Origin of the sequence: Streptomyces sp. NPDC127100 (assembly GCF_042724095.1) — a bacterium.
In the GTDB taxonomy this organism is placed as follows: domain Bacteria; phylum Actinomycetota; class Actinomycetes; order Streptomycetales; family Streptomycetaceae; genus Streptomyces.
The window spans coordinates 56,965-114,635 of sequence record NZ_JBHXFL010000016.1 but is presented as its reverse complement, the minus strand read 5'-3'; the positions used below and the strand labels follow the sequence as shown (position 1 = coordinate 114,635).

At 72.4% G+C, this 57,671-nt stretch carries 44 protein-coding genes and 1 riboswitch (2 of these 45 only partly in view); of the genes, 14 read left to right on the top strand and 30 right to left on the bottom strand.

Features of this window, described 5'->3' with window-relative positions; all coding sequences use genetic code 11:
* Nucleotides 1-690 carry the 5' portion of a GNAT family N-acetyltransferase gene (locus ACFWJB_RS17700; RefSeq protein ID WP_386923174.1) on the bottom strand. Its footprint begins 2,241 nt before the window's first position, so the window shows 690 of its 2,931 coding nt (coding positions 1-690); it begins with the start codon at nt 688-690; its stop codon lies beyond the left edge, outside the window.
* A 173-nt stretch (nt 691-863) separates the two neighbouring features.
* On the opposite strand from ACFWJB_RS17700, the gene ACFWJB_RS17695 reads away from it, so the two are divergent.
* Nucleotides 864-1,145 (top strand): HPr family phosphocarrier protein, encoded by a 282-nt coding sequence (locus ACFWJB_RS17695; RefSeq protein WP_194039905.1) that lies wholly within the window; start codon nt 864-866, stop codon nt 1,143-1,145.
* 116 nt (nt 1,146-1,261) lie between these two features.
* Here the strand turns inward: ACFWJB_RS17695 and ACFWJB_RS17690 are convergent, their stop codons facing one another.
* The 4 genes from ACFWJB_RS17690 to ACFWJB_RS17675 all read right to left on the bottom strand — a co-directional run bounded on the left by ACFWJB_RS17690 (nt 1,262) and on the right by ACFWJB_RS17675 (nt 6,049).
* Nucleotides 1,262-1,954 (bottom strand): GntR family transcriptional regulator, encoded by a 693-nt coding sequence (locus ACFWJB_RS17690; RefSeq protein ID WP_385469834.1) that lies wholly within the window; start codon nt 1,952-1,954, stop codon nt 1,262-1,264.
* A gap of 225 nt (nt 1,955-2,179) precedes the next feature.
* Nucleotides 2,180-2,944 (bottom strand): M23 family metallopeptidase, encoded by a 765-nt coding sequence (locus ACFWJB_RS17685; protein WP_386923171.1) that lies wholly within the window; start codon nt 2,942-2,944, stop codon nt 2,180-2,182.
* A 12-nt stretch (nt 2,945-2,956) separates the two neighbouring features.
* Nucleotides 2,957-3,120: riboswitch (cyclic di-AMP (ydaO/yuaA leader) on the bottom strand.
* Nucleotides 3,121-3,311: 191 nt separating this feature from the next.
* A complete protein-coding gene (locus ACFWJB_RS17680; RefSeq protein WP_386923169.1) occupies nt 3,312-4,700 on the bottom strand; it encodes a M16 family metallopeptidase in 1,389 nt (462 codons plus the stop codon).
* The gene (locus ACFWJB_RS17675) at nt 4,697-6,049 is read right to left on the bottom strand and encodes a M16 family metallopeptidase (protein ID WP_386923167.1); all 1,353 of its coding nucleotides are present in this window, start codon (nt 6,047-6,049) and stop codon (nt 4,697-4,699) included. Before ACFWJB_RS17675 ends, ACFWJB_RS17680 begins: the two co-directional genes overlap by 4 nt.
* A 295-nt stretch (nt 6,050-6,344) precedes the next feature.
* Between ACFWJB_RS17675 and ACFWJB_RS17670 the strand changes: the two genes are divergently transcribed.
* Nucleotides 6,345-8,801, top strand: coding sequence for a DNA topoisomerase (ATP-hydrolyzing) subunit A (locus tag ACFWJB_RS17670; protein ID WP_385469826.1), 2,457 nt, complete (start codon nt 6,345-6,347; stop codon nt 8,799-8,801).
* A 22-nt stretch (nt 8,802-8,823) separates the two neighbouring features.
* Here ACFWJB_RS17670 and ACFWJB_RS17665 read toward each other — a convergent pair whose 3' ends face one another.
* Both ACFWJB_RS17665 and ACFWJB_RS17660 read right to left on the bottom strand, forming a co-directional pair.
* Nucleotides 8,824-9,912: a CobW family GTP-binding protein gene (locus ACFWJB_RS17665; RefSeq protein ID WP_386923165.1), complete on the bottom strand. Its 1,089-nt coding sequence runs from the start codon at nt 9,910-9,912 to the stop codon at nt 8,824-8,826.
* 127 nt (nt 9,913-10,039) lie between these two features.
* Nucleotides 10,040-11,182 carry a citrate synthase/methylcitrate synthase gene (locus ACFWJB_RS17660; RefSeq protein WP_386923163.1) on the bottom strand — a complete coding sequence of 381 codons (1,143 nt, stop codon included), beginning with the start codon at nt 11,180-11,182 and terminating at the stop codon, nt 10,040-10,042.
* Nucleotides 11,183-11,294: 112 nt separating this feature from the next.
* Between ACFWJB_RS17660 and ACFWJB_RS17655 the strand changes: the two genes are divergently transcribed.
* The 4 genes from ACFWJB_RS17655 (at nt 11,295) to ACFWJB_RS17640 (ending at nt 16,044) form a co-directional block, all read left to right on the top strand.
* Nucleotides 11,295-12,554, top strand: coding sequence for a citrate synthase (locus tag ACFWJB_RS17655; RefSeq protein WP_386923161.1), 1,260 nt, complete (start codon nt 11,295-11,297; stop codon nt 12,552-12,554).
* Nucleotides 12,555-12,608: 54 nt separating this feature from the next.
* Complete coding sequence (locus tag ACFWJB_RS17650; RefSeq protein ID WP_385469818.1) at nt 12,609-13,550, top strand: sucrase ferredoxin; 942 nt, start codon at nt 12,609-12,611, stop codon at nt 13,548-13,550.
* 116 nt (nt 13,551-13,666) lie between these two features.
* The gene (locus ACFWJB_RS17645; RefSeq protein WP_386923158.1) at nt 13,667-15,367 is read left to right on the top strand and encodes an ATP-binding protein; all 1,701 of its coding nucleotides are present in this window, start codon (nt 13,667-13,669) and stop codon (nt 15,365-15,367) included.
* The gene (locus ACFWJB_RS17640; RefSeq protein WP_386923156.1) at nt 15,364-16,044 is read left to right on the top strand and encodes a response regulator; all 681 of its coding nucleotides are present in this window, start codon (nt 15,364-15,366) and stop codon (nt 16,042-16,044) included. Before ACFWJB_RS17645 ends, ACFWJB_RS17640 begins: the two co-directional genes overlap by 4 nt.
* A 36-nt stretch (nt 16,045-16,080) precedes the next feature.
* Here ACFWJB_RS17640 and ACFWJB_RS17635 read toward each other — a convergent pair whose 3' ends face one another.
* The 3 genes from ACFWJB_RS17635 to ACFWJB_RS17625 all read right to left on the bottom strand — a co-directional run bounded on the left by ACFWJB_RS17635 (nt 16,081) and on the right by ACFWJB_RS17625 (nt 20,583).
* A complete protein-coding gene (locus ACFWJB_RS17635) occupies nt 16,081-17,673 on the bottom strand; it encodes a cation acetate symporter (RefSeq protein WP_386923154.1) in 1,593 nt (530 codons plus the stop codon).
* Nucleotides 17,670-18,233, bottom strand: a complete 564-nt coding sequence (locus tag ACFWJB_RS17630; protein WP_386923152.1) for a DUF485 domain-containing protein — start codon at nt 18,231-18,233, stop codon at nt 17,670-17,672. The genes ACFWJB_RS17635 and ACFWJB_RS17630 overlap by 4 nt, the downstream gene beginning before the upstream one ends.
* 226 nt (nt 18,234-18,459) lie before the next feature.
* Nucleotides 18,460-20,583 carry a type IIA DNA topoisomerase subunit B gene (locus ACFWJB_RS17625; RefSeq protein ID WP_386923150.1) on the bottom strand — a complete coding sequence of 708 codons (2,124 nt, stop codon included), beginning with the start codon at nt 20,581-20,583 and terminating at the stop codon, nt 18,460-18,462.
* A 444-nt stretch (nt 20,584-21,027) separates the two neighbouring features.
* Here ACFWJB_RS17625 and ACFWJB_RS17620 point away from each other — a divergent pair, with 444 nt between their 5' ends.
* Nucleotides 21,028-21,258: a hypothetical protein gene (locus tag ACFWJB_RS17620; protein WP_385473539.1), complete on the top strand. Its 231-nt coding sequence runs from the start codon at nt 21,028-21,030 to the stop codon at nt 21,256-21,258.
* A 99-nt stretch (nt 21,259-21,357) separates the two neighbouring features.
* On the opposite strand, the gene ACFWJB_RS17615 is transcribed toward ACFWJB_RS17620, so the two are convergent.
* The 6 genes from ACFWJB_RS17615 to ACFWJB_RS17590 all read right to left on the bottom strand — a co-directional run bounded on the left by ACFWJB_RS17615 (nt 21,358) and on the right by ACFWJB_RS17590 (nt 30,270).
* The gene (locus ACFWJB_RS17615; protein ID WP_386923148.1) at nt 21,358-22,245 is read right to left on the bottom strand and encodes a S1 family peptidase; all 888 of its coding nucleotides are present in this window, start codon (nt 22,243-22,245) and stop codon (nt 21,358-21,360) included.
* A gap of 152 nt (nt 22,246-22,397) precedes the next feature.
* Nucleotides 22,398-23,930 (bottom strand): RNA polymerase sigma factor, encoded by a 1,533-nt coding sequence (locus tag ACFWJB_RS17610; protein ID WP_385473270.1) that lies wholly within the window; start codon nt 23,928-23,930, stop codon nt 22,398-22,400.
* Nucleotides 23,931-24,421: 491 nt separating this feature from the next.
* Nucleotides 24,422-25,309, bottom strand: a complete 888-nt coding sequence (locus tag ACFWJB_RS17605; RefSeq protein ID WP_385473267.1) for a FadR/GntR family transcriptional regulator — start codon at nt 25,307-25,309, stop codon at nt 24,422-24,424.
* Between the two features lie 162 nt (nt 25,310-25,471).
* The gene (locus ACFWJB_RS17600; protein WP_386923145.1) at nt 25,472-27,727 is read right to left on the bottom strand and encodes an ATP-binding cassette domain-containing protein; all 2,256 of its coding nucleotides are present in this window, start codon (nt 27,725-27,727) and stop codon (nt 25,472-25,474) included.
* A 120-nt stretch (nt 27,728-27,847) separates the two neighbouring features.
* A complete protein-coding gene (locus ACFWJB_RS17595; RefSeq protein ID WP_386923143.1) occupies nt 27,848-28,606 on the bottom strand; it encodes an NUDIX domain-containing protein in 759 nt (252 codons plus the stop codon).
* Nucleotides 28,607-28,764: 158 nt separating this feature from the next.
* Entirely contained in the window at nt 28,765-30,270 is a 1,506-nt protein-coding gene (locus tag ACFWJB_RS17590; protein ID WP_385469366.1) for a DUF4192 domain-containing protein, read from the bottom strand.
* Nucleotides 30,271-30,413: 143 nt separating this feature from the next.
* Here ACFWJB_RS17590 and ACFWJB_RS17585 point away from each other — a divergent pair, with 143 nt between their 5' ends.
* Both ACFWJB_RS17585 and ACFWJB_RS17580 read left to right on the top strand, forming a co-directional pair.
* Entirely contained in the window at nt 30,414-32,579 is a 2,166-nt protein-coding gene (locus tag ACFWJB_RS17585) for a RecQ family ATP-dependent DNA helicase (protein WP_386923141.1), read from the top strand.
* Between the two features lie 283 nt (nt 32,580-32,862).
* A complete protein-coding gene (locus ACFWJB_RS17580; RefSeq protein ID WP_386923139.1) occupies nt 32,863-33,477 on the top strand; it encodes a hypothetical protein in 615 nt (204 codons plus the stop codon).
* 308 nt (nt 33,478-33,785) lie between these two features.
* On the opposite strand, the gene ACFWJB_RS17575 is transcribed toward ACFWJB_RS17580, so the two are convergent.
* From ACFWJB_RS17575 to ACFWJB_RS17565, 3 genes are all read right to left on the bottom strand, one after another.
* Nucleotides 33,786-34,418, bottom strand: coding sequence for a hypothetical protein (locus tag ACFWJB_RS17575; protein ID WP_386923137.1), 633 nt, complete (start codon nt 34,416-34,418; stop codon nt 33,786-33,788).
* Nucleotides 34,419-34,486: 68 nt separating this feature from the next.
* A complete protein-coding gene (locus tag ACFWJB_RS17570; RefSeq protein WP_385469373.1) occupies nt 34,487-35,188 on the bottom strand; it encodes a ribonuclease HII in 702 nt (233 codons plus the stop codon).
* A gap of 81 nt (nt 35,189-35,269) precedes the next feature.
* Nucleotides 35,270-35,887, bottom strand: a complete 618-nt coding sequence (locus ACFWJB_RS17565; protein ID WP_386923135.1) for a TetR/AcrR family transcriptional regulator — start codon at nt 35,885-35,887, stop codon at nt 35,270-35,272.
* 188 nt (nt 35,888-36,075) lie between these two features.
* Here ACFWJB_RS17565 and ACFWJB_RS17560 point away from each other — a divergent pair, with 188 nt between their 5' ends.
* Entirely contained in the window at nt 36,076-37,623 is a 1,548-nt protein-coding gene (locus ACFWJB_RS17560) for an MFS transporter (RefSeq protein ID WP_386923133.1), read from the top strand.
* Nucleotides 37,624-37,693: 70 nt separating this feature from the next.
* Here the strand turns inward: ACFWJB_RS17560 and ACFWJB_RS17555 are convergent, their stop codons facing one another.
* From ACFWJB_RS17555 to ACFWJB_RS17545, 3 genes are all read right to left on the bottom strand, one after another.
* Nucleotides 37,694-38,614 (bottom strand): ADP-ribosylglycohydrolase family protein, encoded by a 921-nt coding sequence (locus ACFWJB_RS17555; protein WP_386923131.1) that lies wholly within the window; start codon nt 38,612-38,614, stop codon nt 37,694-37,696.
* Nucleotides 38,615-38,625: 11 nt separating this feature from the next.
* Nucleotides 38,626-39,285 (bottom strand): histidine phosphatase family protein, encoded by a 660-nt coding sequence (locus ACFWJB_RS17550; RefSeq protein ID WP_385469381.1) that lies wholly within the window; start codon nt 39,283-39,285, stop codon nt 38,626-38,628.
* Between the two features lie 62 nt (nt 39,286-39,347).
* A complete protein-coding gene (locus tag ACFWJB_RS17545; protein ID WP_161163182.1) occupies nt 39,348-39,953 on the bottom strand; it encodes a YdbC family protein in 606 nt (201 codons plus the stop codon).
* Nucleotides 39,954-40,108: 155 nt separating this feature from the next.
* Between ACFWJB_RS17545 and ACFWJB_RS17540 the strand changes: the two genes are divergently transcribed.
* On the top strand, nt 40,109-40,642 hold the full coding sequence (locus ACFWJB_RS17540) for a TerD family protein (RefSeq protein ID WP_385469383.1): 534 nt from the start codon (nt 40,109-40,111) through the stop codon (nt 40,640-40,642).
* A gap of 65 nt (nt 40,643-40,707) precedes the next feature.
* Here ACFWJB_RS17540 and ACFWJB_RS17535 read toward each other — a convergent pair whose 3' ends face one another.
* The gene (locus tag ACFWJB_RS17535; RefSeq protein WP_386923128.1) at nt 40,708-43,602 is read right to left on the bottom strand and encodes a vitamin B12-dependent ribonucleotide reductase; all 2,895 of its coding nucleotides are present in this window, start codon (nt 43,600-43,602) and stop codon (nt 40,708-40,710) included.
* Between the two features lie 169 nt (nt 43,603-43,771).
* A complete protein-coding gene (nrdR, locus tag ACFWJB_RS17530) occupies nt 43,772-44,323 on the bottom strand; it encodes a transcriptional regulator NrdR (RefSeq protein WP_386923126.1) in 552 nt (183 codons plus the stop codon).
* A 563-nt stretch (nt 44,324-44,886) separates the two neighbouring features.
* On the opposite strand from nrdR, the gene lexA reads away from it, so the two are divergent.
* Nucleotides 44,887-45,666: a transcriptional repressor LexA gene (gene lexA, locus ACFWJB_RS17525; RefSeq protein ID WP_385469390.1), complete on the top strand. Its 780-nt coding sequence runs from the start codon at nt 44,887-44,889 to the stop codon at nt 45,664-45,666.
* A gap of 100 nt (nt 45,667-45,766) precedes the next feature.
* Here lexA and ACFWJB_RS17520 read toward each other — a convergent pair whose 3' ends face one another.
* The 4 genes from ACFWJB_RS17520 to ACFWJB_RS17505 form a co-directional block, all read right to left on the bottom strand.
* The gene (locus tag ACFWJB_RS17520) at nt 45,767-47,767 is read right to left on the bottom strand and encodes an ATP-dependent DNA helicase (protein WP_385469392.1); all 2,001 of its coding nucleotides are present in this window, start codon (nt 47,765-47,767) and stop codon (nt 45,767-45,769) included.
* Nucleotides 47,768-47,866: 99 nt separating this feature from the next.
* Nucleotides 47,867-48,652 carry a GNAT family N-acetyltransferase gene (locus ACFWJB_RS17515; protein WP_386923123.1) on the bottom strand — a complete coding sequence of 262 codons (786 nt, stop codon included), beginning with the start codon at nt 48,650-48,652 and terminating at the stop codon, nt 47,867-47,869.
* A 43-nt stretch (nt 48,653-48,695) separates the two neighbouring features.
* Complete coding sequence (locus ACFWJB_RS17510) at nt 48,696-50,522, bottom strand: IucA/IucC family protein (protein WP_386923121.1); 1,827 nt, start codon at nt 50,520-50,522, stop codon at nt 48,696-48,698.
* Nucleotides 50,523-50,575: 53 nt separating this feature from the next.
* Entirely contained in the window at nt 50,576-52,027 is a 1,452-nt protein-coding gene (locus ACFWJB_RS17505; RefSeq protein ID WP_386923119.1) for an aminotransferase class III-fold pyridoxal phosphate-dependent enzyme, read from the bottom strand.
* A 310-nt stretch (nt 52,028-52,337) separates the two neighbouring features.
* Here ACFWJB_RS17505 and ACFWJB_RS17500 point away from each other — a divergent pair, with 310 nt between their 5' ends.
* Both ACFWJB_RS17500 and ACFWJB_RS17495 read left to right on the top strand, forming a co-directional pair.
* On the top strand, nt 52,338-53,561 hold the full coding sequence (locus ACFWJB_RS17500; protein ID WP_386923117.1) for a trypsin-like serine peptidase: 1,224 nt from the start codon (nt 52,338-52,340) through the stop codon (nt 53,559-53,561).
* Between the two features lie 103 nt (nt 53,562-53,664).
* A complete protein-coding gene (locus tag ACFWJB_RS17495) occupies nt 53,665-54,879 on the top strand; it encodes a trypsin-like serine peptidase (RefSeq protein ID WP_385471335.1) in 1,215 nt (404 codons plus the stop codon).
* A 79-nt stretch (nt 54,880-54,958) separates the two neighbouring features.
* Here ACFWJB_RS17495 and hflX read toward each other — a convergent pair whose 3' ends face one another.
* Together hflX and ACFWJB_RS17485 are read right to left on the bottom strand one after the other, a co-directional pair.
* Complete coding sequence (gene hflX, locus ACFWJB_RS17490) at nt 54,959-56,452, bottom strand: GTPase HflX (protein ID WP_385471333.1); 1,494 nt, start codon at nt 56,450-56,452, stop codon at nt 54,959-54,961.
* Between the two features lie 146 nt (nt 56,453-56,598).
* A protein-coding gene (locus ACFWJB_RS17485; protein WP_385471330.1) for a M1 family metallopeptidase crosses the window boundary here: on the bottom strand, nt 56,599-57,671 show its 3' portion. Its footprint extends 460 nt past the window's final position; only the last 1,073 of its 1,533 coding nucleotides appear in the window; its start codon lies beyond the right edge, outside the window — the gene reads right to left on this strand; its stop codon occupies nt 56,599-56,601.

Below are 57,671 nucleotides of genomic sequence, written 5' to 3'. Positions count from 1 at the left end.
GCTGCGGCCGACGCCGCCGGGGGTGCGGCCGGCTCCGATGACGGCTACGGAGCCGGGCTGGAGCAGGCGCTGCACCGACCGGGCCTCCGCGCGGTGTTCGCGCGCGTACTGCACGGCCAGGGAGCGGTCGGTGGGCTCGAGGCCGAACTCGAGGCGGACCACACCGTCCTCGAAGCTCCGCTTCTGGGTGTACCCGGCGTCCATGAACACCTTGATCATCTTGGTGTTCGCGGGCAGCACCTCGGCGGCGAAGCGGCGGATGCCGCGCTCCCGGGCGACGGCGGCGATGTGCTCGAGGAGCGCGGAGGCGACGCCCCGGCCCTGGTGGGCGTCCTGGACGAGGAAGGCGACCTCGGCCTCGTCGGCGGGGGACGACGCGGGCGCACCGCCGGCGCCGATCCGGTCGTAGCGTACGGTGGCGATGAACTCGCCGCCGATGGTGGCCGCGAGTCCCACCCGGTCCACAAAGTCGTGGTGCGTGAAGCGGTGGACGTCCTTGGCGGACAGGCGAGGGTACGGCGCGAAGAAGCGGTAGTACTTCGACTCGTCGGAGACCTGCTCGTAGAAGCTGACCAGGCGCTCGGCGTCATCAACGGTGATGGGGCGGACGCGCGCGGTGCCGCCGTCGCGCAGCACCACGTCGGCCTCCCAGTGGGCGGGGTACTCGTGCCGGTCCGACGAGGTCTGCATGGGCCCCAGAGTACGGCTCGCGTACGACAACGGCGCGGGGCAGTCTGTGGAACGGGAGCCCGGGCCGAGGCCGCGGCCCGACGGCCACCCGGGGCGGCGCACGGCCGTCCGGCCATGCTTCACGATGTGGGAAACTGGTCTAGACAACCTGAACACCTGAAGGGCAGCAACACATGGCTGAGCGCCGCGTCAACGTCGGCTGGGCCGAGGGCCTCCACGCCCGCCCCGCCTCCATCTTCGTCCGGGCCGCCACGGCCACAGGCGTCCCGGTGACGATCGCCAAGGCCGACGGCAACCCCGTCAACGCGGCCTCCATGCTGGCCGTCCTGGGCCTGGGCGCCCAGGGCGGCGAGGAGATCGTCCTCGCTTCGGACGCCGAGGGCGCGGACGTCGCCCTGGACCGGCTGGCGAAGCTGGTCTCCGAGGGGCTCGAGGAGCTTCCCGAGACCGTCTGATGTGACGGCACACGAAAGGCCCGCCCGGACCACCGGGCGGGCCTTTTGTCGCCCCTGATTCCGGGCAGCACGAATAGGCCCCGTGAATTATCCCTCTTTCGTATACGGCACCCGTGTTAATGCCGGAGCACCGGCGTGTTTACGGGACGTTGCGCATTCCTCACGCCGTCGGGGCGGTCGCCGGACGTGAAGCGCAACCGGTGCGCCGCCGCCGACCGCTCGGCGTGCAGCGCCATGAGCGCCCGCGCCCGGTCGCCGTCGCCCCGTGCCACCGCGTCGACGACCGCGCCGCGCTCCGCCCACTGCTCCGCCGCGCCGGGCACCGTGTCCACGAGGTACATCCAGTCGATCTTGCGGCGCAGCTGGATCAGCATCGCCGTGAGGGAAGGACTGCCGGCGGCCTGTGCGAGGGTCTCGTGGAACCAGCCGCCCAGCGCGCGCAGGTCCTCGCCGTGGCCCTGCCTTGAGCGTTCCTGCCCCAGCCTGACCAGGCCGCGCAGCACCTTGAGATGGGCCTCGGTGCGGCGCCGGGCCGCGCGGGAGGCACCGAGCGGCTCCAGGAGCGTGCGGGTCTCGAGCAGGTCGGCGGCCTCCTGTTCGGTGGGTTCGGCGACGCACGCGCCCGCGTGCCGCCGGGTCACCACGAAGCCCTCGGCCTCCAGGGTGCGCAGCGCCTCGCGGACCGGGACGCGGGAGACGCCGTAGCGGCGCGCGAGCAGTTCCTCGGTGAGCCGGCTGCCGCGCCCGTGGACGCCGGCGACGATGTCGTCCCGAATCGCCGTGCACACCGAGTGCGCCGGAATACGCATGTCCGACCTCCGCCCTGATCCCCGTGAAACGTCGACAACGGACGCGTGTTCCGTGACTCTAGGCCAATGAACCGCAATTTCGGAGGGGCCGCCGGAATTCAGGGATATTTTTTGGACTTCCCCGGACGGGAAACGAATCCGGCAGGGTGGTGCGGGCCCGCACGGAAATACGGCAGGGCCCCGGCTCGGGGAGCCGGGGCCCTGCGCGTGCCGTACCGTCCGTCGTCAGACGTTCACGCCGTGGGAACGGAGATAGGCGACGGGGTCCATGTCCGAGCCGTACTCCGGGCTCGTGCGGGCCTCGAAGTGCAGGTGCGGGCCGGTGACGTTGCCGGTCGCACCGGAGAGACCGATCTGCTGGCCGGCGCCGACCGACTGGCCGACCGAGACGCCGATGGACGACAGGTGGCCGTACTGGGTGTACGTGCCGTCGTGCATCCTGATCACGACCTGGTTGCCGTAGGCACCGCCCCAGCCGGCCTCGACGACGGTGCCGACGCCGACCGCGTGCACCGAGGCGCCGGTCGAGGCGTGGAAGTCGATGCCGGTGTGACTGCCGGAGGACCACAGGGAGCTGCCGGCCTGGTAGGCCGTGGACACGTAGGAGCCGGCGATCGGCGCCACGAAGGTGTTGAGGCGCTCGCGCTCCGCCTCGCGCGCGGCACGCTCCTTGGCCTCGCGCGCCTCCTCGGCGGCCTCGGCGGCCCGCTCGCGCGCGGCCTCCATGGCCGCCTCGCGGGCGGCGGCGTCCAGGGCGGCCTGCTTCTGCGCGGTGGCCTGGGCGTCGATCTCGTGGGCGATGGAGTCGCCGATGGTGACGACCGGGGTGAGTCCGCTCTGCTCGACCTCGGGCTCGGCGGCGAGGGCCGGGGCCGCGAGGGTGCCGACGACGCCGGTGGTGGCGAGGGCCGCGACGCCCGCCGCGCGGGCGGTGGTGCGGTGCATGCGGCTGGGACGGCGGTGCTTCCCGGTGGCGCGCGTGAACGCCATGTAGAGGCTGGTCCTTTCCTTCCCTCTCGCCTACCGGGTTAGCTGACGGGTTCGGAGCAGGAAGGTCTCCTACGGACCCCCTCGCCGGAGCGCGGGCGTCCGATTCACCCCAGGGACTGCGATGGGTCCCCGGCTCCCCTGGCTCGCGCCGTACGGGGACTCGGCGATGACTGTCCGGTGCCGCGGGTGCGGCGCACTGCCTGACGAACAGCCCGGACGACGCTAGACGCGGCTGTCTTCAATTCTCAAACGCAACATGGTTTTTGTAGCGCACGCCACAGGGCAGACGGGCAGCCTCTCCCCCAATTCGGACATCGGACGGCCCTGGTGACACCCGGGTCACCAGGGCCGTCGCGCACCCGTGCCGCTACTCGGCGGCCACGACGGTGACTTCACCGATGCCGAGGGCCTCGACGGGCTCCCTGATCTGTGCCGCGTCGCCGACGAGGACCGTCACCAGGCGGTCCACCGGGAAGGCGTTGACGACCGCCGCGGTGGCCTCCACGGTGCCGGTGGCGGCCAGTTGGCGGTACAACGTGGCCTGGTAGTCGTCGGGCAGGTGCTGCTCGACCTGGTCGGCCAGCGTGCTCGCGACGGCGGCCGCCGTCTCGTACTTCAGCGGCGCCACGCCCACCAGGTTCTGCACGGCGACGTCGCGCTCGGCGTCGGTGAGTCCGCCCTCGGCGAGCGTGCGCAGCACCGTCCACAGGTCCTGGAGCGCCGGACCCGTGTTGGGCGTGTCGACGGAGCCGCTGATGGCGAGCATCGCGGCGCCCGTGCCGTCGGGGGCGGACCGCAGGACCTGCCCGAACGCCCGCACGCCGTAGGTGTAGCCCTTCTCCTCGCGCAGGACGCGGTCCAGGCGTGAGGTGAGGGTGCCGCCGAGGCAGTACGTGCCGAGCACCTGGGCGGGCCACACGCGGTCGTGCCGGTCGGCTCCGGTGCGGCCGATCAGCAGCTGCGTCTGCACGGCGCCGGGGCGGTCCACGATGACGACCCGTCCGGTGTCGTCGGCGGTCACCGGCGGCACCGGGCGCGGCTCGGCGGCGGAGCCGGTCCATGCGCCGAGGGTGTCGCCGAGCAGCTCGTCGAGGTCGATGCCGGTGAGGTCGCCGACGATCACCGCGGTGGCGGTGGCGGGGCGGACGTGCTTCTCGTAGAAGGCGCGGACGGCCGCCGCGTCGATGTCCGCGACCGTCTCCTCGCTGCCCTGGCGCGGGCGCGACATGCGCGAGTCCGCCGGGAACAGCTCCTTGGAGAGCTCCTTGGCGGCGCGGCGGGAGGGGTTGGCCAGCTCGTGCGGGATCTCGTCGAGCCGGTTGCGCACCAGCCGCTCGACCTCGCTGTCGGCGAACGCGGGCGCCCTGAGGGCGTCGGCGACCAGACCGAGGGCCTTGGCGAGGCGCGAGGCGGGCACCTCCAGGCTCAGCCGGACACCGGGGTGGTCCGCGTGCGCGTCGAGGGTGGCGCCGCAGCGCTCGAGCTCGGCGGCGAACTCCTCGGCGGAGTGCTTGTCGGTGCCCTCCGAGAACGCGCGCGCCATGATCGTGGCCACGCCGTCCAGGCCGGCGGGCTCGGCGTCCAGGGGGGCGTCGAGCGACACCTCGACGGCGACGACCTGCTGGCCGGGACGGTGGCAGCGCAGCACGGTGAGCCCGTTGTCGAGGCTGCCGCGCTCGGGTGCCGGGAACGCCCACGGCTTGGGCTCGCCGGCCTGCGGCTGGGAGTGAAATTCCATCGTGGCGAGCTCGGTCACTTGGCCGCCTCCTCGTTCTTGTCGGTGGCGTCGTTCTCGTCGGCGGGGGCGGTGGGCTCGTAGACGAGCACCGCGCGGTTGTCGGGGCGCAGACGGGCCTTCGCGACCTCCTGGACCTCCTCGGCCGTCACCTCGAGCACCCGCCCCACGGCGGTGAGGGCGAGCTGCGGGTCGCCGAACAGGACGGCGTACCGGCACAGTTCGTCGGCGCGGCCGGCGACCGTGCCGAGCCGGTCCAGCCACTCGCGCTCCAACTGGGCCTGCGCGCGCTCCATCTCCTCGGCCGTGGGCCCCTCCTCGGCGAACCGGGCGAGCTCCTCGTCGATGGCGGCCTCGACGACGGGCACCTCGACGTCGCCGGAGGTCTTCACGTCGAGCCAGCCCAGGGAGGGCGCCCCGGCCAGGCGCAGCAGACCGAAGCCCGCCCCGACGGCGGTGCGGTCGCGGCGCACCAGCCGGTTGTACAGGCGGGAGGACTCGCCGCCGCCCAGCACGGTCAGTGCCAGGTCGGCCGCGTCGCACGCGCGCGTGCCGTCCTCGGGCAGCCGGTAGGCGGCCATCAGGGCGCGCGCCGGCACCTCCTCCTCGACGACCTCCCGCAGCTCCTCGCCCATGACGTCCGGCAGCGAGCCGTCCCGGGGGGCGGGCTTGCCGTCGTGGGAGGCGATGGAGCCGAAGTACTTCTCGATCCAGGCGAGGGTCCGCTCCGGGTCGATGTCGCCGACGACCGACAGCACCGCGTTGTTCGGCGCGTAGTAGGTGCGGAAGAACGCGCGCGCGTCCTCCAGCGTCGCCGCGTCCAGGTCCGCCATCGAGCCGATCGGCGTGTGGTGGTAGGGGTGGCCCTCCGGGTACGCGAGGGCGGTCAGCTTCTCGAACGCGGTGCCGTAGGGCATGTTGTCGTAGCGCTGGCGGCGCTCGTTCTTGACGACGTCCCGCTGGTTCTCCATGGACTCCTCGTCCAGGGCGGCGAGCAGGGAGCCCATGCGGTCCGCCTCCAGCCAGAGGGCGAGCTCCAGCTGGTGGGCGGGCATCGTCTCGAAGTAGTTGGTGCGCTCGAAGCTGGTGGTGCCGTTGAGCGAGCCGCCGGCTCCCTGCACCAGCTCGAAGTGCCCGTTGCCCTTGACCTGGCCGGAGCCCTGGAACATCAGGTGCTCGAAGAGGTGAGCCAGGCCGGTGCGCCCCTTGACTTCGTGTCGCGAGCCGACGTCGTACCAGAGGCACACCGCCGCGACCGGGGTCAGGTGGTCCTCGGAGAGCACCACGCGCAGGCCGTTGGCCAGGCGGTGCTCGGTCGCTGTCAGGCCGCCGGAGCCTGCCTGGGCTGTGGCCGTGTGACCCATGGGCATGTACGTCCCTTCGATCGCGGAAATCTCGGTGGCATCATCGGGCGGAACCGCGGAGTTTCCGCCGGTCCTGCCACTGTATGCAAGCGTGCGGGCCGCCGGTGGAGTTCCCGGTCCCCGTACGCCGAGAGCGAGCACGCGACCGGCGGGCCGCCGGGGACGGGACGACGGGGCGAGGGCGTACCCTGCGGGCAGCGCCGGGCCGGGCGTGACGGGCCTGGTCGGCCGCTGTCAGTGCCGCGGTCCACAATGGACCGCGTCAGATCACCGTTCACGCTTCAGCAAGGAGCCGGCAGCGATGGCCCGCCGTAGTACGAAGACCCCGCCGCCCGACGACTCGTACGAGGAGAAGATCCTCGACATCGACGTCGTCGACGAGATGCAGGGCTCCTTCCTCGAGTACGCGTACTCGGTCATCTACTCCCGTGCGCTCCCGGACGCCCGCGACGGCCTCAAGCCGGTGCACCGCCGCATCGTCTACCAGATGAACGAGATGGGCCTGCGGCCCGAGCGGGGCTACGTGAAGTGCGCCCGCGTCGTCGGCGAGGTCATGGGCAAGCTGCACCCGCACGGTGACGCGTCGATCTACGACGCCCTGGTCCGCATGGCCCAGCCCTTCTCCATGCGCGTGCCCCTGGTGGACGGCCACGGCAACTTCGGCTCGCTGGGCAACGACGACCCGCCGGCCGCCATGCGGTACACCGAGTGCCGGATGGCCGAGGCGACCAGCCTCATGACGGAGTCGATCGACGAGGACACCGTCGACTTCGGCCCCAACTACGACGGCCAGGAGCAGGAGCCGGTGGCCCTGCCCGCCGCCTTCCCCAACCTGCTGGTCAACGGCGCCTCCGGCATCGCGGTCGGCATGGCCACGAACATGCCGCCGCACAACCTGCGCGAGGTGATCGCGGCCGCCCGGCACCTGATCCGGCACCCGAACGCCGACCTCGAAGCCCTGATGAAGCACGTGCCGGGCCCCGACCTGCCCACCGGCGGCCGGATCGTCGGCCTGCCGGGCATCCGGGACGCCTACGAGACGGGCCGCGGCACGTTCAAGATCCGCGCGACGGTGTCCGTCGAGACCGTGACGGCCCGCCGCAAGGGCCTGGTCGTCACCGAGCTGCCCTTCGCGGTCGGACCCGAGAAGGTCATCGCGAAGATCAAGGACCTGGTCGGCTCGAAGAAGCTCCAGGGCATCGCGGACGTCAAGGACCTCACCGACCGCGAGCACGGACTGCGCCTGGTCATCGAGATCAAGAACGGCTTCGTGCCCGAGGCCGTCCTGGAGCAGCTCTACAAGCTGACGCCGATGGAGGAGTCCTTCGGCATCAACAACGTCGCCCTGGTCGACGGCCAGCCCCTCACCCTGGGCCTCAAGGAGCTGCTGGAGGTCTACCTCGACCACCGCTTCAATGTCGTACGGCGCCGCAGCGAGTTCCGGCGCACCAAGCGCCGCGACCGTCTCCACCTCGTCGAGGGCCTGCTCACCGCGCTGGTCGACATCGACGAGGTCATCCGCCTCATCCGCTCCAGCGAGAACTCCGCGCAGGCCAAGCAGCGTCTGATGGACCGCTTCTCGCTGAGCGACGTCCAGACCCAGTACATCCTGGACACGCCGCTGCGCCGGCTGACCAAGTACGACCGCATCGAGCTCGAGGCGGAGAAGGACCGGCTCAACTCGGAGATCGAGGAGCTGACCCGGATCCTCGACTCGGACGCGGAGCTGCGCAAGCTGGTCTCGGCCGAACTGGCGGCGGTGGCCAAGAAGTTCGGCACCGACCGGCGCACGCTCCTGCTGGAGTCGGCCGGCACCCCGGTGGCCGCCGTTCCGCTCCAGGTGGCGGACGACCCGTGCCGGGTGCTGCTGTCCTCGACGGGCCTGCTGGCCCGCACCGCGGACGACGCGCCCCTGGTCACGGACGCCGGCGCCAAGCGCGTCAAGCACGACCTGATCGTGTCGTCCGTGCCCGCCACGGCCCGCGGCGAGATCGGCGTGGTGACGTCCGGCGGGCGGCTGCTGCGGGTGAACGTGGTCGACCTGCCCCAGCTCCCGGAACCGCTGCCGACACCGAACCTGTCGGGCGGCGCGCCGCTGGCGGAGTTCGTGTCCCTGGAGGACGACGAGACGGTCGTCTGCCTGACCACGCTGGACGAGTCCTCGCCGGGTCTGGCCCTCGGCACGGAGCAGGGCGTCGTCAAGCGTGTGGTGCCCGACTACCCCTCCAACAAGGACGAGTTGGAGGTCATCACGCTCAAGGACGGGGACCGGATCGTCGGCGCGGCCGAGCTGCGCACGGGCGACGAGGACCTGGTCTTCATCACCGACGACGCGCAACTGCTGCGCTACCAGGCCTCGCAGGTGCGTCCCCAGGGCCGGCCGGCGGGCGGTGTGGCGGGCATCAAGCTCACCGAGGGCGCGAAGGTCATCTCCTTCACGGCGGTGGACCCCGCCGCGGACGCGGTCGTCTTCACGGTCGCCGGTTCGCGCGGCACGCTGGACGACTCCGTCCAGACCACGGCCAAGCTGACGCCGTTCGACCAGTACCCGCGCAAGGGCCGGGCCACGGGTGGCGTGCGCTGCCAGCGGTTCCTGAAGGGCGAGGACTGCCTGGCCCTGGCCTGGGCGGGCCCCCGGCCGGCCCGGGCCGCGCAGAAGAACGGCACCCCGGCCCAGCTGCCGGACGTCGATCCGCGCCGCGACGGCTCGGGCGTGTCGCTGCCGAAGACGGTGGCGGTGGTGGCGGGCCCCGCCTAGGGTCTGCCGTTCGGATCGGGCCCTAGGAGCCGAGCGGTGACTCCTCGCCGTCCGGCTCCGCCGGGTCGCCGTCCTCGGGGTCCGGTACGTAGCGCAGGACACCCCACATGCCGTGTTCGTCGGCGTGCGGGGAGTCGCTGCGGCACGCGTCGAGTTCCTTGCCGAGCGCGGGCGCGTCGATGCCGGCGCCGATCAGGACGAGCTGGGTGAGGCGCGGGCCGGCGGCCGGCCAGGGCTCGGGGCGGAAGCGCAGGAAACGCCCGACGGCGTGGACGGCGTACCGGTTGCGCGGGTCGTGCGGCCCGAAGTCGACGTAGCCCTTGATCCGGTACAGGCCCTCGGGCCGGCTGTCGAGGAACCCCATCAGCCGGCGCGGGTCGAGGGGCGTCTCGGAGACGAAGGACACGCTGTCGTAGGCGGTGTGCATATGGCCGGGGTGCGCGTCGTCCGGCGAGTGGTCGTACAGGTCGTCGAAGGACAGCTGCCCGACGCGCTCCTCACCGGGCCGGCAGTCGAAGAGGAACTCGGGGTCGACCCGTCCGTAGGCCGCGGGGAGTACGGCCGCGCGGTCGGCGAGGGAACGGACGAGAGCGAGGATCCGCTCGGCGTCCGGGACCCGGTCGGTCTTGTTCACCACCACGAGGTCGGCCAGCGCCAGGTGCCGGTCGATCTCCGGGTGCCTCGCGCGCGTGGCGTCGAACTCGGCGGCGTCGACGACCTCGACGAGACCGCCGTACACGATCTCCCGCTGTTCGCTGGCGAGCAGCATGCGCACGAGCTCCTGCGGCTCGGCGAGGCCGCTGGCCTCGATGACGATGACGTCGATGCCGGCGTCGGGCCGGGCCAGCCGCTCCAGGTACCCGTCGAGTTCACTCGCGTCGACGGCGCAGCACAGGCACCCGTTGCCGAGCGAGACGGTGGAGTCGCCGAGGGCGCCGGCCACGGCCATCGCGTCGATCTCGATGGAGCCGAAGTCGTTGACGACGGCTCCGATGCGGCTGCCTCCGCTGCGGTGCAGGAGGTGATTGAGCAGGGTGGTCTTCCCGGAGCCCAGGAATCCGGCGAGTACGACGACCGGGATCTGCCGGGAAGTCGGGCGCTGCCCCGTCATGCGACCTCTCTCTCACCTGCGCGTACTCCGTCCCGCGGCAGCGTGTACCCAGGGGGACGGAACTGCTGCCCAGGATACGAGCGGACGAGGTCGCCGAGGAGTGGACCTCCCGGCCCGCCCCCCCTTCTCAGCCCGCCGCGGGCACGCCGACCGGCGCCCGCGGGCCCACGTACCGCGCCGCCGGCCGGATGATCTTCCTGTCCCCCGCCTGTTCCAGGATGTTCGCGCTCCAGCCCACCACCCGTGCCGCCGCGAACGTCGGCGTGAACATCTCGCGCGGCAGACCGCACAGCTCCATGACCACGCCCGCGTAGAACTCGACGTTCGTGTGCAGTTCGCGCCCGGGCTTCAGTTCCGCGAGGATCGCCTCCACCTGCCGCTCCACCTCGACCGCGAACTCCACGCGCGGCCCTCCGAACCCCTGGGCCACCTCGCGGAGCAGCCGGGAGCGGGGGTCCTCCGTGCGGTAGACCGCGTGGCCGAACCCCATGATGCGGTCGCCGGCGAGTACCCGTTCACGGATCCACGGGTCGATGCGGTCGGGCGTGCCGATGGCGTCCAGGGTGTCCAGCGCCCGGCTGGGTGCCCCGCCGTGCAGCGGACCGGACAGCGCCGCGACCGCTCCGGCGAGGCAGGCAGCCACGTCCGCCCCCGTCGAGGCGATGACCCGCGCGGTGAACGTCGACGCGTTGAAACCGTGGTCGATGGTGGAGATCAGGTACTGCTCGACCGCCCGCGTGCGCCGGGCGTCCGGCTCCGTGCCGGTCAGCATGTACAGGTAGTTCGCGGCGTACGGGAGATCCTCGCGCGGTTCCACGGGGTCGAGTCCCCGCCCGAGCCGGTGCAGCGCGGTGAGCAGCGTCGGCACGGCCGCGGCGGCCTCGAGGGTGTCCTGGCGGCGCCGGCCGGCGTCCAGGTCGTACACCGGCCCGAACCCCTTGGCCGCGCCCAGCAGCGACAGCGCGGTGCGCATCCCGGCGAGCGGCCCGGAGCGTCCGCCGGCCGCCGCTATGGCGGGCAGTGCCGTCCTCACCTCGTCGGGCAGCCGCCGCAGCGCCGCGGTGGCGGCGGTGAAGGCGGCGCCGCTCCGCGCGTCGGGCAGTTCGCCGTTGACCAGGAGGTACCAGACGTCCTCGAAGTTCCGCGTCCTCGCCAGCTCGACGGCGGAGTACTGCCGGTAGTGGTAGAAGCCCTCGAGGCCCCTGACGTCACCGACCTCGGTGTCGGTGACCACGACTCCCGCGAGTCCTCGCGGCACGTTGACGGACATGTTCGCCTCCCTGAACTCAATACAACTGTCTATAGTTGACTGTCCACCTGTCAATATTGATTGAGTCAATATGCAGCAGGACCCGACCCTGAGCATCGATACGGTGACCCCCATGCGCGATCAAGACCCCGGACACTCCGCCGGCACCGAGCGGCGCCTGACCACCCGGGAGGCCGCCGAGCTGCTGGGCGTGAAGCCCGAGACCGTGTACGCGTACGTCAGCCGCGGTCAGCTCGGCAGCCGGCGCGCGCCGGGCGGCCGGGGCAGCACTTTCGACGCCGAGGAGGTGCGGACGCTCGCCCGCCGCAACCGGCGTGAGAGCGGCCTTGCCCAGGCCTCCGGACAGGAACTGGCCGTCCGGACCCGCATCACGCTCATCGAGAAGGACCGGTACTACTACCGGGGCGTCGACGCGGTGGACCTCGCCACGCGGCACAGCTACGAGGAGGTCGCCGAGTGGCTGTGGACGGGCCGGTCGCGCCCCGGCGTCTCCTTCACGGCGCCGGAGGCCTCGGTGGCGGTCGCCCGCCGGGCCGTCGCCGCCCTGCCCGAACACGCCGGCCCCACCGACCGGCTGCGCGTCGCGGCCATCGCCTCCGCGGCCGCGGACCCGCTGCGCTTCGACCTGTCCGAGGACGCCGTGCTGGGCACCGCCCGCGTCCTCATCCCCACCCTGGTCGACGCGCTGCCGCCCGTGCGGCGCGGCCACGCCGACCCGGGACCGATCGCCCACCGGCTGTGGACCCGGCTGAGCGGACACGCCGCCGACGAGGCGTCGCTGCACGTCCTCGACACCGCGCTCTCCCTGCTCGTCGACCACGACCTGGCCGCCTCCACGCTCGCGGTGCGGGTCGCCGCGTCGGCGCGGGCGCACGCGTACGCGGCGGTGTCCGCCGGGCTCGGCGTGATCGAGGGGCCGTTGCACGGCGCGGCCGGCGGGCTCGCCCACCGGATGCTGCTGGAGGTGCTCGACCAGGGCAGCGCGGCGCCGGTGGTCGCGGAGGAGTTGCGGGCCGGCCGCCGGATCCCGGGGCTGGGTCACCGGCTCTACCCCGGCGAGGACCCGCGCGCGCGTGCCCTGTTCACCCTCCTGGAGGACATGCCCGGGGCCGCGCCCGCCCTCGCCGCGGCCCGTGACGTGGTGGCCACCACCGCCCGCCACACCCCCCTGCACGCCAACGTCGACCTGGCACTCGCCGTGTTCACCGCCTCGTCCGGCATGCCCGCCTCGGCCAGCGAGACGATCTTCGCGGTGGCCCGTACGGCGGGCTGGATCGCGCACGCGCTCGAGGAGTACGGGGAGCGCCCCCTGCGCATGCGACCGAGCGGTCTGTACTCGGGGCCGAGGCCCCCGCAGCCCCTGCCGGAGTAGCTCCCGAGCGCGGCTGGAAGTCATCTCCGGCCAACTCAGGTTAGGCTCACCAATGTGAGTACGTGCTCAACCGTCTCCCGGGACCTCGGCGAGCCCGTTTCGGGGACGGCACCGGTCGCGCGGACCTGGCTGCTGCTCGAACAGCCCGGCCCCTGGGGCGCCAAGGCGCTCACGTCGAGCCACCTGGATCCCGCGCTGGGCCGCGCCCTGGAGGCGGCCGCGAAGGGGACGGGCGTACGCATCGCGCTCATCCGCCGCCCCGGCCGCCACGCCGACAGCCGCACCCCCGCCGACCGCCGGGTGTACGCGGCCCACACCACGCCGGGGAACGCGTGGCTGCACGGCGCCACCCTCTCGGACCCCCGCCGGCTGCTCGACCTCGACTTCGCCGCGCTCGGCGGGGGCGACAGCCGTTCGTTCGACGCCGCGCTCACCGGCCGTCCGCACACCGGTGATCCGCTCGTCCTCGTGTGCACCAACGGGAAGCGTGACCGCTGCTGCGCCCTCCTCGGCCGTCCCCTGGCGGCCGAGCTCGCCGCCTCCGGGTTCGAGGGGGTCTGGGAGGTCACCCACCTCGGAGGGCACCGTTTCTCCCCGACGATGCTCGTCCTGCCGCACGGCTACGCCTACGGCAGGGTCCGTGCCGACGACGTCGAGGACATCGTGCACGGCGTCCGGGACGACCGGATCGTGGTGGACCACTGCCGCGGGAACTCCGCGTGGGACCGGCCCGGCCAGGCGGCGGAACTGGCCGTCCGCTCGGCGCTGGGCGAGGACGCCGCGCAGGTGCTGAGCGTCGTCCGCACCGACGGCCACGCCCCACACTGGGAGGTGACCGTCGCCCACACCGACGGACGGCACTGGCGGGTCACCGTCGCCCAGGGCGCGTCGCAGCCGGCCCGCCCGGAGAGCTGTGCGACGTCGGTGCTCGGCTCGCCGGCCCGGATGGAGGTCACGGCGGTCCGTGAACTGACGGTGTCGGCACTGGCGAGCTGAGACCGCGGCCGGAACACCGGAGCCGTCCGCTCGCCGACCCCCCCGGCCACTCCGCGCGCGAGATCCGCGCCACACCCGTCTCCGGCACGCCGCGGCCCCCACGTACCGTCATGGGTATGAGCTCCACTCCCCCCGTTCGCCGTCTGCGCCTCGGCCTGCCGCGGCGGGTGTTCTCCCAGGTGCTGCTGATGCAGGTGGCGATCGCCGCGGGGGTCGCGGTGCTCGCGACCGGGCTGTTCCTGGCTCCCCTCGGCGATCAGCTGGACGACCAGGCGATGCGCCGGGCCCTGGCGATCGCGCAGACCACCGCGCAGGATCCGCAGATCGCCCGCGACCTGCGCAGCAGTCCGCCGACAGCGGGCGGCCCGGTGCAGCGGGAGGCGGAACGGGTCCGCGAGGCGACCAGCGCGGAGTACGTCGTCGTGATGGACCGGCAGGGAGTGCGCTGGTCGCACACCGATCCGGCACGGATCGGCTCGGTCGTGTCCACCGACCCCGGACAGGCCCTGGCCGGCCGTGAGGTCATGGAGATCGACAACGGGACCCTGGGCCGTTCGGCGCGCGGCAAGGTGCCCCTGCGCGACGGTGACGGCGACATCGTCGGGGCGGTCTCGGTGGGCATCGCGTACGACAGCGTCCGGGCCCGGCTGATCCACGCCATTCCCGGGCTGCTCGCCTACGCCGGAGGCGCCCTGGCCGTCGGCGCGCTGGCCGCCTGGCTCATCGCGCGCCGGGTCCAGCGGCAGACCCGCGACCTGGCCTTCTCGGACATCGCGGGGCTGCTCGCGGAGCGCGAGGCCATGCTGCACGGCATCCGGGAGGGCGTCGTCGCCCTGGACCGCGGCGGCCGGGTCCGGCTCCTCAACGACGAGGCGCAGCGCTTGCTGGGCATCGGCTCGGAGGCCGTCGGCCGCACCCCCGACGAGGCGCTCGGCGCGGGCCGCACCGCCGACGTCCTGGCCGGGCGGGTGGCCGGCACCGACCTGCTGACCGTGCGCGGACAGCGGGTCCTGGTCGCCAACCGGATGCCCACCGACGACGGCGGCGCCGTCGCCACCCTGCGCGACCGCACCGAGCTCGAGCAGCTCGGCCGTGAGCTGGACTCGACGCGCGGTCTGATCGACGCCCTGCGCGCACAGGACCACGAGCACGCCAACCGCATGCACACGCTGCTGGGACTGCTCGAACTGGAGATGTATGACGACGCCGTGGATTTCGTCGGCGAGGTGGTCGGCGACCACCGGGCCACCGCGGAGCAGATCACCGAGCGGATCCGGGACCCGCTGCTCGCCGCGCTGCTGGTCGGCAAGGCGACCGTCGCGGCCGAGCGCCAGGTCGCCCTGTGGGTGTCGGACCGGACACGGCTGCCGGATCGCCTGGTGGACCCCAGGGGGCTCGTCACGGTCGTCGGCAACCTGGTCGACAACGCGCTCGACGCCGTCGCGGGCACGGCGCACGCGCGCGTGGAGGTCGGACTCCGCACGGAGGGCCGCGCGGTGACGCTCACGGTGCGCGACACGGGGCCGGGAGTCCCGCCGGAGCACCGCGAGCTGGTGTTCACGGAGGGATGGTCCACCAAGGAACCGCCCGCGCATCGTCGGCGCGGCATCGGACTGTCCCTGGTGCGCAGGCTCGCGGAGCGTCAGGGGGGCAGTGCCACCGTCCGCGCCGCGCACGGCGGGGGCGCGGAGTTCGTCGTCGTCCTGCCCGAGGCGCTGACCGAGGCGGACCCGCGGCCCGCCCTCACCGTCCCCGTGCGCCCCGGTCCCGACAGCACCGGCCGCGTGCACACCGTCACCGAGGAGGAGTCCCGATGATCGAGGTCCTGGTCGTGGACGACGACACGAGGGTCGCGCGGGTCAACGCCGCCTACGTCGGGAAGGTGCCGGGCTTCCACGTGGCCGGCCAGGCGCACAGCGCGGCGGAGGCGCTGCACCGCGTGGAGAGCCTGCCCCGCCTGGACCTGATCCTGCTGGACCACTACCTGCCCGACCGGACCGGTCTGGAGGTCGTCCGGGAGATGCGGCGGCGTGGCCACCAGACCGACGTGATCATGGTGACGGCCGCGCGGGACGTGTCGACCGTCCAGGCGGCGATGCGACAGGGGGCCCTGCAGTACCTCGTCAAGCCGTTCGCCTTCGCGGGCCTGCGCGCCAAGCTGGAGGCCTATGCGGAGCTGCGCCGCACCCTCGACGGCGGGGGTGAGGCCGAGCAGGCGGAGGTGGACCGCATCTTCGGTGCCCTGTCGGCGCCTTCGGAACCGGGACTGCCCAAGGGGCACTCCCCCACCACCGCCGAGCTGGTACGCCAGTGCCTGATGAGCGCCGGCGGGCCGCTGTCCGCCCAGGAGATCGCGGAGCGGACCGGGGTGAGCCGCCAGACCGCCCAGCGCTATCTGAAACTCCTGGAGCGCACGGGACGGGCGCGGCTGACCCTCAAGTACGGCGACGCGGGCCGTCCGGAGCACCGTTACGAGTGGGCCGCCCGCGCCTGAGACGCCGGGCGCGCGGCCGGCTCCGGACTATCCGGACTAGACGGCACCCGCCCCCGTCAGCGACCGCACCTCCGTCTCGGCGTGCCTGGCCTCGTCGGCCCTCTCCGTCGAGGTGACCGTGCCGAGCCAGCCGGCGACGAAGCCCAGCGGGATCGAGACCAGGCCGGGGTTCTGCAACGGGAAGTACTGGAAGTCGGCGCCCGGGAACAGCGACTGCGGGCTGCCCGACACCACCGGCGACAGCAGCACGAGCAACACGGCCGGGACCAGTCCGCCGTAGACCGCCCACACCGCGCCGCGTGTGGTGAAGCGGCGCCAGAACAGTGAGAAGAGCAGCACCGGCAGGTTGGCCGACGCGGCGACGGCGAAGGCGAGCCCCACCAGGAAGGCGACGTTGAGGTCGCGGGCGAGCAGGCCGAGGGCGATCGCGACGGCGCCGATCCCGACGGCGGCGACGCGCGCCACGGTGACCTCGCTGCGCGGCTCGGCGTCGCGGCGGCGCAGGGACGCGTACAGGTCGTGGGCCACGGACGCCGAGGAGGCCAGCGTGATGCCGGCGACCACAGCGAGGATGGTGGCGAACGCGACGGCGGCCACGACCGCGAACAGGACCGTGCCACCGGTGGAGCCGGCGCCGCCGCCGAGGTCGAGCGCCAGCAACGGCACCGCCGTGTTGCCCGCCCCGTTCGACGCCCGTACGGCGTCCGGTCCGACGACGGCGGCGGCACCGAACCCGAGCACGATCGTCATCAGGTAGAAGCCGCCGATGAGGCCGATCGACCAGACCACCGAGCGCCGCGCCGCGCGGGCGGTGGGCACGGTGTAGAAGCGGGACAGGATGTGCGGCAGCCCGGCCGTGCCCAGGACCAGGGCGAGTCCGAGGCTGATGAAGTCGAAGCGGGACGTCCAGTCCCCGCCGTACGCCAGTCCCGGCGCCAGGAACGCGTCGCCGTGTCCGCTGCGCTCGGCCGCCGTGCGCAGCAGCCGGTCCACGTCGCCGTGGAAGCGGACCAGGACGAGTGCGGTGAGCGCGACGGTGCCGCCGAGCAGCAGCACCGCCTTCACGATCTGGATCCAGGTGGTGGCCCGCATCCCGCCCAGCGACACGTAGATCACCATCAGCGCGCCGACGCCGATGACGGTCCAGGTCCGCGCCGCGTCACCCGTGCCGCCGAGCAGCAGCGCGACCAGGCTGCCCGCGCCCACCATCTGCGCCACCAGGTACAGCACGGACACGGTGACCGAGGAGGTGCCCGCCGCGATCCGCACCGGCCGTTCCCTCATGCGGGCGGCCACGACGTCCGCGAGGGTGAACCTGCCGCAGTTGCGCACGAGTTCGGCGACCAGGAACAGCACGACGAGCCAGGCGACCAGGAAGCCGACCGAGTACAGCATGCCGTCGTAGCCATAGAGCGCGATGAGGCCGGAGATGCCCAGGAACGAGGCGGCGGACATGTAGTCGCCCGCGATGGCGAAGCCGTTCTCCATCGGCGAGAAGAGACGGCCCCCCGCGTAGAACTCCTCCGCCGATCCCTGCCGGTGACGGCTCACCCATGTCGTGATGCCCAGAGTGACGGCGACGAACGTGCTGAACAGCAGCAGGGCCGGTGTCTGGTGGTCGCCCGTCATGAGGCACCGCCCCGGACGCCACGGGTCAGTTCCTGGGTGTCCCAGCGCAGTTCGAGCGCGGCGCGGTCCCTGCGCAGCCGGGCGTGCCGGGCGTACGCCCAGGTGAGCACGAACGTCGTGAGGAACTGACCGAGTCCCGCCAGCATCGCCACGTTCACCGCACCGGCCACCGGACGGGCCATCAGGTCGGGCGCCGTGGTGGCGGTCACCACATAGGCGACGTACCACGCGAAGAAGGCGGCGACGGCCGGGACCACGAACCTCCGGTACCGGCTGCGGACTTCCTGGAAGGCCGCACTGCGCTGCACCTCCAGGTAGACCTCGGCCGCGCCCGGAGGAGTCCGCTCCGTCGCTCCCCCGCGGGCCGGGGGCACCGCCGCCGCGGGAGCCTCCGCGCCCGCCGACTCGCCCCAACCGGAGGCGAGGGCGTCGTACCAGGGGTCGTCGTACCTCGGGTCCGCGGTCGCCTCGGCGAAGGCCTGGTCCCGGCCGTCGCGGTGGTCGACCGCGACGTCGGGACCGGCCCCGGCACCGCGCGGGCGATCGTTGCTTGACTCCATGCCCAAGGATGGACAGAACGGGAAGATCCCCGACTTCTCTTCCCCCTGCACTTCACCCCATCAGGTGACTCACCCCACCGGTGGCCGCACCGGCCCCTCCCTCTACGCGCAACGCACCGCCCGGGCGCGGTCCTTGATCCCCGCCCTCCACCGGGACAGCACGCGGCCCGGCTCCGGGCCCTGCCCGGAGAGGGACAGGGCCCGGAGCCGGGCCGGGGAGCTGCGGCTAGGCGTCGATGCGCGACCGGTCCAGCGTCGCCGCCGAGTTGGAGATGAACTCCTTGCGGGGAGCGACGTCGTTGCCCATCAGCAGGTCGAAGACCTGCTCGGCGGACTCCAGATCGGTGAGGTTGATCCGGCGCAGGGTGCGGCGGCGCGGGTCCATGGTGGTCTCGGCCAGCTGGTCGGCGTCCATCTCGCCGAGGCCCTTGTAGCGCTGGATGGAGTCCTTGTACCGGACGCCCTTGGTCTGGAACTCCATGAGCTTGTCGCGCAGCTCGCGGTCCGAGTACGTGTAGACGTACTTGTCCTGGCCCTTCTTCGGCTGGGTGAGCTCGATGCGGTGCAGGGGTGGCACCGCGGCGAACACCCGGCCGGCCTCGACCATGGGCCGCATGTAGCGGTGGAACAGCGTCAGGAGCAGCGTCCGGATGTGGGAGCCGTCCACATCGGCGTCGGTCATCATGATGATCTTGCCGTAGCGGGCCGTGTCGATGTCGAAGGTACGGCCCGACCCGGCTCCTATGACCTGGATGATCGCGCCGCACTCGGCGTTCTTCAGCATGTCCGACACGGACGACTTCTGGACGTTGAGGATCTTGCCGCGGATCGGCAGCAGCGCCTGGAACTCGGAGTTCCGGGCGAGCTTCGCCGTACCCAGCGCGGAGTCGCCCTCGACGATGAACAGCTCGCTGCGGTCGACGTCGTCGCTGCGGCAGTCGGCGAGCTTCGCGGGCAGCGAGGAGGACTCCAGGGCCGTCTTGCGGCGCTGGGCGTCCTTGTGCTGCCGGGCCGCGATGCGGGTGCGGGCCGCGGCGACGGCCTTCTCCATGACCACGCGGGCCTGCTGGGCGGCGTCGCGCTTGGTGGAGGTCAGGAACGCCTTGAGTTCCTTGCTGATCACGTTGTTCACGATGCGCCGGGCCGCCGAGGTGCCGAGGACCTCCTTGGTCTGCCCCTCGAACTGCGGCTCGGCGAGACGGACCGTGACGACCGCCGTCAGTCCCTCGAGGGCGTCGTCCTTGACGATGTCGTCCTCGGCGACGCGAAGGAGCTTCTTGGCCCGCAGCACCTCGTTCATCGTCTTGGCGACCGCCTGCTCGAAGCCGGCGACGTGGGTGCCGCCCTTGGGCGTGGCGATGATGTTGACGAACGACCTGACCGTGGTGTCGTACCCGGTGCCCCAGCGCATGGCGACGTCGACGCCCAGGTCGCGGGTGACCTCGGTGGGCGTCATCTGCCCGTACTCGTCGAGGACGGGGACGGTCTCCTTGAAGCTGCCCTGCCCGCTGAAGCGGAGGACGTCGCAGACGGGCCGGTCCGTGGCCAGGAACTCGCAGAACTCGCTGATGCCGCCGTCGAAGCGGAAGGATTCCTCGCCCTTGCTGCCGCCGTCGCCGAGGCCGAACTCGTCACGGACCACGATGGTGAGTCCGGGCACCAGGAAGGCGGTCTGGCGGGCGCGCTGGTGCAGCGTGTCGAGGGAGAGCTTGGCGTCCTTGAGGAAGATCTGCCGGTCGGCCCAGTAGCGCACGCGCGTGCCGGTGCGGCTCTTGGGGATCTTCCTGGCCTTGCGCAGCCCGCTCCCGGCCTCGAACCTGCCGTCCGGGCCCGCACCGGCGAACGCGCCCGGGACTCCGCGCCGGAAGCTGATGGCGTGCGTGTTCCCGCTGCGGTCCACCTCGATGTCGAGACGGGCGGACAGGGCGTTCACCACGGAGGCGCCGACGCCGTGCAGGCCGCCCGAGGCGGCGTACGAGCCACCACCGAACTTGCCTCCCGCGTGCAGCTTGGTCATGACGACCTCGACGCCGGACAGGCCGGTCTTGGGCTCGACGTCGACCGGGATGCCCCGGCCGTTGTCCCGGACCTCCACCGACGCGTCGTCGTGGAGGATCACCTCGATGTGGTCGCAGTAACCCCCGAGGGCCTCGTCGACGGAGTTGTCGATGATCTCCCAGAGGCAGTGCATCAGGCCACGGCTGTCGGTCGACCCGATGTACATACCCGGACGCTTGCGTACGGCCTCGAGCCCCTCGAGGACGAGCAGGTGCCGCGCGGTGTAGTTGGATCCGTCCCGGTCTGCTCCTGCCAGCAGCGCAGTGGACGGCACGGACGTCTCGGCGGTCACGCGGTTCGCTCCTCGCTGAATTTCAGATGGGGCCCCGCTGGGTAACGGCGCGGCTCGGTTCACCGGTCAGAGGGTACCGATGCCTGGTAGAGCCGGTGTAACGCCACCCTCGCGGAAATCCCACCCTAGACCACGGTCGTATACTTGTTCGATCCCTCGATGGAGTGAAGTACACATCACGTTCCCTTCGAGGCATGAACCATTTAGGCTCCGGGCACGTCCTCATGAACAAACCGGCAACCCAGCCGGCGGGACCGACCCACTGACCGACCGCGCGAACCCGTACGACACAGAGACACGCAATACGGCACATTCGCCGCCAACCGGCAACAGCCGGCCACTCGGAAGAAATTTTTTCGAGGAAAAGCCACGAGCGGGAACGTTTTGGGGCTGGTTGGATGTTGACCCTGGTACGACAGCTCGTCGAGCTAGAGAAGAGGCGACGTGACTACTGTTCTGACTTCCGCGAGCCCGTTGACGGCCGCTGATCGCTGCGACCGCTGCGGCGCCCAGGCATACCTGCGCGTCGTCCTGCTGAGCGGCGGAGAACTGCTCTTCTGCGCCCACCACGGTCGCAAGTTCGAGCCGGAACTCAAGAAGATCGCCGCTGAGATACAGGACGAGACGGAGCGGCTCACGGCCGTTCCCGCGTCTTCCTCCGAGGAAGACCGCTGACACTGCGCGCCCCGACGACGAGCGAACCGGCAGAGGCCGGATGACGGGCGGCCGCCTCCGACACGGAGGCGGCAGCCCGTGCTCGTGCCCGGAAGCTCCTCAGGGCGCGTCAGAGGCCCTGGCGCTGCCGCTGGGCCCGGACCGGGCCCTGTCCCAGCCCAACGTCCGCAGAGCGGCGGAGATCCGCGTGTACACCCCGGGGCTGCCGGGTCGCCCGCAGCCGTTCCCCCAGGACACGAGCCCGATGAGTCTCCCCCCGGCGACCAGCGGCCCCCCGCTGTCGCCCTGGCATGCGTCGCGACCGCCGGCCTCCATACCGGCGCACAGCATGGTGTCGGGCCGGTACCTGCCGTCACCACCCCCCGGATAGGCCCTCTGACACAGGCTGTCGGGCAGAACGCGCACGCGTGACGCCCGCAGGCCGTTGGCGTAGTCCCCGGCGCCCGTGGCGTCCCCCCACCCGTAGACCAGCGCTGCCGTCCCCGGTGCGTACGCGGGGTCCCCGTCGGCCGCCATGGCCAGGGCCGAGCCGGCGGGCAGGGCCCTGGAGAGGGTGAGCACGGCGAAGTCGCCGACGTTGCTGGCGTCGTCGTGGGCCGGGTTCACCCAGACGTCCCGTACGGGGATCTCCTCCCCGTCGTCCGAGAGCAGGTCCGTGCGGCCCGCGACGACCTTCAGGTCGCGCACCTGTTCCGGCGGGGATCCCAGGACCTCCTCACCCATGCAGTGGGCCGCCGTGAGCACGGTGGCCGGTCCGACGGCGACTCCGCCGCAGAACTGTCCCGACCGCGTACCTCCGAACCGGTCACGGCTGGAGAGCGCCACGGTCCACGGACTGTCGGACACGTCGACCGGGAACCCCCCGACGACGATGCCGCCGGTGGGGGCCGAGGCGGGTGCCGAAGTCGCGGAGGCCAGTGGTATCGCGGTCGCCGCGGCCGCCAGGACGAGCGGCCGGGCCAGTGCCCGGGCAAAGAGGCGACGCATGCAGACTCCTCACGGAGGGGTGGACAGTGGACACCCAGGGTGATTCACCCCGTCGCCCCTCGCACCCGCTGGTCAGCACGAAGGCCCGGTCCCCCATCGGGGGACCGGGCCTTCGTGCTCCACGCCCGCCTCGGCGGGACGTGCGACCGCTCCTAGTCGAGGTAGTCGCGCAGCACCTGCGAACGCGACGGGTGACGCAGCTTCGACATGGTCTTCGACTCGATCTGGCGGATACGCTCACGCGTCACGCCGTAGACCTTGCCGATCTCGTCGAGGGTCTTCGGCTGACCGTCGGTGAGACCGAACCGCATGGAGACGACACCCGCCTCGCGCTCGGACAGAGTGTCCAGGACCGAGTGCAGCTGCTCCTGGAGGAGCGTGAAGCTGACGGCGTCGGCCGGGACGACGGCCTCGGAGTCCTCGATGAGGTCACCGAACTCGCTGTCGCCGTCCTCGCCCAGCGGGGTGTGCAGGGAGATGGGCTCGCGGCCGTACTTCTGGACCTCGATGACCTTCTCCGGGGTCATGTCGAGTTCCTTGGCCAGCTCCTCCGGGGTGGGCTCGCGGCCCAGGTCCTGGAGCATCTGGCGCTGGACGCGCGCGAGCTTGTTGATGACCTCGACCATGTGCACCGGGATACGGATGGTGCGGGCCTGGTCGGCCATCGCGCGGGTGATCGCCTGACGGATCCACCAGGTGGCATACGTGGAGAACTTGTAGCCCTTGGTGTAGTCGAACTTCTCGACCGCGCGGATCAGACCGAGGTTGCCCTCCTGGATCAGGTCCAGGAAGAGCATGCCGCGGCCGGTGTAGCGCTTGGCCAGGGAGACCACCAGGCGGAGGTTGGCCTCCAGGAGGTGGTTCTTGGCGCGGCGGCCGTCCTCGGCGATGATCTCCAGCTCACGCTTGAGCTTGGGCGCGAGCTTGTCGGAGTTCGCCAGCTTGTCCTCGGCGAACAGACCGGCCTCGATGCGCTTGGCGAGCTCGACCTCCTGCTCGGCGTTGAGCAGGGGGACCTTGCCGATCTGCTTGAGGTAGTCCTTGACCGGGTCGGCGGTGGCGCCGGCCGCGGCGACCTGCTGGGCCGGGGCGTCGTCCTCGTCCTCGTCGGACAGCACGAAGCCCGCGTTCTCGGTGCCCTCGGGCTCCTCGGTCGCGCCCTTCGGCTCCTCGATCGCCTCGTCCTCGAGAAGCTCGCCGTCGTCCTTCTTGGCGGTGGTCTTCTTGGCCGCCGTCTTCTTGGCGGTCGTCTTCTTCGTCGCCGCCTTCTTGGCGGTGGTCTTCTTGGCGGCCGCCTTCTTGGCCGGCGCCTCCTCCTCGACCGCGGAGTCGGTGGCGGGCGCCGCCGGGGCGGTGGGGGCGGTGGCCTTCCTGCTGGTCACCGTCTTCGCCGCGACCGTCTTGGTGGCGGTGCGCTTGGCGGGACTCTTCGCTGCGACGCTCTTTCGGGTGCGCTTGGGCTCTGCGGCACTGACCATCAGCGTCACACCCTCTTCCTCGAGGATCTGGTTGAGGCTGCGCAGTACGTTCTTCCACTGAGTGGCCGGAATCTGGTCAGCTTCGAAGGCCCGACGCACGTCATCGCCGGCGATCTGCCCCTCAGCCTTTCCCCGCTCGATGAGCGCCATGACAGAGACGGATTCGGCGATCTCCGGCGGGAGCGTACGGGATGTGCTGGCCGACACGAACAACCTCTCGGAACGTTGGAAAACGGCTTCCGGCACCGTCCAGGGCGGACAGGAGCCGACCACCGGCTTGGGGATGGGCCGACGGCGCGGGCGGGCGCCGGGGAGATGCACAGCGCCGTGAACGGCGTCCGTATTCCCTCCGCGGCTGTCACCTCTTAGGTCATCGTGTTGTTCCCGCGAGCGTTACGCCCAATCCGCGTGGCCCGAGTCACACCCCGTAAGCGCTCAAAACCTGCCATCTGTGGACAAGAGGGGGCAGCCGCACGTCCGGTTCGACCACACCGGGGGCCTCAAGCGGTTCATCACACCGTCGGAACACCGCGGGAGCGCCGTCGAACACCGCGGGCCCACGGTCGGAACGCCATCGGGACCCCGTCGGACCTCGCGGGATCCCGGAGATCCCGCGAGGTCCGCGGCGGCGGGCCGGCCGGCCACTGCCGGAGGAGGGGGCCGGAGTGACCGGCGCGCGCCGTGTCGGTGGGGTGCGGTCAGTGCTCGCGCGGGGCGGGCACCACGCGGTCCACCTCGGGGTGGACGGCCAGGAGCTGCCGCATGGCCGCCTCGGCCGCGGCGCCGTCACCGGCTGCCAGGGCGTCGACGATCCGCCCGTGCTGCACCAGCGAGGCGTCGTTCGGCCGGTCACAGCCCGTGACCGGTCCGCCGGAGACATGGAGGGCGGCGGAGACGATTCCCGAGAGGTGACCCAGCATGCGATTGCCGGCGACCTGGATGAGCAGGGTGTGGAACTCGGCATCGGCGCGGGAGAAGGTGAGCGCGTCACCCTGCCCCATGGCGTGGCCCATGATCCCGACCATGTCGCCCAGCCGCTGCTGGACGTCCTCGCGCCCGTGCCCGGCGGCCAGGCGGGCCGCGAGCGGCTCGATCGTCCAGCGCAGCTCGCTGAGCTCGCGGCGCTGGTCGTCGCGCTGCGGGCCGAAGGCGCGCCATTCGATGATGTCGGGGTCGAGCAGGTTCCAGTCACTGACGGGACGCACCCGCGTACCGACGTTCGGACGGGCACTGACCAGGCCCTTGGCCTCCAGGACGCGGAGGGACTCACGGACGACGGTGCGGGAGACCTCGAAACGCTGGCCGATCTCCTCGGGCACCAGGGGACGGTCGGCACCCAGATCACCCGAAACGATCATCTGTCCGAGCTGCTGGACGAGTTGCCCGTGCAGTCCGCGCCCCCGGCTGCCCGCGGTACGCCGGCCCACCCGCCCCAGCTCGGGCTCCACGCCTTCCCAGGCGGGCACCCCGACCCGGTCGGCGGCGGGCGCCTCGGTGTACGGGTAGCGGTCGATTTCGCCCTGGTTCGCCAGGCCGGAGTCGGCGGAACGGGCGGCGGTCATCATGGTGTGCGCAAGGGTAGTCACGCATCCTTTGTCGGCGGCGTTCCCAACTCCCTTGAGGTCTTTGGTGAAAAGCACACGAAAGGGTGATCGCTCACCCCGTCGCAATTGACGCCTTATCGGAAAGAAATGGGCTTTCCCCGGGGAGTTGCGCACACGGTCGAACGGGAAGGGAACGAGCACCCTTCATCGGGTCCTGCCGCGCAGGGTCGTGAGCAGGTAGGCGCAGAGCAGAGCGGTCAGCGACAACGCCATGGCGCTGCCCACGGGTTGGGCGAGCACGCGCAGGATCTCGCCGAGGTAGCGCTGTCCGCCGAAGGGCCACTGCGTCAGGAGCACCTCCCGCAGCCTCATCGGAAGGCCGACGGCGGTCCGTACGGACGGGCCCTGCCAGGCCCTCTGTACGAGGGGCACGACGAGGACCGGAACGGCGACCACCGCGGCGAGCCCGGCCGTCGTGGACCGGAAGACCCCCGCGGCCAGCACACCGGACCAGGCGCAGCCGACACATAGCCCGAGCCAACCGGCGCTCAGGGCGGGCCAGTCGGCGGGGACGCGGGAGAACTCGCGGCCGTAGAACAGGTGCAGCACCTCGGCGTCGCAGCCCACCGTGAGAACGGCCAGCACGATCGCGGTGGCGGCGGAGACGACGAGTTTGGCGGTCAGCAGCCCGAGCCGGCGGGGCACGGTGCCCCGGTCCGCCGCCAGGGCGGGGTGACGGAACTCGTCACCGAAGGACAGCGCGCCGAGCAGTCCCGCGCCGAGCGCGGCGGGCGGCAGCGGCAGCTCCCGCGGCCAGGCGGCCAGCAGGCGCGGCTGCGGGGTGTGCCCGATGCGGGCGAGGAGCACGGCGGTGACGGCGGACACGAGCAGGACGGCCGCCCCGACGAGGAACCCGGTGCCGACGCCGGTCGCACGGCGCAGTTCGTACCTGAGCGGCCACAGGGGGCTCGGGGCGGAGCGGACGGAGATGGGGGGCGGGAGCGGGGACAGGGCTCGGCCGGAAGCCGTTGCGGCGGGGGTGCGCGCGGCGCGCGCACGCGGTGTCCCCCGGGAGGCGGGAGCGGTCGGAGAGGACGCGGGGCGGGAGTCGTCCGACGCCGGGTTCGGGGAGTCCTCTCCGGCGTCGGGTCCGGCTCCCCCTTCGGCTCGGGGGGCGTCCTCCGGCGCGGACGCTCCGGAGGCCGAAGCGGCCGCGCGGCCTCCCGGGGACGAGACCTTGTGCGGCACCGGCTGCCCGGGCTCGTCGGCGGTGGCGGCGGACCCGGGTCCGTCGGACCGCGGAGCACCGGCGGGGCCGGGAATCCGACAGGGACCGGCCGGTGCCGTCGCGTCGGCGCGCCCGTGCCGTGGCCCGTCGGACGACGGACCGGCGGCGGGGGCCGAGGTGACGGCGCCGGTGGCCGGGGGTTCCTCGGCGGTGGCCCCGTCGGTGGCCGACGGATCGGCGCCCGTGGCCGAAGCGCCCGTGCCGGCCGGTTGGCGAGCGGCCGGGGCCGGACTGCCTCCGTTGGACCGGTGCAAGTGGACCGGACGTGACCGTTCGGCGGGCGCCGTACCGGACCCCGGCCCCATGTCGCCCACCTCGTCGGCCAGTTGGTGGACGAGGATGCCGTGACGGAAGGCGGCCTCGCCGATGTCGGCGCACGTACTGCCGTACACGGCGAGGCGGTTGCCGCTCTCCTGCACGATCTCGACCGAACGGCGTCCGGTGCGCGCCTCCTTGGCCAGGAGGGCGGCGAGGCGGGCCGCGTGCGGGCTGCGCACGACGACGCGGGGGCGGAGCCGGGTACGGGAGAAGTCCGCGGCCGCCTGGTCGGCGACAACTCTGCCCTGCTCCAGCGTGACGACGTGGTCGGCGTCGCGCGCCGCCTCCTTGGGGTCGGAGGTGCTGAACAGGACGGTGCCGCCCTGCGCAGCGTGGGCGCGCAGGGCGCCGTGCAGCCAGCGGGCCTCACGGGCGGAGAGCGCGCCGGCCGGATCGTCCAGCACCAGGGTGTGCGGATCGGCCAGCAGCGCACAGGCCAGGCCGAGGCGCCGGTCCATACCGCGCGCCAGGGTGCCCAGGCGCTCGTCGCGCAGGTTCACGAGGCCCACCGACTCCAGGACCTCGTCACCACGCCGGACGGGAACACCGGCAGCCGCGCAGAGCATCCGCAGGTGGCCGCGGACGGTACGGGCCGGGTGTCCGGGTACATCGCCCAGCAGCACACCGACCTCGCGCGAGGGGTGGGCGATGCGGTGCAGGGGGCGGCCTCTGAAGTAGGTGATGCCACGGCCGCGTTGCAGTTCGAGCATGAGTCTGAGCACCGTCGCCCCACCCGCGCCCGGGGCTCCGAGCAGTGCGGTGACGCGGCCCGCGCCGGCCTCGAAGGAGACGTCGTCGACGGCGGGCGGATGCTCCTTGCGGGGGATGCTGGTCAATCCGAAGGCCTGGATCACCCGCAGCAAGATAGCGCGCGAAACCTTACATTTCGGGCACCGTGCGGCTTTCCGGGTGCAATGGATCGATTGTGCCGGTCCGTCGCTCGCCTTCGCTCCGGGGCCCGGCCGGGCCCGGCGTCACACCTCGGGGCGCAGCATCGGGGGGTTGAGGAGTGTCGCGCCGCCGGCTCGGAAGAGCTGGGCCGGGCGGCCGCCCTGGCGGGTGGTCGTCCCGCCGGTGGGGACGAGGAAGCCTGGCGTGCCCGTCACCTTGCGGTGGAAGTTGCGCGGGTCGAGGGACACGCTCCACACCGCCTCGTAGACGCGCCGCAGTTCGCCGACGGTGAACTCGGGCGGACAGAACGCGGTGGCCAGCGACGAGTACTCGATCTTGGAACGGGCCCGTTCCACCCCGTCCGCCAGGATCTGGGCGTGGTCGAAGGCGAGCGGTGCCAGCGGCTCGCCGTCGCTGCCGAAACCGCCCTGTTCCAGCAGTTCCTCGACCGGTGCCCAGCGCGCGTTGCTGGCGTCGCCGCCCGCCCGGGGCGCGGGCAGGTCGGGGGCGAGCGCGAGATGCGCGACACTGACCACGCGCATCCGGGGGTCGCGCTTCGGGTCGCCGTACGTCGCTAGCTGCTCCAGATGGGCACCGTTGTCCTGGGCGGGCGCGGCGGGGTCGTGGACGCGCAGCCCCGTCTCCTCGGCCAGCTCCCTCGCCGCCGCCTGCGCCAGGTCCTCGTCGGCCCGCACGAAACCGCCCGGCAGGGCCCAGCGCCCCCGGTACGGCGACTCGCCCCGGCGCACCGCCAGCGCGCACAGGGAGTGGCGGCGCACGGTCAGCACGACCAGGTCCACGGTGACGGCGAAGGGCGGGAAGGCTGACGGGTCGTAGGGCATGCGGCGATCATAGTCGTCTGCCTGACGATAAACACTCCCTTCCCGGGCCGCTTCGGTGACCGGTCCAGGCCGTGCGTCCTCCGCCCCGTCGCCCGCGGACCGGCATCGAGCGGGCCCCGTCGCACCAGGTCACGCCGTCGGTCACCGTCCCTCCCGCATCAGGTGCGCCGCCCGCCCGTGGCCCCCTTGCCCGTGCCCTCCTTGCCCGGTCCCCGTGGGCGCGTACGGGCCTGCCGCGCGCCGCCGGGACGTGCGGCGCCCGCGGCATCGCGTGTCCGTGTCACGTTCGTCCCCGGGCCAGGGCGACGGACGGCACCTTCGGCGACCGCATCCGAACGCGTCCGGCGCCGACGGACGGAAGTCCTCTGCGCCGGGTCTCCGGCCGTCGCGCACGGCACCGGCCCGGCGGCCGGCTCATCCCCGGAGGTCGCGCCGCCGTCCGGCGCGGCGGCCTCGGCCCGCCCCGTGCCGGCACGCTCGGCGCGCAGGCAGCGGCGGACCGACTCGGGGTCCAGACCCTCGTTGCAGGCCTGGTGCAGGAGCCGGGCGAAGAGGTAGTCCGGGTCCGCACCGAGTGCCATGGCCAGGGCCTCCCGGGCCTCGAGCTCGTCGCCGGCCGACCAGGCGACCCATCCCGCGAGGGTGAGCGGCGCCGCGGCGTGTTCGCCGTACGGCCCGACGCAGCGGCGGGCCAGGGCGCGCCACAGCCGCAGCGCGGGGCCCGCTTCCTCACCCTCCATCCAGGCCGCCGCGCGATCGCGGGTCGTGCGGTCCTGGAGGCCGAGGATCAGCGCCGCGGCCTCGTCGTGTCCGAGCAGCCGGTCGTCCCGCAGGTCTTCCGCGGGCATGCCGGACACCGCGGGAGCGCCGGCCAGGCGGCCCATGACCCGTTCGGCCAGGGCGAGCGTCTCGTCGGCGACGTCCGCGCGCCTCGCGTCGTCGAGGAGCCGGGAGACGATCGTCATGCCGGCCGAGTCCAGGGCGGCCTCCTGCTCGTGGGCCGCGGAGTGCTCCCACGGGAGCAGCCTGGCCCGCAGCTCGCGCAGCGAGCCGCGCACCTGGATCCCGGCGTAGGTGGCCGCCGCGGCCAGCACGGACGTGCCGGGCAGTCCCATCGGGACGCCCTCGGACGGGCAGCAGGTCTCGTCGTCGCAGCAGTACGACCAGAAGCGCCCGTCCGAGATGCACAGCGCCTCGACCACCGGGACGTCGAGGGCACCGCACTCGACACGCAGCTTCTGGGCCAGTGGCCGCAGGCGCTCCATCACCTGCCGGCCGGACTCGCCCCGGGGCGGTTCCTGGCAGAGGTAGGCGACCATCTGCTCGGGCCGGGCACCGCGGCGCTCGCTGCCGGTCACCAGGCCGTGGACCAGCTGCCCGGCCGCGCTCGGCCAGTCCTCCCTGTTCGCGGGGATGCCCAGCCGGGCCCGGCCTCCGAACCGGCCCCGTCCGTCCCTGTCGCGCAGGGCGACCAGGACGATGCTGTCCTCGGGTCGGTATCCGAGAAGGTAGGGCAGGGCGTCCGCCAGTTCGGCCGGGGTGCGCAGGGTGACCTGCGGCTCGTCACCGGCGCCGTCGTACGAGGCCCGTGCCGCCCGGTCCGGGGCGGGTCCGGTGATGTCGCCGTTCTCCGCGGATCCGGTCGCTTCGCTGTGGTTCGTCATGGCCCGACGATCTCGCGGATCAGAATGTTCCGCTTTGCCCTGTGGATAACTTCAATCAGGGACACGTCACAGCAGTCTTCGGTGATCCCCACTCCTCCCGCCCGTCGCGCCGGCTGTCGGTCCCGTCCTGTTGTATGGAACGCATGGAGCACACGAACAACGCGGATCTCCGGACAGCGGCCGACACGGTCCTCGCCCGTCTCGTCGGGGACTCCTCCGGCGCGGCCCGCCTGCGGGAGGACCAGTGGCGGGCGATCGAGGCGCTCGTCGCGGACCGGCGCCGGGCCCTGGTCGTCCAGCGGACGGGGTGGGGCAAGTCCGCGGTCTACTTCGTGGCCACCGCGCTGCTGCGGGACCGCGGCAGCGGCCCCACGGTGATCGTCTCCCCGCTGCTCGCGCTGATGCGCAACCAGGTCGAGGCAGCGGCCCGCGCCGGTATCCGCGCCCGGACCATCAACTCCTCCAACACCGAGGAGTGGGGCGCCGTCCAGGACGAGATCGCCGCCGGCGAGGTGGACGTCCTGTTGGTGAGTCCGGAGCGGCTCAACAACCCCGACTTCCGCGACCAGGTGCTGCCCGAGCTCGCCGCCGCCACCGGACTGCTGGTGGTGGACGAGGCACACTGCATCTCCGACTGGGGCCACGACTTCCGCCCGGACTACCGGCGGCTGCGCACGATGCTCAGTGATCTCCCGCCCGGCGTGCCGGTCCTGGCGACGACCGCCACCGCCAACGCCCGCGTCACCGCCGACGTCGCGGAGCAGCTGGGCACCGGGGGCACGTCGGACGCCCTGGTGCTGCGCGGACCGCTGGACCGGGAGAGCCTCAGTCTGAACGTGCTGCGGCTGTCCGACGCCGCGCACCGGATGGCCTGGCTCGCCGACCACCTCCACGAGCTGCCGGGCTCCGGCATCATCTACACACTCACGGTGGCCGCGGCCGAAGAAGTCACCGCCTTCCTCCGGCAGCGTGGCCACACCGTCGCCTCCTACACGGGCCGGACCGAGAACGCCGACCGGCAGCAGGCCGAGGACGACCTGCTCGCCAACCGGGTCAAGGCCCTGGTCGCCACCTCGGCGCTGGGGATGGGGTTCGACAAGCCTGACCTGGGCTTCGTGGTGCACCTCGGCTCGCCCTCCTCCCCCATCGCGTACTACCAGCAGGTCGGCCGCGCCGGACGCGGTGTCGATCACGCCGAGGTGCTCCTGCTGCCCGGCAAGGAGGACGAGGCGATCTGGGCCTACTTCGCCTCGCTGGCCTTCCCCGCCGAGGACCTGGTGCGCCGCACCCTCGACGTCCTCGCACACGCCGAGCGGCCCCTGTCGCTGCCCGCGCTGGAACCTCTGGTGGAGCTGCGCCGCTCCCGTCTGGAGACCATGCTCAAGGTCCTCGACGTGGACGGGGCGGTGAAGCGGGTCAAGGGCGGCTGGACCGCGACCGGCCGGCCGTGGACGTACGACGCCGAGCGGTACGACTGGGTCGCCCGGCAGCGCAGGGCCGAGCAGCAGGCGATGCGCTACTACGCGTCGACGACGGACTGCCGGATGGAGTTCCTCCAGCGCCAGTTGGACGACGAGGGCGCCAAACCCTGTGGCCACTGCGACAACTGCGCCGGCCCGCGCTTCACGGCGGACACCTCCACCGCCGCCCTGGACGCAGCGCGGGTCGACCTGGGCCGGGCCGGTGTCGAGGTGGAGCCGCGCCGGATGTGGCCGACCGGCCTCCCGGCGATCGGCGTCGAGCTGAAGGGCCGTATCCCCGCCGGGGAACAGGCGGCGCCGGGGCGGGCGTTGGGCCGCCTCTCGGACATCGGCTGGGGCAACCGGCTGCGCCCGATGCTGACGGCCCACGCTCCGGACGGCCCGGTGCCGGACGACGTCGCGAAGGCCGTCGTGACGGTGCTGGCCGACTGGGCGAAGGGGCCGGGCGGCTGGGCCTCCGGCGCCGCCGACGCCCCGCCGCGTCCCGCCGGAGTCGTGACGGTCGCCTCGCGCTCGCGCCCGCGGCTGATCCACTCGCTCGGTGCGCGCATCGCCGAGGTGGGCCGGCTGCCCCTGCTCGGTTCGGTCGAGTACACGGGTGACGCGCCGCCGATGTCCCGCAGCAACAGCGCGCAGCGCCTCAAGGCGCTCGACGGGATGCTCGCGGTGCCGCCCGCCCTTGCCGCCGCGCTCAGCGGTCAGGACGGTCCGGTGCTCCTCGTGGACGACTACATGGAGACCGGCTGGACCCTCGCGGTCGCCGCCCGGCTGCTCCGTCGCGCGGGCGCGCCGGGGGTGTTGCCCCTGGTCCTGGCCGTGCAGGGCTGACCGGCCGCCGGTACGCGCACGGCCGCAGGGGGTCGCTCACCGCCCGTCGGGGCGGTGCGCCCCATGCGTCGCCCGGGGTCCGTCTGGGTAGGGATATAGAACGCGCATCATCCGATAACGGTCGACGGTCCCAATTGCTCGTTGCCGCATCCCAGTTCGACAGGAAGAATTGAAGTCCGCTCCCCGCACGGCTCGTCCGTGTCCCGGCAGGGCTTCACTGCGGTGCGCGCTCCCCCGAATCCGACCCCGCCCGCAGTGTGGGCGCGTAGCCGAAGGGAGGAACGTGACCTTCGGATTCGCCTCGTCCTCGGCGGCGTCTTTGTCGCCGTCCAACGCCTCCGCCACCCGCCTGCTCGAACCCGCGGAGTGGGCCTCGGCCGGGATCCCGCTGCTGCGCAATCCGCGGGAGGTCGTCAGCGGTCTGCACGCGCGGCACCGTCCCGGGCCGGCCACCGCGATCGTGGCCGTGCTCGATCCGGACGAACGGGTGCGCGCGAGCGCCTCGTTCACCAGCCGCCGCGCACCGGCCGACGGATGGATGTTCCGCAACGCGCTGCTCGCCCAGCTCCGCCGGGTCATCCCGCACGACCTGCGGCGCCGCACTCCGGTGCGCACCGCCGTACTGCTCTACTGCCGGGAGGGCGACGCGCGCTGGACGGAGGAGGACGGCGCGTGGATGTGGGGACTGCGCGACGCCTGCACACTGCACGGGCTGCGCTGCGGGGCGTACATCACGCTGACCCGCGACGGATGGCAGGTCCTCGGTGAGGGCCGTGGCGGCCGCCGGCCCAACGCGACGTCGGCACCGGAGCCGTTCGCCCTGTCGGAGGCACCGCCCCCGCCGCCGCGTACCGGCGGTGTCGCCTCGGAGGTACTGCGCCGCGCGGCGGCCCGCTGAGCGACGGTGCTGCCGGTACGCCGGCCCGCACCACCGGAGCGGGGCCCGGCGGGACCGTCGGCGCCACCCGTCCCCGCCGGACACGACCGGTGCGCCCGGCGCCGTCCGTACGCCCCCGTGCCCCGCAACAGGACCGTGGGCGGCCGCACTTCGGCGTACCGGCTCCCACCGCGGGCGGGCGGCGGTGCGCCCGGCCGACGTCGGCCGCCGGGACCCGCCGATGCCGCCGCCGTCCGTCGCCGGCGCGGCGGTGCCGGCGTCCTGCCCGGCCTCAGCGGCCGGCGTCCGGCACCCGTGACGCGCAGGGCTCAGGCGCTCGCGCCCAGCACCGAGTTGATCCGCTGCGGGTCACCGCAGACGATCAACAGGGTGCCCGCCCGGGAGTGGGCCGCCGACAGGGCGGTGACGGCAGCGTCTTCGGGGCCGCCGTTGAGCGCGACGACGACCACGGGACGTGACGCGGCACGGTCGGCGACGGCGGCGTCCGCGTAGAAGACGTCGTCGCCCGCGTCGTGCTGCGCCCAGTAGGCGGCGTCGCCGAAGGACAGTTCGTGGGCGGCCCACGGGTGCGGATCACCGGTGGTCACCACCAGCACGTCACCGGGGGTGCGACCCGAGTCCAGGAGCAGGTCCACGGCCTCCTCGGCCGCGTCGAGCGCGCCCTCGGGAGAAGCCGGGATCAGCTGGATCTGCAGGCCGGCCGCGGTGGCGGCGGGAGTGGCCGGACCCGAGGGTCCGGTCTTGGCCGGGGCCGCGTCGCGCGAGGTGCGTTGCGCCGGCGGCGCCGGCCGCAGGGGGCCGGGGCGACCGGGGCGCGGCGGGGCCGCGGGACGGGGGCCGGGTACGGGGCGGGGGGTCGGCGCGGTGCGGCCACTGGCCGGAGTGGCGCGGGGACCCTGGGCCTTCTCGTGAATCTGAGGCTCCTCGGGAATGAGAGGCATGAGCTGATTTTTATCAAACGTTGGTGCGGCTCGCGTCGGCGGGTGGCGCATGCCTGCGAGCGGAACCGTCAGAAGTCGAAGCCGAGCTGGCCCTCGATCTCCGGAACGTTTCCGTCCACCCAGGTGCGGACCTTCTTGAGGTGCCGCCACCGGGGCAGCGCATCAAGATACGCCCACGACAACCGGTGGTACGGGGTGGGACCCCGCTCCGCCAGTGCGGCCTTGTGCACGGGCGACGGATACCCGGCGTTGTCCGCGAAACCGAAGTCTGCATGGTCGATACCCAGTTCGGCCATCATTTTGTCGCGTTGGACCTTGGCGAGCACCGAAGCCGCCGCGACAGCCACGCAGGACTGGTCGCCCTTGATCACCGTACGGACCCGCCAGGGCGCCCCGAGATAGTCGTGCTTGCCGTCGAGGATGACGGCGTCGGGGCGGACGGGCAGGGTCTCCAGGGCACGCACCGCGGCCAGTCGCAGCGCCGCGGTCATCCCCAGTGCGTCGATCTCCTCCGGAGAGGCGTGCCCCAGGGCGTAGGAAGTCACCCAGCCCCGCAGCTCCGTGGCGAGCTCGGTCCGTCGCTTGACGGTGAGCAGCTTGGAGTCGGTGAGGCCCACCGGGGGCCGACGCAGTCCGGTGACCGCGGCGCAGACGGTTACGGGACCCGCCCACGCGCCGCGCCCCACCTCGTCGACACCGGCGATGACCTTGGCTCCGGTCGTGGCGCGGAGTGAGCGCTCGACGGTGTGAGTAGGTGGTTCGTACGGCATGGCGTCCTTAGCCTACGCCGCCCCGGGCGTCCCGTGACACCCCGGTTCCCGGAACGGCGCCGCACCTCTCGAAGCCGGGGATCAGGCGCCTGCGGGGCGCAGCAGCGGGACCATCATGCAGTCGACCATCTCCTCGATCTCCTGATCCGACCATTCACTGCCGCGAATCTTCGATCGGTACATCATCATCGCCGGTACAGCGTCGAAGACATAACCGTTGGCCGCCGCCTCACGCACCTCTCCGCGCTCTATTCCACGGGTGATGACTTCCCGGAGCATCGTGATGGTCGGCTCGACGACCCCTTCGAGGATCACCGCATGGAAGCGCTCCGCCTGCATCGTGTCGCATTCGTGAATGACCGCCCGCAGGGCGAACCCTGGGCGCGAGAACATCGCGTCGCGAGCCCGCCGGCAGAGCGCCAGGAGGTCGTCGCGCACGCTCCCGAGGTCGGGCACGGCATCGAAGCCCGGCAGCCCCGACCGCAGGGCGTCCGCGACGAGTTCCTCCTTGGACGACCAGCGGCGGTAGACCGCCGCCTTGCCCGTCTGGGCGCCGGCGGCCACACCCTCCATCGTCAGGCCGTTCCAGCCGACGGTGCCGAGCTGCTCCAGCGCGGCATCGAGGATCGCGCGTTCGAGGACCGCACCACGCCGGCGGGAGGGCGTCGGGGCGGGGGCGGTCCAGGGCGAGGGAACCATTCGGGGGTCTCCTGGAAGCAGAGAGCGGGTGTTCGGGGACGGGTGCGCGACGCGCTCCCACAACGGGGGACGGGGACACGCGCGCGGCAACTGCGGGAGTGAACGCTTGCGTTCACTGTCAGGGAGTCACTACCGTTGACTCAACAGTGAACGCGAGCGTTCACTAAGTCATTCGTGGGGGACACATAGTGACGACCTCTTCCCTGATCAAAGACCGGAAGCCGGGAGCCGCCCGCCGGGAGGGACGGCCCGGCATCGCGCTGACGGTCATCGCGGCCTGCCAACTCATGGTGGTACTGGACGCGACGATTGTGAACATCGCGCTCCCGCACATTCAAGAGGCACTCGCGTTCAGCACCACCGACCTCACATGGGTCGTCAGTGCCTACACGCTCACCTTCGGCGGGCTGCTGCTGCTCGGCGGCCGGGCCGGTGACATCCTCGGCCGGCGCCGCGTCTTCATGACCGGCATCCTGCTCTTCACCTTCGCCTCGCTGCTCGGCGGCTTCGCCCAGGAGCCCTGGCAGTTGCTGGCCGCACGCGTCCTGCAGGGCATGGGAGGCGCCATCGCCTCGCCCACGTCGCTGGCGCTCATCACGACCACCTTTCCGGAGGGCCCGGAGCGGAACCGGGCCTTCGGAGTCTTCGCGGCCGTCTCCGCGGGCGGCGGCGCCATCGGCCTGCTCGCGGGCGGCATGCTCACCGAGTGGCTCGACTGGCGCTGGGTGCTCTTCGTCAACGTGCCGATCGGCCTGCTGATCGCCGTGCTGACGCCGGTCTACATCAGCGAGTCCGAGCGGCACACCGGACGCTTCGACATCGCCGGGGCGGTGACCTCGACGGCAGGCATGGCATCCCTCGTCTACGGCTTCATCCGTGCCGCGGACCAGGGCTGGCGGGACACCCTCACCATCGGGTCCTTCGCTGCGGCGGCGGTGCTGCTGCTGGCCTTCACGCTCATCGAGTCGCGGGCCAGGGAACCGATCACCCCGTTGAAGATGTTCGCCGACCGCAACCGCTCCGGCACCTACGTGATCATGCTGTGCCTCGCCGCCGCGATGTTCGGCATGTTCTTCTACATCGTGCTGTTCGTCCAGAACGTACTGGGCTACACCCCGATCCAGGCCGGCCTCGCCTTCCTGCCGGTCACGGTCGTCATCGCGATCGGCGCGGGTCTGTCCCAGCGCTTCCTGCCCCTGTTCGGTCCGAAGCCGTTCATGCTCGTGGGCTCGGCGCTCGCGGCGATCGGACTCGGCTGGCAGGCCCTGATCAGCTCCGACAGCTCCTACGTGGGCGGCATCCTGGGCCCGATGCTGATCTTCGGCTTCGGCATGGGCCTGAACTTCGTGACTCTGACGCTCACCGCGGTCTCCGGAGTCGCGCCACACGAAGCCGGCGCGGCGTCCGGGCTACTCAACGCGATGCAGCAGGTGGGCGGGTCGATCGGCCTGGCCATCCTGACGACCGTGTTCGGCACGGCCAGCAAGGACGAGGCAGCCAGACTGGTGCCGGACTTCCTCGCCAACAGCACGCCCGAGCAGAAGGCGGAGTTCGCCCGGACGCACCAGCTGCCCGCTCCCTGGGCGCACCAGATACTGGCCGAGGGCATCTCGGCGGCCTTCATCCCCGCCGCGGCCATGGCCGTCCTCGCCCTGGTCACCGCCTGGCTGATGATCCGGGTCCGCAGGAGCGACCTGGAGGCTCTCGCCGGGAAGGCAGGGGCCGGGACGGGGTGATGGCCGGGCCGGACGGCCCTCACACGCGGCGGCCGCCGCCTCCCCGTACGCCGGGGCGGCGGCCGACGAGTCACCCGGCCGGTCCGCCGGCTACGGCCATCCAGCTCGGCAGCGCCTCGGTCCGGTCCGCCCACTCGGCCGGTGGCGCGCCCGCCCGCCCGGAGCCGGCGATCACCCCGCCCACGATCGCGCAGGTCGTGTCCACGTCCCCGCCGACCTGGGCGGTCGTCCAGAAGGCCCGCTCGTAGTCGTCGAGGGAGCGCGCGGCGGACCAGAGCGCGAAGGGCACGGTGTCGTGGGCGGTCGTACGCCTGCCGCAGCCCAGCACGGCGGCGACGGTGGCCGCGTCGCCGTAGTCGAGCATGTCCCGGGCGCGGCGCAGCCCGGCGCCGACAGCGCTCTTCGGCACGAGGGCGATCACCCCGTCGAGGAGCGCGTGCCCGTCGGGCGGCCCGTCGGCCGAAGCCGCCAGCGCGGCCGCGGCGGCGACCGCCATGGCACCGACCACCGCCTCGCGGTGCTGATGCGTGGGGTAAGCCGAGATCTCGGCCTGGTGCGTCGCCTGCTCGGGGTCGTCCGCGTACCAGGCGCCCAGGGGAGCGATGCGCATCGCGGCGCCGTTGCCCCAGGAGCCCTGGCCGTTGAAGAGCGCGGCGGCGAGTTCGCGCCAGTCGCCGCCCTCGCGGACCAGCCGCAGCAGCCGGTTGACCGCCGGCCCGTAGCCGCGGTCGAAGTCGTGGTGTTCGGCGAAGGAGTGGGCCAGGGCGTCCTGGTCGATGCGGTGGTGGGCGGCCAGGACGGCGACCACGGAGGCGGCCATCTCGGTGTCGTCGGTCCACTGCCAGATTCCGGGCGGCAGCTCGCGGCGCTTGAGCAGCGGGTAGTTCGCGGGCACGAAGAACTGTGAGCCCAGCGCGTCCCCCACCGACAGTCCGCGCAGGCTGGCCAGGGCCCGGTCCAGGCGCCCGTCAGGAGATGAATGAGCGGTCATCGCCCAGCACCCTATCCCGTGATCCCGTACGGCTCCGGTTCCCGCCAGCGTTCGAAGGGCCGGTCCAGGGTGTACTTGCCGTCCTCGCCGAGGACGAGCATCCGGAACTCTCCGTTCCCGGGGTTGGACAGCGACTCGAACTCGGCGACCGTCCAGTGGAACCACCGCATGCAGAACAGGCGCATCGCCAGGCCGTGGGTGACCAGGAGGACGTTCGGCGGATGGTCGGGGTCCTCGAAGCTGCGGAACAGGCTCTCCAGGAAGCCGCCGACCCGGTCGTAGACGTCGGCACCGGACTCGCCCTGCGCGAAGCGGTAGAAGAAGTGGCCGTAGGCGTCGCGGTAGGCCTTCTGCAGGCGCACGTCGGCGCGGTCCTGCCAGTTCCCCCAGTCCTGCTCGCGCAGCCGGGGCTCCTCCCGGATCCGTATGAGCCCCGGGTCGAGGTGGAAGGCGCGCAGGGTCTCGTGCGTGCGGCGGTACGGGGAGACGTACACGCTGACGCGTTCACGGCCGAACACCTCGCGCAGCTTCTTGCCCGTCTCCTCGGCCTCCGCCCAGCCCTGCTCGGTCAGGGCCAGCGCGTGGTCGGGCTCGCGCTCGTACACGGAGTCGTCGTGGTTGCCGACCGACTCGCCGTGCCGGACGAGAACGATGCGCCGTGGTCGTGCCATGCCAGAACCCTAGATCGTGAAACGCGGAACCGAGGACTCCCACCTGCCCAGTACGACAGAGGTCACACGGTCCAGGAGGGTTCCAGCTGGACGATGTCCCCCGTGAGGGCCGCCACGTCGGCCTCCGTCTGGGCACGCAGCGCGAGCCGCTCCACCCGCTCGGCGCGGTACTTGCCGTGCTCGGCGGCCGACCGCCACATCGACAGCACCAGGTACTCGTGGCCGGGCGCCTCCCCGAACAGGCCGCGGATCATGCCGGGCGAGCCGGCCATCGCGGGGTTCCAGACCTTCTCCTGCATCAGCACGTAGTGCTCGGCCCGGTCCTCGTGGGCGCGGCAGAGTGCCACCCGCAGCAGGTCGGCGTCCGTGAAACGGGGTTCGAACCCGGTCTTCACGTCGAACCGGTGATCGAAGAGCCGGACCTGGGCGTCCTTGAAGGTACCGGCCTGTGCCGAGGCGAGCCGGTCGTGCGAGCGCGCCATGAAGGAGTCGTAGAAAGCCCTGCTCTCCCAGAAGGCGAAGACATGCGCCACATCCGGCCGTCCCCGGCTCCAGCCGCCCCCCTGCCCCCGGAAACCCGGCTCACCCGGAAGCCCCGCCCACTTCCGCTGCCCCCGCTCGAAACCGCGGCGGTCGACCACGGTGCAGCGAATCCACTTGACCAGCACCGCGCCATGGTAAGGCCAGGGAACGTGGCACCGGTCACTCTTGGACGGACCGCTCCCCCACTGCCGTCCACCGGCACATGGCAGGATGGACAACCGGCCGACACCGCTCGGCAGTTGGGGTGGCGGGGCAAACAGAACCGGGGAAGGGGAAGTCTGTGAACGGCCTCAGCAAGGGGATCCGCAAGGTCGAGGTCGCGCTGCGTTGGGATCCGAGTCCGGCGGGAGAGCCACCCGCGGACCTGGACGTCGTCGCCGGGACGTATCCGGCGGACGATCCGTACGGTGATCCCTCCTACGTGGTGCACTTCGACAGCCGCTCCCCCGACGGCACGATCCATCTCGACCGGGACAGCAAGGACGGCAAGGGCTTCGGCTACGACGAGGTCATGAGGCTGGAGCTGGAGCGGCTCGACGCCCGGTACGCGCGCGTGGTCGTCGGGGTCGTCATACAGCAGCGCTCCGGAGACCTGACCTTCGGCGGTGTGACCAGCCCGGGCCTGCGCATTCGGGAGGGCTACACCGTGCTGGCCGAGGACGACTTCGCCGGCGTTCCGGCGGCGACGGCGGCCACGGTCGCGGAGTTCGTCCGGGACGAGACGGGGGCGTGGGAGTTCCGCCCCGGTGTCCACGGCTTCGAGGGCGACCCGGCGGCCTTCACCGGCACGATGGGCGCGTCGCGCCGGCCCTGACCGCGATGGCACGAGTGAGGGGCGCCGGCCGTGGCCGGCGCCCCTCACTCATGTGGTCCTACCGGTCAGCTGCAGCCGCTGGTCGAGCCGCAGCCCTCGCAGATGTAGCAGGAACCGGCCCGCTGCATCTTCGTGCCGCAGGAGAAGCACAGCGGGGCGTCGGCCTGGATGCCCAGCTGCATCTCCACCAGCTCGGCACTGGTGTGCGCCTGCTTCGGGGCGGGCTTGGCCGCCTCGACCTCGGCCTTCGGCGTGGCGACGGCCTTCAGCTCCTGGGCGAGCGGGGCCGACTGGGCCAGGCCCTCGACGTCGACCTCGTCGTCGGACGGCTCGTACGAACCCGTCTCCAGGTGCCGCTGGCGCTCCTCGGCCGAGTGGATGCCGAGCGCGGAGCGGGTCTCGAAGGGCAGGAAGTCCAGCGCCAGGCGGCGGAAGATGTAGTCGACGATCGACTGCGCCATCCGCACGTCCGGGTCGTCCGTCATGCCGGCCGGCTCGAAGCGCATGTTGGTGAACTTCGAGACGTACGTCTCCAGCGGCACGCCGTACTGGAGGCCGACGGAGACCGCGATGGAGAAGGCGTCCATCATGCCCGCGAGAGTCGAGCCCTGCTTGGACATCTTCAGGAAGACCTCGCCGAGACCGTCGTCCGGGTAGGAGTTGGCGGTCATGTAGCCCTCGGCGCCACCGACCGTGAACGAGGTGGTGATGCCGGGGCGGCCCTTCGGGAGGCGCTTGCGGACCGGGCGGTACTCGACCACCTTCTCGACCGCGGCGCGGATCGTCTCCTCGGCCTTCTCGGTGACCTCGGCCTTCTCCTTGTCCTTGGTCTTCGCGGAGAGCGGCTGGCCGACCTTGCAGTTGTCCCGGTAGATCGCGAGCGCCTTGACGCCGAGCTTCCAGGCCTCGTAGTAGATCTCCTCGACCTCCTCGACGGTCGCCGTCTCCGGCATGTTGACCGTCTTGGAGATGGCGCCGGAGATCCACGGCTGGATCGCGGCCATCATGCGGACGTGGCCCATCGGGGAGATGGCGCGCTCGCCCATGGCGCAGTCGAAGACCTCGTAGTGCTCGGGCTTGAGGCCGGGGGCGTCGATCACGTTGCCGTTCTCGGCGATGTGGGCGACGATCGCCTCGATCTGCTCCTCCTGGTAGCCCAGGCGGCGCAGGGCCTGCGGCACGGTGCCGTTGACGATCTGCATCGAGCCGCCGCCGACCAGCTTCTTGAACTTGACCAGGGCGAGGTCGGGCTCGACACCGGTGGTGTCGCAGGACATGGCCAGACCGATGGTGCCGGTCGGGGCGAGCACGGACGCCTGCGAGTTACGGAAACCGTTCTTCTCGCCGAGGCGCAGCACGTCCTGCCAGGCCTCGGTGGCGGCGGCCCACACCGGGGTGTCGAGGTCGTCCATGCGCACGGCGGTGCCGTTGGCGTCGGAGTGCTGCTTCATGACGCGCTGGTGGGCGTCCGCGTTGCGGGCGTAGCCGTCGTACGTGCCGACGACCGCGGCGAGCTCGGCGGAACGGCGGTAGGCCGTGCCGGTCATCAGGGAGGTGATGGCACCGGCGAGGGCGCGGCCGCCGTCGGAGTCGTAGGCGTGGCCGGTGGCCATCAGCAGGGCGCCGAGGTTGGCGTAGCCGATGCCGAGCTGGCGGAAGGCGCGGGTGTTCTCGCCGATCTTCTGGGTCGGGAAGTCCGCGAAGCAGATCGAGATGTCCATCGCGGTGATGACCAGCTCGACGACCTTCTGGAAGCGCTCGGTCTCGAAGGACTGGTTGCCCAGGCCGTCGTCCTTGAGGAACTTCATCAGGTTCAGCGAGGCCAGGTTGCAGGACGTGTTGTCCAGGTGCATGTACTCGCTGCAGGGGTTCGAGCCGTTGATCCGGCCGGACTCCGGGCAGGTGTGCCAGTGGTTGATGGTGTCGTCGTACTGGATGCCCGGGTCGGCGCAGGCCCAGGCGGCCTCGGCCATCTTGCGGAAGAGGGACTTGGCCTCGATCTCCTCGATGACCTCACCGGTCATCCGCGCGCGCAGACCGAACTTCCCGCCCTGCTCGACCGCCTTCATGAACTCGTCGTTCACGCGGACCGAGTTGTTGGCGTTCTGGTACTGGACGGAGGTGATGTCGTCCCCGCCCAGGTCCATGTCGAAGCCCGCGTCGCGCAGGGCGCGGATCTTCTCCTCCTCCTTGACCTTGGTCTCGATGAAGTCCTCCACGTCGGGGTGGTCGACGTCGAGGATGACCATCTTGGCGGCGCGGCGGGTGGCGCCACCGGACTTGATGGTGCCGGCGGAGGCGTCGGCGCCGCGCATGAAGGAGACCGGGCCGGAGGCGTTGCCGCCGGAGGAGAGCAGCTCCTTGGAGGAGCGGATGCGGGAGAGGTTCAGGCCGGCACCGGAGCCGCCCTTGAAGATCATGCCCTCTTCCTTGTACCAGTCGAGGATCGACTCCATGGAGTCGTCGACGGACAGGATGAAGCAGGCGGAGACCTGCTGCGGCTGGGGCGTGCCGACGTTGAACCAGACCGGGCTGTTGAAGCTGAAGATCTGGTGCAGGAGGGCGTAGGCCAGCTCGTGCTCGAAGATCTCGGCGTCGGCGGGCGAGGCGAAGTACCTGTGGTCCTCACCGGCCTTCCGGTACGTCTTCACGATGCGGTCGATCAGCTGCTTGAGGCCGGTCTCGCGCTGCGGGGTGCCGACGGCCCCCCGGAAGTACTTGCTGGTGACGATGTTGACCGCGTTCACCGACCAGAAGTCGGGGAACTCGACGCCGCGCTGCTCGAAGTTGACCGAGCCGTCGCGCCAGTTGGTCATGACGACGTCACGGCGCTCCCAGGCCACCTCGTCGTAGGGGTGGACCCCGGGAGTGGTGTGGACGCGCTCGACACGGAGTCCCTTGCCCGCCTTGGTGCCCTTGGCGCGGGAGCTCCGTGCCGGACCGCTCGCCGTCTCTGTCATGCCGCCTCCCTGTACGGGCGAAAACGCCCTGAAGTGCCCCGATTGTTCCCGTGGCACGGTGTTCTGTCTGGTGCTGCGGGCACCGGTGACTCCGCCCGCAGCAGGTCTTCTTCCACTCGCCGCCGACCGGCCGGGCCCGGACCGCCGGGGTCCGGATCCGGCCCGCCTGTCAGTCGGCGGCGCCTGCGGGCTCGGGGACCTGTGCCGTCCCCGTGGTCCCGCGGTCGTCTTCCCGGCTTCCCGCGCCGGCCCCGGCGCCGTCCTCGCCGGGACGCCCCGTCGCCTCCCTCAGCTCCGAGATCGCGGCCTCGAAGTCCTCGAGCGAGTCGAACGCCCGGTAGACCGAGGCGAACCGCAGGTAGGCGACGAGGTCGAGCTCCTGCAGCGGGCCGAGTATGGCCAGCCCCACGTCGTGGGTGGTCAGCTCGGCACTTCCGGTGGCCCGCACCGCCTCCTCGACCCGCTGGCCGAGCTGGGCGAGCGCGTCCTCGGTGACGGGCCGGCCCTGGCAGGCCTTGCGCACACCGCTGATGATCTTGAGGCGGCTGAACGGCTCGGTGACACCGGACCGCTTCACCACCATGAGCGAGCACGTCTCCACGGTCGTGAAGCGACGGGAGCAGTCGGGGCACTGACGGCGCCTGCGGATCGACGTTCCGTCGTCGGTCGTACGACTGTCGACGACGCGGCTGTCGGGGTGCCTGCAGAAGGGGCAGTGCATGAGATCCCAACCCTCCTCACAGCAGACTCGAATAGCCTCACGAGGCCCTTCAGGCCCCTCGAAGCAGCCCCAAGCATAGGCGATCGCGGCGGGCTCGAAGACCGGGGGGACCACAACTTGTGGGCTGCTGTCGCAATCCAACCACTAGATGTGGGGCTTGGCCCCTGTATTCACGCTCTGCACGCGTGTCGCGCCCGTACGCACAGGAGAGCGACTTCCCCCAGGGCGCGCGAGTACGCCCCGAGCGCGCCCGTACCGCCCCGGCGCATGCGGAGATACGGTGGGCGCCGCGAGGAGGGGCGGTGGGACTACCGCACAGATGGGTGCCGGTCCCCGTCGAACGGGATGCCTGATGGCAGACTGGGGCACCACCGGCGAGGTCACCGCCCGGCGGTGAAGAGTACAGCAATGGGCCCTTATGTCCGCCGGACACCTGAGAGCCATACACCCAGACTTCAGCTCCGGGCGGGCGATTCGCGTTTTTTCACTCGAACGTGTGTTTGGCGCAACCTTTCGAAAGCTACTACCGTTGTGCAGCAGGGAGACCATCGAGAGGGGCCGACGTGACCACCACCGCCGACAGTGCCACCATCACTGCCCAGGACCGCCCCCAGGGCCGACCTGAGCCGGTGCACGCGACGAGCGACGCCATGAATCCCGAGGGGCCCAAGCGCTCCCTGCCGGGGCGACCTCCCGGCATCCGGGCCGACAGCTCGGGACTCACCGACCGCCAGCGCCGGGTGATCGAGGTCATCAGGGACTCCGTGCAGCGACGTGGCTACCCGCCGTCGATGCGGGAGATCGGCCAGGCCGTCGGCCTCTCCAGCACCTCCTCCGTCGCGCACCAGCTGATGGCGCTGGAGCGCAAGGGATTCCTGCGCCGTGACCCGCACCGCCCGCGCGCCTACGAGGTGCGCGGCTCCGACCAGGCCGCCTCCGTGCAGCCCACGGACACCGCCGGCAAGCCCGCCGCGTCGTACGTCCCGCTCGTCGGACGCATCGCGGCCGGTGGCCCGATCCTCGCCGAGGAGTCCGTGGAGGACGTCTTCCCCCTGCCCCGCCAGCTGGTCGGTGACGGTGAGCTCTTCGTCCTGAAGGTCGTCGGCGACTCCATGATCGAGGCCGCCATCTGCGACGGCGACTGGGTCACGGTCCGCCGCCAGCCGGTCGCCGAGAACGGCGACATCGTGGCCGCGATGCTCGACGGCGAGGCCACCGTCAAGCGCTTCAAGCGCGAGGACGGCCACGTCTGGCTCCTCCCGCACAACTCGGCGTACGAGCCCATCCCCGGTGACGACGCGACCATCCTCGGCAAGGTGGTGGCCGTACTGCGTCGCGTCTGAGCGCCACGCCCGGCGGATCCCGCACGACTGCGGCCCGCCGCCCCGACCGGGCCCCGGAACCTCTGCGCCGGTTCCGGGGTCCTGCGCTGTCCGGGCTCGGTCAGCCGCCTTCCGTCTGCCGCGCCGCCGCGTCGATGGCGGCCAGCGACTTGCGCACCTGGTTACGGTCCGTGGTGAACCAGAAGTCGGGCAGGGACGCCTTCAGATAGCTCCCGTACCGGGCCGTGGCCAGCCGCTGGTCCAGGACCGCGACCACCCCCCGGTCGCCCGACGCCCGGACGAGGCGCCCCGCGCCCTGCGCCATGAGCAGCGCGGCATGCGTGGCGGCGACCGCCATGAATCCGTTGCCGCCGGCCTCCTCGACCGCCTTCTGGCGGGCGCTCATCAGCGGGTCGTCGGGCCGCGGGAACGGGATCTTGTCCATGACGACCAGCTGGCAGCTGGGGCCGGGCACGTCGACGCCCTGCCACAGGGACAGCGTGCCGAACAGACAGGTCTTCGGATCGGCGGCGAAGTTCTTGATCAGCTCGCCGAGCGTCTCCTCGCCCTGGAGGAGGATCGGGTACTCGGGGATGCGGGACCGCAGCTCCTCGGCGGCGAGCTGGGCCGCCCGCATCGAGGAGAACAGGCCCAGCGTGCGGCCGCCGGCCGCCTGGATGAGTTCCGTCAGCTCGTCGAGCATGTCTCCGCGGTCGCCGTCCCGCGCGGGACGCGCCAGATGCTTGGCGACGTACAGGATGCCCTGCCGGGGGTAGTCGAAGGGCGAGCCGACGTCGACCCCCTTCCACTGGGGCACGTCGTCGCCCTCCGTGCCCTCGGGAGCGAGACCGAGCGAGGCGCCGACACCGTTGAAATCGCCGCCCAGCTTCAGCGTCGCCGAGGTCAGCACGACGGAGCGGTCGGTGAAGAGCTTCTCGCGCAGCAGCCCCGACACGGACATGGGGGCCACGCGCAGAGAGGCGCCGCTGGGCCGGTAGGCGGCTCCGCCGCGGGGCTCGTGCCGCTCGTACCAGACGACGTCCCACTCGGAGCCGTGCGTGATGCGCTCCGCCACGTCGTGGACGGACTCCACCGAGGCCAGCGCCTGCTTGCGGACCGCGTCCTCGTCCTGCACGGACTTGTCCCGCGTGGTGCCGATCGCGGAGATGACCGTGCGGCAGGCGTCGCGCAGTGCCATCAGGGCGTAGCCGAGGTCCTCCGGGATCTCCTCGAGCCGGCCGGGCAGGGCCAGCTCCATCAGGCGCTCGAAGCCCTCCGCGGCCGTCTGGAGCTGGTCGGCGGCCTTCTCGTTGACGAGCTTCGCGGCCCGCCTGACCGCCCGGTTGACCTGGCCGGGAGTGAGTTCGCCCGTGGCCACGCCGGTGACCCGGGAGACCAGCTCGTGCGCCTCGTCGACGATCAGCACCTCGTGCTGCGGCAGCACCGGCGCGCCCTCGATGGCGTCGATCGCGAGCAGCGCGTGGTTGGTGACGACGACGTCGGAGAGCTTGGCGCGCTCCCGGGCCGTCTCCGCGAAGCACTCCGCGCCGTAGGCGCACTTCGAGGCGCCCAGGCACTCCCGCGAGGACACCGACACCTGCGACCAGGCGCGGTCGGAGACGCCGGGCGTGAGGTCGTCGCGGTCGCCGGTCTCCGTCTCGTCCGCCCAGTCCCGCATCCGCAGCAGGTCCTGCCCCAGCTTGCTGGTGGGCGCGGCGGCCTCGAACTGGTCGAACAGGCCCTCCTCCTCTTCCTGCGGAACGCCCTCGTGGAGGCGGTGCAGGCACAGGTAGTTCGACCGGCCCTTGAGCATCGCGAACTCCGGACGGCGGCGGAGCTGCGGATGCAGGGCGTCGACCGTGCGCGGCAGGTCCCGCTCCACGAGCTGGCGCTGCAGGGCCAGCGTCGCGGTGGCCACGACGACGCGCTCCCCGTGCGCCAGCGCGGGCACCAGGTAGCCGAGCGACTTGCCGGTGCCGGTGCCGGCCTGGACCAGCAGATGGGAGCCGTCGTCGATCGCTTCCGCGACGGCTTCGGCCATGGCCACCTGGCCGGGACGCTCCGTTCCGCCGACGGCGGCGACGGCGGCGTGCAGGAGTTCGGGGAGTGAGGGCTTCGTCATAGCGCGACCACCCTACGGCCCGGGACTGACAAACGGGTGACGGCGGCATGGAGCGGGGACGGAAGCGGCCGGGGTGACGAAGGGGGCAAGAGTGGGCTCCTAGGCGGGCGGGGACGGGTCGGGCGGGCCCGGGGGCACTGCTCGCGCACCGCGGTCCCGGACCATGAGGGCGGCTCGCTTGCCGGGCAGGTCGACCTCGGCGGCGAGCTGGAAGCCGGCGCTCCGGAAGGCCGCGACCGAGGGCGTGTTGCGCAGGTCGGGCTCGGCGAGGACGCGTGTGCAACCGGGCCGCCTGGCGAGGACGAGGCCGGCGACGGCTCTGATCAGGGTGGTGCCGAGGCCCCGCCCACGGTCGGCGTCCTCGCCGATGAGGAGGTGGACGCCCGTGTCGTGCGGCCGGACGGGACAGTAGCGGGCCAGCGGGTCGAGGTCGGCCCGGTAGATCTCCCAGTAGCTCACCGGCGCCCCCTCCAGCAGGCCGAGGCACGGAACGCTGCGTCCGTCGCCCTCGAGCTGGGCCCGCAGGTGCTCCTCGGTCACGCTCCGCGGCCCGGTCAGCTCCCAGTAGGCGGCGACGGCGGGGTCGTTCATCCAGCGGCTGATGAGCGCGGCGTCCTGTTCGAGCCGGACGGGCACCAGCTGGAACAGGCCCTCGGAGGTGGCGGTCGGGCCCCAGCCGGCGACGTGGTCGAGCAGGTCGTCGCCGGAGCGCGCGTCCGGGCCGGGGCCGGCCGGACGGCCCCGGAAGAGCGTGACGAACTCCTCGGGCAGGGGCAGGTCGAGGGTGTCGTCCTCGTCCTCGTCCGTGTCCGTTCCGGGCTCCGGGTCGGTACCGAGGGGGGCGGGGGCGGTACCGCCGTCGGCGCTCGCGTCGGTGGAGGCCACGGTGTCGCTCCTTTCGGGGGGCGGGGTCGGGCGTCGTCGGTGCTCAGGGGTGCAGGGGGTTGGTGATCGTGACGTAGACGGACTGGGTGTCGACCGGGCCGACGAGTTCGTCGAGGCCGTGCAGGCGGGTCAGCAGGTTGGCCTTGCAGCGCAGGACGGGTGAGTCGAGCAGGCGGGCGGGCAGCGTGCCGCGCAGCGGGGCCGGACCCGAGGCGAGCCGGGTGAGGAAGCGGCGGAAGGCGGCGAGCAGCAGCCGTTCGTCGGCGAGGTGCTGGGAGCCGAGGGCGCCGATGAGGCCGAACACGTTGTTGATGGCGAGGTAGTAGGCGAAGCGTTCGTCGGTGACCTCGTCGGGGACGAAGGTGTCGCTGCGGGTGCCGATGCCGGGCAGCCGTGCGTCGAGCTCCGCGCGGCGGGACTCGCGGAAGTAGTAGCCCTGGTTGTCGCGGTAGCGGCCGCCGGCGGGCCAGCCGTCGCCGTCCAGCAGGAGCAGCGTGTTCTGCTGGTGGGCCTCCAGGGCGATGCCGGCCTCCGCGTCCAGCCACAGCACGGGGTGGACGACGTGTTCGAGGTACCGCAGGAACCACTCGGCGGCGACCGCGCCGCGCGGCCGGCCGGTACGCCGGGCGAGGCGGGTGACGACCTCGCCGAGCCGGGAGGACGGGGCGGGGCCGCTGCCACCGGCCGCGTCGGCCGGCCGGGGCGGGCCGGGGGCGGCCAGTGCGGCGACGCAGGAGACGTCGTCCGCGGGCCGGAAGGGGTTGTGCCGGATGACGGCGTCGAGCCCCTGCACGGGCGTGCCGTCCGGTCCGTCGACGGCGATCCAGGCGGGGTCGCGGACGATGTCGAAGTCCGGGTGCGCGGCCTGCCACCGCCGGGACAGGCCGGCGCGCAGCAGACGGTGGACCTCGACGCCGCGGTGGAGTTCCTTGCGGAGGTTCTCGCGGCGGGAGTTGGTGATGTGCAGCGCCAGGGACAGCTTGAGCATGGCCGGCGCACCGCTTCGATGGACGGTCCGCAGGGACGACGTGGGGTACCAGCGGTCGCCGTGGGGCCCGAGGTCACGCAGCAGTCCGGCGTCCAGCAGGGCCTGTGTCCCGGGCCGGTGCCTGACCTCGCGGAACTGCCAGGGGTGCAGGGGCAGGGCCGCGTAGCCGTCGGGCAGGGCCAGGCCCGTCCCGGCGAGGCGTGCGGTGAGCCGGGGCGCGGCGACCGGGCGGCCCCGCTCGGTCCAGGCCGAGTCGGTGGCGAGCACGGAGGGCGCGACGGCCAGCCAGTGCAGCGGGAAGGAGCCGCGCAGTTCGGGTGAGTAGAGCCGGGCCTCGGCGTCGGTGAGCCCCTCGCGGCTCTTCGGGGTGGGGTGGAGGGGGTGCCCGAGGAGGAGGGCCTGTTCGGCGGCGAGGAAGAGGTCGGGGCCGTCGCCGGGGCGCTCGCCGCGGTCGCGGAGGAAGAGGGCGGTGCGGCGGGCGGAGTCGGCCACGCGCGCGACGAGGTCGGTGCCGTGGGTGCCCGCTTCCCCGGCCGTCTCCCTCGCGAGGAGCGCGGCGACCGTCACCGCGTCCACCGGGGGCGCGGACGCGGGCGCGCCGGTCAGGCGCGGGGGGCCGAAGCGGTGCCGGCCGGTCGGGGACCAGTAGCTGACGGGTACGAGCAGGGCGGTGCCGCTGGCGGGCAGCGGAATGCGCAGGGGCCCGTCGGCCGGCTCCGGCAGGCCGGCCTCACGGATCCAGCAGCGCAGCAGGTTCCCCACGGCGGCGGCCTGGGCGGCGTCGTGCGGGTCGGGACGGTCCGGGTCCGAGTGGCACGGGGGCGCCGGGACGGCGGCGGTGGCGGGCGGGGTGGCGGGCGCTGGGGTTGGGGTGGTGTGCAACGCGGGTCCTCGCTGAGGTGCTGTGTCGGGGGCGGCGTCGTGGGCGGTCGGGTTCAGCGCGGAGCGCCCGGCCCGTGGGACGGGCCGTGGCCCGTCCCGGGTGGCGGGGCCGCGGCCACCGCCTGGACCGCGTCGGCCAGCCGGTCCAGCACCGCCGTCGCCTGCTCCTCGGTGATGGTCAGCGGCGGCAGCAGCCGTACGACGCTCGCGAACGGGCCCGTGCGGTCCACGACGAGCCCGCGTCGCAGGCACTCCCGCTGCACGGCGGCGGCCGTCTCCGGGGCGGCGGGGCGGGCCTCGGTCGCGTCGGAGGCGGGGCCGCGCTCGCCGTCCGCCGCCACCAGCCCGATCCCGATCATCAGTCCCCGCCCGCGCACGTCACCGACGCAGGGGACCTCCTGGGCGAGCTCCCGCAGCCGGGCCAGCATCCGGGCACCGAGCGCGGCGGCGTGGTCGGCGAGCCGCTGGGTGCGGACGTGGGCGAGGGTGGCCGTGCCCGCGGCCAGGGCGAGTTGGTTGCCGCGGAAGGTGCCGGCGCCGGAGTCCCCCGCGAGCAGGTCCTCGTGGTGGACGACGGCGGCCAGCGGCAGGCCGCCGCCGATCGCCTTGGACAGGACGAGGACGTCGGGGGTGATCCCGCTGTGCTCCACGGCCCAGAGGGCTCCGGTCCGTCCGACTCCCGTCTCGGTCTCGTCGGCGATCAGCGGCACGGACCGCTCGGCCGTGATCCGCCGCATGCGCTGCATCCAGGCGTCGGGGGCGGGCTCCACCCCGTCCCCGACGTGCACTGGTTCGAGGATCAGCCCGGCGGGCGGTGCCTGCTCCGCCCGCCGGTCGTCGAGCACCGACTCGCCGTGGCGTGCGGCGGGCCCGGCGCCGCGCCCGCCGTCGGCGCCGGGCGGGCGGTGGTGGTCCCGCGGATACGGCAGGCGCACGATCCCCGCGCCGCCGGTGCCGCGGGGTGACGCGAACTCGTCACCGTCCGGGGCGTGGTGGGCGCCGGTGAAGGCGAGGACCCGGCTCCGCCCGGTGGCGGCGCAGACGAGTCCGACGGCGGCGGCGACCGCGTCCGTTCCGGCCGGACCGCAGAACCGCACGCGCGCGTGGTCGGCCAGGCCGGGCGGCAGCGTGTGCAGCAACTCGGTGACGAAGGCGTCCTCCACCGGGGTGGTGAGGTTCATGACCTGCAACGGGGCCCCCGAGTCGAGCACCTTGCGGACGGCCTCCAGCACGACGGGGTGGTTGTGTCCCAGGGCCAGCGTCCCGGCGCCCGAGACGCAGTCCAGGTAACGCCGGCCGTCCGCGCCCTCGATGGTGAGGCCCCGGGCCCGGACCGGCACGATCGGCAGGGCGCGCGCGTAGGCACGGGCGGCGGACTCGCGCGCCGGCTGTCGCTTCGGGGCGCCCCCGGACACGGCGCGCGCCCGAGCGGCCCCCTCACTCTCGGGGCGCCGTCCGGCCTGCCCGCACTCGGCCGCCGACTCCCCGTACGCGGTCTCCGCCACGGCTTTCCGTCCTCCCGCTGTCCGGAGGCGAGCGCGTCCCGTGTCGCCTCGTCGCCGCCCTGGTCACGGGGACCGCGTCCGGACAGCAGGCCCCTCACCGCTACCAACCCCGGGCCGTTCACCGGGTTACGGGTTGTCCCAAGATCCTTGCCGTGACGTAACCGTTGCCGTTCCGTCGGAACTCCCCCACAGCGACCGCATAGTGTGTGGTGCCGTTCCAGGACGCCGTGCGGACCGCGCGGACCCTGCCCGGGTCCGGCGGCAAGTACGGCCGCGGCACCACTCGTTCACAGCTGGGGGAGTCAACACCATGCGATCCATACGGCCGTCGTTCAGCACGCGCGGGCACAGAGGCGGGCGGCGCAGAACCTCCTCCCTGCCGGCCGCCGTAGCACTCGTCTCCGCACTCGTGCTCACCGCCACCGCCTGTGAGTCGGGGGACGACGAGGCGGGCGGCGACGCCTCCGCGTCCGTGGCGGACGGCGGCAACGGCGAGATCCGGATCCCGGACCACATCAAGGACAAGCTCAAGGAACACGGGATCGACGTCGACGAGTGGAAGAACGGCGCCTGGAAGAACTGGAACAAGGACGACTGGCTGCGCGAGGCGCAGGACTTCGTCAACCCGATCATCGAGGACCTCTGGGACCCGGACCGCATGCGGGAGGCCGAGGAGCCGGACCAGGAGGTCGACGACAGCGACCTCTCCGGTGACCAGGGAGTCACCGACCCGGAGCCGCAGCCGGTCCAGGCCGTGGCCGTGCCGCCGTCGTACCACGAGAACGCCGCCACGGCCGGCAAGGTGCTCTTCGACGCCCCCGGGGGCACCATGGTCTGCTCTGCGACGGTCGTGAAGGACCCGGCCCATCCCGGCAAGTCGAACCTGGTGTGGACGGCGGGCCACTGCGTGCACGCGGGCAAGAAGGGCGGCTGGTACCGCAACATCGCCTTCGTGCCGTCGTACAACGACGCCGGCAAGTCGAACGCCGAGCTGGAGGGCGCGACGAAGGAGGAGGTCGCTCCCTACGGCGTCTGGTGGGGTGACTGGGCGCAGACCTCGGACCAGTGGATCGAGCAGGGCGGTGCGACGGGCGGCGACGGCGCCTCGTACGACTTCGCGGTCATCCACGTGACGCCCGAGAAGGGCGGTGACGGCAAGTCGCTGGAGGAGACGGTCGGAGCCGCGCTGCCGGTGGACTTCAAGGCGCCCGCCGTGCCGGAGGTCACGAGCATCACCGCGACCGGTTACCCGGCCGCGCCGCCGTACGACGGACAGAAGCTGTTCCAGTGCTCGGACAAGCCGGGCCGGCTGTCGCTGACCGCCACGGATCCGACGATGTACCGCATCGGCTGCACCATGACCGGCGGTTCGTCCGGCGGCGGCTGGGTCGCGGCGGGCTCCGACGGCAAGCCCGCGCTCGTGTCCAACACCTCGATCGGCCCGGTGACGGCCGGCTGGCTGGCCGGTCCGCGGCTGGGCCAGGAGGCCAAGGGCGTGTACGACGCGGTCAGCGGCAAGTTCGCCGGTCAGTGACCGGACGCTGAGCACACGGCGCGGTGGGGTGCGCCGGGCGGACGCCGGCACCCCACCGCGTTTTCCATGCGGTTCGTACGTTCCGACGGGGGTCATCCCAACCATGCGTTCCACACCTGTGCCCGCCGCGTCACGAGGCGGGCGGCGGCGCCCCGCACTCGCCGCCGCCGGGCTGGCCGCCGCTCTGGCGCTCACCGCGACCGCCTGCGGCGGTTCCGGCGAGGACGGGGCCGACGCCCGGCCGGGCGGCGGCACTTCCCGGGCGGCCGGCACCGGAGGCGACGGCCGGGCCGGGATTCCGGCCGGCCTCGCGGACCGGCTCAGGAAACACGGCATCGACGTCGACGACTGGGAGGACGGGGGCTGGAAGGACTGGGACCGGGACAAGTGGCTCAGTGCGGCCGAGGACTTCGTCAACCCGATGATCGAAGGCCTGTGGAAACCGGACCGGATGAAGTCCGCGAAGGAGGCCGACAAGACGGTCACCACCAAGGACGCAGCCGCCGGGCAGGGCGTCAGCGATCCCGAGCCGGCGCCCGTCGAGGCCCAGGCCGAGAAGCGGCCGTACCACGAGAACGCCGCACCGGTCGGCAAGGTCTTCTTCGACTCGCCCGAGGGCCCGATGGTCTGCTCCGGCACCGTCGTCACGGACGTGAACCACCCGGGGAAGTCCAACCTCGTGTGGACGGCCGGCCACTGCGTGCACGCGGGCGGCAGCGGCGGCTGGTACCGCAACATCGCCTTCGTGCCGTCGTACAACGACCTCGGCAAGTCGGAGGCGGAACTGGCCGACGCGTCGTCCGTCGAGATGGCGCCGTACGGCACCTGGTGGGCCGACTGGGCCTCGACCACGCACCAGTGGATCCAGGACGGTTCGGAGACGGGCGGTGACGGGGCCGCGTACGACTACTCGGTGCTGCACGTGACGCCGGAGCAGGGCGGCAAGTCGCTGGAGGAGACGGTGGGAGCCGCGCTGGACGTGGACTTCTCCGCCCCGTCGGCGGACGAGGCCGGCAGCATGGGGGCCTGGGGCTACCCGGCCGCACCGCCGTACAACGGCCTGGAGATGTTCAAGTGCGTCGACCGGCCCGGCCGGCTGTCGCTGAGCCCGTCGCTGCCGGCGATGTACCGCATCGGGTGCACCATGACCGGCGGTTCGTCCGGCGGCGGATGGTTCCGGGTGGTGGACGGCGAGACCAGACTGGTCTCGAACACCTCGATCGGTCCGCTGGACAACACCTGGCTCGCGGGACCGCGGCTGGGTCCGCAGGCCGAGGCGATGTACCAGAAGATGAGCAGGGCCTACGGCGGTCAGTGATCCTCACGGACCCGATCCGCACGGACCGAGGGCCCGTCTCCCGCACCGGCGGAAGACGGGCCCTCGGTCGTCACGGCTCTCAGGCGAGCGGCGCCGGAGCGTACGGCGTGAGTTCCGCCGCCAGCTCCTCGTGCACCCGGACCTTGAGCAGGGTGCCCTCCGGGGTGTGCTCCTCGGAGATCACCTCGCCCTCGTCGTGGGCGCGGGCGACCAGCTTGCCGCGGGTGTACGGCACCAGCGCCTCGATCTCGACCGACGGGCGCGGCAGCTCGCTGTCGATCAGCGCGAGCAGCTCGTCGATGTTCTGCCCGGTGCGGGCCGAGACGGCGATGGACCGCTTCTCGATCCGCATCAGCCGCTGGAGCGTCAGCGGGTCGGCCATGTCGGCCTTGTTGATCACGACGATCTCGGGCACGTCGGTGGCGCCGACGTCCCTGATCACCTCGCGCACGGCGGCCAGCTGCTCCTCCGGGGTCGGGTGCGAACCGTCCACCACGTGCAGGATCAGGTCGGAGTCGCCGACCTCCTCCATCGTGGAGCGGAACGCCTCGACCAGGTGGTGCGGCAGGTGCCGGACGAATCCGACGGTGTCCGCCAGGGTGTACAGCCGGCCGCTCGGGGTCTCCGCACGGCGCACGGTCGGGTCGAGGGTGGCGAACAGCGCGTTCTCCACCAGCACGCCCGCGCCGGTGAGGCGGTTGAGCAGCGAGGACTTGCCGGCGTTGGTGTAGCCCGCGATGGCCACGGACGGCACCTTGTTGCGCCGGCGTTCCTGGCGCTTGATCTCGCGGCCGGTCTTCATCTCCGCGATCTCCCGGCGCATCTTCGCCATCTTCTCGCGGATCCGGCGCCGGTCCGTCTCGATCTTGGTCTCACCGGGGCCGCGGGTGGCGAGGCCGCCGCCCTTGCCGCCGCCCATCTGCCGGGACAGCGACTGACCCCAGCCGCGCAGCCGCGGCAGCATGTACTGCATCTGCGCGAGCGCGACCTGCGCCTTGCCCTCACGGGACTTGGCGTGCTGGGCGAAGATGTCCAGGATCAGGGCCGTGCGGTCGATGACCTTGACCTTGACGACGTCCTCGAGGTGGATCAGCTGGCCCGGGCTGAGCTCACCGTCGCAGATGACTGTGTCCGCGCCCGTCTCGAGGACGACGTCCCGCAGCTCCTGGGCCTTGCCGGAGCCGATGTAGGTGGCCGCGTCGGGCTTGTCCCGGCGCTGGATCACGCCGTCGAGCACGAGCGCGCCCGCGGTCTCGGCGAGGGCTGCAAGTTCCGCGAGGGAGTTCTCCGCGTCCTGCACGGTCCCCGTGGTCCAGACGCCGACGAGGACGACCCGCTCCAGGCGGAGCTGGCGGTACTCGACCTCGGTGACGTCCTCGAGCTCGGTGGACAGGCCCGCCACCCGGCGCAGAGCCGCGCGGTCGGAGCGGTCGAACTGCTCGCCGTCCCATTCCGAGTCGATCTCGTGGCTCCAGGCGACGTCCTCTTCCATCAGGGCATCGGCCCGAAGGCCCTCGGGGTAGGTCTGCGCGAGACGCTTGGTGTCCTGGGAGGGGGAAGAAGAGGAGGTCATTGGATCCTTACGTAGCTGGGAAACCTGTCGTGCGACGCTGATACCGCCGCACTCTGCACAACGCGCGAGCCGCCGGGGAGATTCCCGCGGCCCGTGTCGCGCCGTCCCGAAGATGGTCGCACGGCACGGGACGTCTCGTCACCGGCTTATTCCCCGCGGGCCTTGCCGGTGGGGCCTGCCGGTGCCTTGCCGGCCGCCGTCGGCCGCCAGTCGGGGTGGCCGGGCATCGGCGGGGTCTTCGCGCCGTACAGCCAGCCCTTCAGGAAGCCGCCCAGGTCACGGCCGGCGATCTCGGAGGCGAGGCGCACGAAGTCCCCGGTCGTCGCCGAGCGGTCCCGGTACCTGACGACCCACTCCCGTTCGAGGCGTTCGAAGGCCGGGGTGCCGATCTCCTGGCGCAGGGCGTAGAGCACGAGCGCGGCGCCGTCGTAGACGTTGGCCCGGAAGATGCCGATCTTGCTGCCCTTCTTCGGCGGCTCGGGCGCGGCCGGCGGGCCGCCCGCCGCGCGCCAGCGGTCGGAGGCGCCGTAGGCGGCCTTCATCCTGGACTCGAGGGGCCGGTCCGCCTTCTCCTCGGCGTACAGGGCCTCGTACCAGGTGGCGTGCCCTTCGTTGAGCCAGAGGTCGGACCAGGAGTGCGGGCTGACGCTGTCGCCGAACCACTGGTGGGACAGCTCGTGCACCATGATCGACTCGACGTACCAGCGGGGGTAGGCGGAGTCGCCGAACAGCTCCCGCTCGAAGAGGGACAGCGTCTGGGTCTCGAGTTCGAAGCCGGTGGTGGCGTCGGCCATGAGCACGCCGTAGGTCTCGAACGGGTAGCGCCCGGCCTTGCCCTCCATCCAGGCGATCTGGCCGGGGGTCTTCCTCAGCCAGGGTTCGAGTGCCGCGCGGTGCTCCGTGGGGACGACGTCGCGGACGGGCAGTCCGTGCGGGCCGGCGCGGTGCAGCACGGTGGAGCGGCCGATGGAGACCTGGGCCAGTTCGGTCGCCATGGGGTGAGCGGTCCGGTACGTCCAGGTGGTCGTCGCGCCGGCCCGGTGCACGGCGGCCGGCAGTCCGTTGGCCACCGCCGTGAGCCCGTCGGGGGCGGTGACCCGGATGGTGAAGCGGGCCTTGTCGGAGGGGTGGTCGTTGCAGGGGAACACCAGGTGGGCGACGTCGGCCTGGTTGGCCATGGCGAGCCCGTCCGCGGTGCGCACCCAGCCGCCCGGCCGGT

What these genes read in the sequence shown, in the direction of transcription:
- ACFWJB_RS17500 (WP_386923117.1), top strand. Translation starts at nt 52,338, where the DNA reads ATGCGATCCATACGGCCGTCGTTCAGCACGCGCGGGCACAGAGGCGGG.
- ACFWJB_RS17550 (WP_385469381.1), bottom strand. Translation starts at nt 39,285, where the DNA reads ATGGCACGACCACGGCGCATCGTTCTCGTCCGGCACGGCGAGTCGGTC.
- ACFWJB_RS17645 (WP_386923158.1), top strand. Translation starts at nt 13,667, where the DNA reads ATGAGCTCCACTCCCCCCGTTCGCCGTCTGCGCCTCGGCCTGCCGCGG.
- ACFWJB_RS17590 (WP_385469366.1), bottom strand. Translation starts at nt 30,270, where the DNA reads ATGACGAACCACAGCGAAGCGACCGGATCCGCGGAGAACGGCGACATC.
- ACFWJB_RS17570 (WP_385469373.1), bottom strand. Translation starts at nt 35,188, where the DNA reads ATGCCGTACGAACCACCTACTCACACCGTCGAGCGCTCACTCCGCGCC.
- ACFWJB_RS17690 (WP_385469834.1), bottom strand. Translation starts at nt 1,954, where the DNA reads ATGCGTATTCCGGCGCACTCGGTGTGCACGGCGATTCGGGACGACATC.
- ACFWJB_RS17640 (WP_386923156.1), top strand. Translation starts at nt 15,364, where the DNA reads ATGATCGAGGTCCTGGTCGTGGACGACGACACGAGGGTCGCGCGGGTC.
- ACFWJB_RS17675 (WP_386923167.1), bottom strand. Translation starts at nt 6,049, where the DNA reads ATGCCCATGGGTCACACGGCCACAGCCCAGGCAGGCTCCGGCGGCCTG.
- ACFWJB_RS17585 (WP_386923141.1), top strand. Translation starts at nt 30,414, where the DNA reads ATGGAGCACACGAACAACGCGGATCTCCGGACAGCGGCCGACACGGTC.
- hflX (WP_385471333.1), bottom strand. Translation starts at nt 56,452, where the DNA reads ATGACCTCCTCTTCTTCCCCCTCCCAGGACACCAAGCGTCTCGCGCAG.
- ACFWJB_RS17520 (WP_385469392.1), bottom strand. Translation starts at nt 47,767, where the DNA reads ATGACGAAGCCCTCACTCCCCGAACTCCTGCACGCCGCCGTCGCCGCC.
- ACFWJB_RS17660 (WP_386923163.1), bottom strand. Translation starts at nt 11,182, where the DNA reads ATGTCCGTCAACGTGCCGCGAGGACTCGCGGGAGTCGTGGTCACCGAC.
- ACFWJB_RS17555 (WP_386923131.1), bottom strand. Translation starts at nt 38,614, where the DNA reads ATGACCGCTCATTCATCTCCTGACGGGCGCCTGGACCGGGCCCTGGCC.
- ACFWJB_RS17615 (WP_386923148.1), bottom strand. Translation starts at nt 22,245, where the DNA reads ATGCGTCGCCTCTTTGCCCGGGCACTGGCCCGGCCGCTCGTCCTGGCG.
- ACFWJB_RS17535 (WP_386923128.1), bottom strand. Translation starts at nt 43,602, where the DNA reads ATGACAGAGACGGCGAGCGGTCCGGCACGGAGCTCCCGCGCCAAGGGC.
- ACFWJB_RS17695 (WP_194039905.1), top strand. Translation starts at nt 864, where the DNA reads ATGGCTGAGCGCCGCGTCAACGTCGGCTGGGCCGAGGGCCTCCACGCC.
- ACFWJB_RS17495 (WP_385471335.1), top strand. Translation starts at nt 53,665, where the DNA reads ATGCGTTCCACACCTGTGCCCGCCGCGTCACGAGGCGGGCGGCGGCGC.
- ACFWJB_RS17575 (WP_386923137.1), bottom strand. Translation starts at nt 34,418, where the DNA reads ATGCCTCTCATTCCCGAGGAGCCTCAGATTCACGAGAAGGCCCAGGGT.
- ACFWJB_RS17670 (WP_385469826.1), top strand. Translation starts at nt 6,345, where the DNA reads ATGGCCCGCCGTAGTACGAAGACCCCGCCGCCCGACGACTCGTACGAG.
- ACFWJB_RS17685 (WP_386923171.1), bottom strand. Translation starts at nt 2,944, where the DNA reads ATGGCGTTCACGCGCGCCACCGGGAAGCACCGCCGTCCCAGCCGCATG.
- ACFWJB_RS17635 (WP_386923154.1), bottom strand. Translation starts at nt 17,673, where the DNA reads ATGACGGGCGACCACCAGACACCGGCCCTGCTGCTGTTCAGCACGTTC.
- ACFWJB_RS17665 (WP_386923165.1), bottom strand. Translation starts at nt 9,912, where the DNA reads ATGACGGGGCAGCGCCCGACTTCCCGGCAGATCCCGGTCGTCGTACTC.
- ACFWJB_RS17595 (WP_386923143.1), bottom strand. Translation starts at nt 28,606, where the DNA reads ATGCCCTACGACCCGTCAGCCTTCCCGCCCTTCGCCGTCACCGTGGAC.
- ACFWJB_RS17565 (WP_386923135.1), bottom strand. Translation starts at nt 35,887, where the DNA reads ATGGTTCCCTCGCCCTGGACCGCCCCCGCCCCGACGCCCTCCCGCCGG.
- nrdR (WP_386923126.1), bottom strand. Translation starts at nt 44,323, where the DNA reads ATGCACTGCCCCTTCTGCAGGCACCCCGACAGCCGCGTCGTCGACAGT.
- ACFWJB_RS17630 (WP_386923152.1), bottom strand. Translation starts at nt 18,233, where the DNA reads ATGGAGTCAAGCAACGATCGCCCGCGCGGTGCCGGGGCCGGTCCCGAC.
- ACFWJB_RS17655 (WP_386923161.1), top strand. Translation starts at nt 11,295, where the DNA reads ATGCGCGATCAAGACCCCGGACACTCCGCCGGCACCGAGCGGCGCCTG.